Source organism: Bacteroidia bacterium, assembly GCA_027493955.1.
Taxonomy (GTDB): domain Bacteria; phylum Bacteroidota; class Ignavibacteria; order SZUA-365; family SZUA-365; genus JAOSJT01.
In genome coordinates, this window is the sequence record JAOSJT010000001.1 from 5,190,437 (window position 1) to 5,237,942 (window position 47,506).

General features: G+C 57.3%; 31 protein-coding genes (1 of these 31 only partly in view). 10 read left to right on the forward strand and 21 right to left on the reverse strand.

What is annotated here, in order from left to right; genetic code table 11:
• A protein-coding gene (locus M5R41_19580; protein ID MCZ7558594.1) for a carboxypeptidase regulatory-like domain-containing protein crosses the window boundary here: on the reverse strand, nucleotides 1–2,889 show its 5' portion. Its footprint begins 414 nt before the window's first position; the window shows 2,889 of its 3,303 coding nt (coding positions 1–2,889); it begins with the start codon at nucleotides 2,887–2,889; the stop codon falls past the left edge of the window.
• 144 nt (nucleotides 2,890–3,033) lie between these two features.
• Here M5R41_19580 and M5R41_19585 point away from each other — a divergent pair, with 144 nt between their 5' ends.
• Nucleotides 3,034–4,725, forward strand: coding sequence for an ATP-binding protein (locus tag M5R41_19585; GenBank protein ID MCZ7558595.1), 1,692 nt, complete (start codon nucleotides 3,034–3,036; stop codon nucleotides 4,723–4,725).
• Nucleotides 4,726–5,033: 308 nt separating this feature from the next.
• On the forward strand, nucleotides 5,034–6,413 hold the full coding sequence (locus M5R41_19590) for a dipeptidase (GenBank protein ID MCZ7558596.1): 1,380 nt from the start codon (nucleotides 5,034–5,036) through the stop codon (nucleotides 6,411–6,413).
• Between the two features lie 80 nt (nucleotides 6,414–6,493).
• On the opposite strand, the gene M5R41_19595 is transcribed toward M5R41_19590, so the two are convergent.
• Entirely contained in the window at nucleotides 6,494–7,696 is a 1,203-nt protein-coding gene (locus tag M5R41_19595) for an RsmD family RNA methyltransferase (GenBank protein MCZ7558597.1), read from the reverse strand.
• A 98-nt stretch (nucleotides 7,697–7,794) separates the two neighbouring features.
• Here M5R41_19595 and M5R41_19600 point away from each other — a divergent pair, with 98 nt between their 5' ends.
• From M5R41_19600 to M5R41_19610, 3 genes are all read left to right on the forward strand, one after another.
• Nucleotides 7,795–10,035: a TonB-dependent receptor gene (locus M5R41_19600; GenBank protein MCZ7558598.1), complete on the forward strand. Its 2,241-nt coding sequence runs from the start codon at nucleotides 7,795–7,797 to the stop codon at nucleotides 10,033–10,035.
• Nucleotides 10,036–10,255: 220 nt separating this feature from the next.
• The gene (locus M5R41_19605; protein MCZ7558599.1) at nucleotides 10,256–11,668 is read left to right on the forward strand and encodes an undecaprenyl-phosphate glucose phosphotransferase; all 1,413 of its coding nucleotides are present in this window, start codon (nucleotides 10,256–10,258) and stop codon (nucleotides 11,666–11,668) included.
• 3 nt (nucleotides 11,669–11,671) lie between these two features.
• Nucleotides 11,672–11,971 carry a hypothetical protein gene (locus M5R41_19610; GenBank protein ID MCZ7558600.1) on the forward strand — a complete coding sequence of 100 codons (300 nt, stop codon included), beginning with the start codon at nucleotides 11,672–11,674 and terminating at the stop codon, nucleotides 11,969–11,971.
• Between the two features lie 303 nt (nucleotides 11,972–12,274).
• Here M5R41_19610 and M5R41_19615 read toward each other — a convergent pair whose 3' ends face one another.
• The 13 genes from M5R41_19615 to M5R41_19675 all read right to left on the reverse strand — a co-directional run bounded on the left by M5R41_19615 (nucleotide 12,275) and on the right by M5R41_19675 (nucleotide 25,515).
• Nucleotides 12,275–12,916 carry an L-threonylcarbamoyladenylate synthase gene (locus M5R41_19615; GenBank protein MCZ7558601.1) on the reverse strand — a complete coding sequence of 214 codons (642 nt, stop codon included), beginning with the start codon at nucleotides 12,914–12,916 and terminating at the stop codon, nucleotides 12,275–12,277.
• A gap of 35 nt (nucleotides 12,917–12,951) precedes the next feature.
• A complete protein-coding gene (locus M5R41_19620; protein MCZ7558602.1) occupies nucleotides 12,952–13,716 on the reverse strand; it encodes a sugar phosphate nucleotidyltransferase in 765 nt (254 codons plus the stop codon).
• Between the two features lie 67 nt (nucleotides 13,717–13,783).
• The gene (locus tag M5R41_19625; protein MCZ7558603.1) at nucleotides 13,784–14,140 is read right to left on the reverse strand and encodes an aspartate 1-decarboxylase; all 357 of its coding nucleotides are present in this window, start codon (nucleotides 14,138–14,140) and stop codon (nucleotides 13,784–13,786) included.
• A 5-nt stretch (nucleotides 14,141–14,145) separates the two neighbouring features.
• A complete protein-coding gene (gene panC, locus M5R41_19630; protein MCZ7558604.1) occupies nucleotides 14,146–15,000 on the reverse strand; it encodes a pantoate--beta-alanine ligase in 855 nt (284 codons plus the stop codon).
• Nucleotides 15,001–15,004: 4 nt separating this feature from the next.
• Nucleotides 15,005–15,847 carry an acetyl-CoA carboxylase, carboxyltransferase subunit beta gene (gene accD / locus M5R41_19635; protein ID MCZ7558605.1) on the reverse strand — a complete coding sequence of 281 codons (843 nt, stop codon included), beginning with the start codon at nucleotides 15,845–15,847 and terminating at the stop codon, nucleotides 15,005–15,007.
• A 37-nt stretch (nucleotides 15,848–15,884) separates the two neighbouring features.
• Entirely contained in the window at nucleotides 15,885–16,574 is a 690-nt protein-coding gene (tsaB, locus tag M5R41_19640) for a tRNA (adenosine(37)-N6)-threonylcarbamoyltransferase complex dimerization subunit type 1 TsaB (protein ID MCZ7558606.1), read from the reverse strand.
• Complete coding sequence (tsaE, locus tag M5R41_19645) at nucleotides 16,571–17,059, reverse strand: tRNA (adenosine(37)-N6)-threonylcarbamoyltransferase complex ATPase subunit type 1 TsaE (protein MCZ7558607.1); 489 nt, start codon at nucleotides 17,057–17,059, stop codon at nucleotides 16,571–16,573. The genes tsaB and tsaE overlap by 4 nt, the downstream gene beginning before the upstream one ends.
• The gene (locus M5R41_19650; GenBank protein MCZ7558608.1) at nucleotides 17,056–18,618 is read right to left on the reverse strand and encodes a PglZ domain-containing protein; all 1,563 of its coding nucleotides are present in this window, start codon (nucleotides 18,616–18,618) and stop codon (nucleotides 17,056–17,058) included. Before M5R41_19650 ends, tsaE begins: the two co-directional genes overlap by 4 nt.
• Before the next feature lie 332 nt (nucleotides 18,619–18,950).
• Nucleotides 18,951–20,087: a hypothetical protein gene (locus M5R41_19655; protein MCZ7558609.1), complete on the reverse strand. Its 1,137-nt coding sequence runs from the start codon at nucleotides 20,085–20,087 to the stop codon at nucleotides 18,951–18,953.
• 13 nt (nucleotides 20,088–20,100) lie between these two features.
• Complete coding sequence (locus M5R41_19660; protein ID MCZ7558610.1) at nucleotides 20,101–21,015, reverse strand: hypothetical protein; 915 nt, start codon at nucleotides 21,013–21,015, stop codon at nucleotides 20,101–20,103.
• Nucleotide 21,016: 1 nt separating this feature from the next.
• Entirely contained in the window at nucleotides 21,017–21,580 is a 564-nt protein-coding gene (locus M5R41_19665) for an adenylate kinase (protein MCZ7558611.1), read from the reverse strand.
• A 262-nt stretch (nucleotides 21,581–21,842) separates the two neighbouring features.
• A complete protein-coding gene (rlmN, locus tag M5R41_19670) occupies nucleotides 21,843–22,928 on the reverse strand; it encodes a 23S rRNA (adenine(2503)-C(2))-methyltransferase RlmN (protein MCZ7558612.1) in 1,086 nt (361 codons plus the stop codon).
• Nucleotides 22,929–23,241: 313 nt separating this feature from the next.
• The gene (locus tag M5R41_19675) at nucleotides 23,242–25,515 is read right to left on the reverse strand and encodes an NADP-dependent malic enzyme (GenBank protein MCZ7558613.1); all 2,274 of its coding nucleotides are present in this window, start codon (nucleotides 25,513–25,515) and stop codon (nucleotides 23,242–23,244) included.
• 521 nt (nucleotides 25,516–26,036) lie between these two features.
• Between M5R41_19675 and M5R41_19680 the strand changes: the two genes are divergently transcribed.
• Nucleotides 26,037–26,885 carry a hypothetical protein gene (locus M5R41_19680; GenBank protein ID MCZ7558614.1) on the forward strand — a complete coding sequence of 283 codons (849 nt, stop codon included), beginning with the start codon at nucleotides 26,037–26,039 and terminating at the stop codon, nucleotides 26,883–26,885.
• A gap of 351 nt (nucleotides 26,886–27,236) precedes the next feature.
• Here M5R41_19680 and waaF read toward each other — a convergent pair whose 3' ends face one another.
• Nucleotides 27,237–28,265: a lipopolysaccharide heptosyltransferase II gene (gene waaF / locus M5R41_19685; GenBank protein ID MCZ7558615.1), complete on the reverse strand. Its 1,029-nt coding sequence runs from the start codon at nucleotides 28,263–28,265 to the stop codon at nucleotides 27,237–27,239.
• Nucleotides 28,266–30,049: 1,784 nt separating this feature from the next.
• Here waaF and M5R41_19690 point away from each other — a divergent pair.
• The 4 genes from M5R41_19690 to thyX all read left to right on the forward strand — a co-directional run bounded on the left by M5R41_19690 (nucleotide 30,050) and on the right by thyX (nucleotide 37,402).
• Nucleotides 30,050–30,973, forward strand: coding sequence for a hypothetical protein (locus M5R41_19690; GenBank protein MCZ7558616.1), 924 nt, complete (start codon nucleotides 30,050–30,052; stop codon nucleotides 30,971–30,973).
• Nucleotides 30,974–31,063: 90 nt separating this feature from the next.
• Nucleotides 31,064–32,119 (forward strand): hypothetical protein, encoded by a 1,056-nt coding sequence (locus tag M5R41_19695; protein ID MCZ7558617.1) that lies wholly within the window; start codon nucleotides 31,064–31,066, stop codon nucleotides 32,117–32,119.
• 273 nt (nucleotides 32,120–32,392) lie between these two features.
• A complete protein-coding gene (locus M5R41_19700) occupies nucleotides 32,393–35,773 on the forward strand; it encodes a T9SS type A sorting domain-containing protein (GenBank protein MCZ7558618.1) in 3,381 nt (1,126 codons plus the stop codon).
• A 696-nt stretch (nucleotides 35,774–36,469) separates the two neighbouring features.
• The gene (thyX, locus tag M5R41_19705; GenBank protein ID MCZ7558619.1) at nucleotides 36,470–37,402 is read left to right on the forward strand and encodes an FAD-dependent thymidylate synthase; all 933 of its coding nucleotides are present in this window, start codon (nucleotides 36,470–36,472) and stop codon (nucleotides 37,400–37,402) included.
• A 242-nt stretch (nucleotides 37,403–37,644) separates the two neighbouring features.
• On the opposite strand, the gene M5R41_19710 is transcribed toward thyX, so the two are convergent.
• The 5 genes from M5R41_19710 to M5R41_19730 all read right to left on the reverse strand — a co-directional run.
• Nucleotides 37,645–40,803, reverse strand: coding sequence for a cellulase family glycosylhydrolase (locus tag M5R41_19710; GenBank protein ID MCZ7558620.1), 3,159 nt, complete (start codon nucleotides 40,801–40,803; stop codon nucleotides 37,645–37,647).
• Nucleotides 40,804–40,845: 42 nt separating this feature from the next.
• A complete protein-coding gene (locus tag M5R41_19715) occupies nucleotides 40,846–43,467 on the reverse strand; it encodes a transglutaminase domain-containing protein (protein ID MCZ7558621.1) in 2,622 nt (873 codons plus the stop codon).
• Nucleotides 43,464–44,426 (reverse strand): ROK family protein, encoded by a 963-nt coding sequence (locus tag M5R41_19720; protein MCZ7558622.1) that lies wholly within the window; start codon nucleotides 44,424–44,426, stop codon nucleotides 43,464–43,466. Before M5R41_19720 ends, M5R41_19715 begins: the two co-directional genes overlap by 4 nt.
• A 256-nt stretch (nucleotides 44,427–44,682) precedes the next feature.
• Nucleotides 44,683–46,059 carry a sugar MFS transporter gene (locus tag M5R41_19725; GenBank protein MCZ7558623.1) on the reverse strand — a complete coding sequence of 459 codons (1,377 nt, stop codon included), beginning with the start codon at nucleotides 46,057–46,059 and terminating at the stop codon, nucleotides 44,683–44,685.
• Nucleotides 46,060–46,086: 27 nt separating this feature from the next.
• Nucleotides 46,087–47,506: family 20 glycosylhydrolase (locus M5R41_19730; GenBank protein ID MCZ7558624.1), on the reverse strand; the 1,420-nt coding region annotated here is incomplete at its 5' end.

Genomic DNA, 47,506 nt, shown 5'->3' on the forward strand with positions numbered 1-47,506 from the left:
GTTCGGAATACTGTACGAGCCATCGGGGCCGGTGACAGCGAAATAGGGTGCTCCTGACGCGTCGAAGGCGTACACCCACGCACCGGCCAGAGGGCTGTTGGTAGAGGCGTCACGCACCGTTCCGGTCAGTTCCGCCAGACCGCTTTCGGTGATTGCGGAAAGCTGGAAGTTGATCTCGCCCGTGAAGCCGTTCGTCGTGCTTTCCTTCCAGTTGTAGGTGTTGCCCGCGTAGGCTCCGACGTGGCCGATGGCGCGCGCCCGGATAATGGCGTTGTCCCAGGCATCGAGGCTGAACCCGCCGCGGAGGTCGGTGGTGGTCATGATGCTGAGACCATTATCGGGATTGATGGCTTCAACCAACACGAAGCACGACATCGCGGGATTGTCGGTGGTGACACTGCCGTTATACTTGCGCGGACCGTTGTTGCCCGGGGTCAGCGCGGCGTTGATACCGGTGACGATGGCCGGCGCGGTGACTGTGACAAGCGTGGCCTGAGCGGGATCCCGGGTGTCGTCGTAGTATTCACCGATATAGCGGGAAGCGGCGAAAAACACCGTGTAGTTCCCGCTCGGAAGCCCCTCGATGCGATACTGCCCCTGCGCATCGGTGCGGGTGCCGAATTCGACACCGCGCAGGGCCCCGCGTACATGCACGTAGGCATGCGCTATGGGCGCAGCGGTGGAGGCGTCGGTGATGGTGCCGCTGATGCCGCCGCCGGCCGTCAGTTCGAAGTCTATGCCCGTGGCGGCCTGATTCGCAGTCAGCTGCACCAGAGTGGCGGTCTGCGGCGAGGTCGCGTTGTCGTAGAATTCCGGAATGAAGCCCGCTGCCTGAGCGCGCACAAGATAATTGCCGGCGGGAAGCGCGTCTATACTGTACGCGCCGTGCGCATCGGTCGTAGCCTTTCCATAACCGGTAACCGTGCTGTTACTCGGTGCGCTGGTATTGATCCAAACGGTTACCTGCGCACCAGGCACGGGATTGCTGTTCTCATCGAGTACTATTCCGGCAATGGATCCGCCATGGCGTGTCAGGGTGAAGTCAATGCCGGTCACATCGCCGTTCTGCGGCACGAGCACATCATCCGCGGACTGGTAGTCGGCTTTCTCATTGTACCATTCTTCCGCATAGCCCGGCGCGTAGGCGCGTACCTTGTACGTACCTGGAGCGGCGGTGAGATGGTAGTTCCCGTTTACATCGGTAATGGCCACCGCGCGGGTGTTCACGCCATCCAGAATGACATGTGCGCCGACGATGGGTTGGGAGGTCGCTTCATTCGTGACCATGCCGGAAATGCCCGGCATGCGCGAAAGGGCGAAGTCTATTCCCGTGGTGGTCTGGCCGTCAACAACCGCAACCTTTGTCGCAAGTGTGAGTGTTGCCGCCATATCGAAATATTGCGGCGTAAATCCCTGCGCCTGCGCCATGACGTAATGATCGCCGGCCGCTAGTCCGGAAATGCGGTAAAATCCGTTTTGATCCGTCACTGCGTGGCTGCTTATCCCTCCGGCCGGAGTTGAGCTGTTCGGACCCGATAGCACGGCGACCGTCGCGCCGGCAAGCGGCGTGTTGGTCGCGCCATTGACGACGTAACCCTCTATTGCTCCTCCAGTGCCGAGCGAGAAATCCACTCCGCTCCGAACGGGTGACGAGAAGGTGAGTACGACGGGTGTGGCCGCGCCTGGACCGGCGGCGTTGTCGAACCATTCGGGAACAAAGCCCTGTGCCGTCGCCCAGACGATCCAGCTGCCCTCGTGAACAGTCAGTGTGTACTCGCCGTTCTGATCGGTCACGGCGGTGATGATCGGCCGATTGGACGACGGATTTCCCGAAGCCATGACTGTGGCATGTGCGATCGGCTGGCTGCTTGCGTCCAACACCTGTCCACTGATCGAGTACACAGGATCCGGCGGACGCTGATCAAGCGCGAAATCAATGCCGGTGACCTGGGAGGCGCCGGCGATAAGCACCGGGTTGGCGTTGTTTCTGTCTTTCTGGTCGTTGAACCATTCGGTGATGAAATCTTTCCCTTGAGCAAACACGGTGTACTGCCCATCGGCGAGGCCGCTGATGGTGTATTTCCCATCGTTCCCCGTTTGCACGGTCCATGCAGAAGAGGTCGGAGGCCGGGTATTCGATGCGATTTCAATGGCGACGTGTATGCCGGGGAGGGGATGCCCACTCGACGCGTCCGTGACGGTTCCTGAAATACTGCCGCCTGTTCCGAGCACGAAATCTATATTGTCGTAGGTCGGCTTCGCGGGATCCGTCGTGAATACTGTCGCAAGGTTGATCGTGGCGACATTGTCGAAATACTCCGCTATGTACCCGGAGGCTTCGGCGTACACACTGTAACTGCCGGCCGGGACCTGAATGGCATATCGCCCGTTCGAGTTGGTGAGTCCGGTCAGAAGAAACGGCGTCGCGCTGCGGCTCATCACGGACACTCTGGCGTTGTGGATCGGGAGGTTCGCCGCCGTCGTGACTACACCGGTAAAGGTGTAATGTCCGGTATTGCTGTTGCTGTGCGCTACCCGTGAGGACGCTTGCAGGGTCATCCCCGCTGTCGCGACTGTGGCGATCACATGGGCGGATGCCGTGGTGGAATTTACCGGCCCGGGGAGGAGTTGTCCCGTCGATGAGATAGTGCCGAACGAGGCGGGATCCACGGACCAGTGTACGGCGATATTCGGCACTTCGATTTTGCCTGCGGGTGTGAATTCAAACAAGCGCGCGGTAAAATTCAGCGTCGTGCCGGTCTGTACGATTACCGGGTTTGAGGCCGTGCCCAGAGGACTGATCTCCAGGGCATAACGGTTGTTCTGCGCCGCCGAGGTGCAGCAGAGCGCTATGATAAGAAGGATGCTGAGCGGTACAACACGAATCATGGCTTTGCCTCCTTTACTTCAGGACGTGATAATAAAAAATGACACCGCCCGATAAGAAAAAGTTACACGTACTGAATATTTCTCCGTACATTTGTGATGTGCATTTCCACAACCCATTGAATCTGAACCGCACAGTCCGCACCTATGAAGGTCCACGCACGCGAATTTCTGTGGTTTCTTGTCCTGTTTCTGCCGCTGCTCGGTCTCTGGTATGCGGTGGATGCAATGTATGTGCATGGTGTCAGGCGCCAGCTTGCATCGGACGTCAAGGACCGTCTCTCCGACAGAGCCACTGTGCTCTCCGCGGCGGTGAACAGCAAAATCTCCTTCCTGTACGGCATCAAGAGTTTTGTCGAAGCCGATCCATCCGTTTCCCGGCTTGACCGCGAATTCGAACGCATCGCCCGCTCTATCGTCGGACGGGCTACCTGCATTCGGGCCGTTCAAATAGTACAGGACGGACGGATTACCTACAGTTGGCCCGTGACGAGGAATCAGAATGTCCTCGGACACAATTTACTTACCGACGCACGGGAACCCGTTCGACGCACTGTCGCCGAAGCGATGCGGACGGATCGCGTTGTTCTCAACGGTCCCATCGAATTGCTGCAGGGCGGACTGGGGATGGTGGGCCGCCTGCGCCTGCTGGGGCCCGATGGAAACGTGTGGGGACTTGCCGCCATTGTGATCGATATTCCCGATCTTCTCGTCGAGGCGGGAATTTCTCCGGAAGACGCTGTGAACCGCTATGCGCTTCGCTCGGGAGACGCGTCGGTATTCTTCGGATCGCCGACACTCCCTGCGGAGGAGGCCGAGCGGGAACGCGTCATGCTCATCGGTGGCGAGTGGACGTACTATGCCGCCCCGCTGGCAGGTTGGGATGCCGTCGTACAACAGAAAATGAGAGATGTTCGCGTATATAGCGGCGTTATCGCACTCTTACTCGCAGTGCTGCTTCTGCTCTTCGTCCGGAACAGAGAGATTTTGAAAAATCTGGTGGAACATCGCACCAGCGAATTGCGAAAAGCCAATGAAGATTTGCAGAACGAAGTAGAGCACCGCACCCGGATCAGCGAAGAACTGACCGTCGCCCTCGCACGCGCAGAGGAATCCGACCGGATGAAAGATGCGTTTATCGCATCCATATCACACGAAATTCGTACCCCGCTGCATATCATCCTCGGCTATGTGGCGCTTGTGCATGCAGACGCACAAACGACACCCGACGAACGCGCGGAGTATCTGCACAACATCCATCAGGCCAGCGGGCGATTGATGCGCACGGTGGAGCATCTGCTGCAACTGTCCAGCCTGAGAACGGGTGCTTTCCGTCCGAATATCGAGGCAATGGATCTCGTGCCATTGATTGGATCACTCGTTTCCGAGTACCGGACCCTCGCGGAGAAAAAAACGTTGCAACTCGAATTCACGGCACCGGATGAAGCGGTCGTCGCCCGCGTGGACAGATTCTGTGTCGAGCAATCCCTCGCGAACGTGCTCGATAATGCCATCAAATATACAAAAGCGGGATTCATACGGGTACGGACCGAACACCGAGGCGGTGTCGCCCGGATAGTCGTACAGGACTCCGGTATCGGTATCTCGCAGGAGTACCGATCGCATGTGTTCGAGCCGTTTTCCCAGGAAGTCGGGGGCTATGCCCGGCCCTATGAAGGGCTCGGTCTCGGTCTGGCGCTCACGAGCCGGTATATCGAAATGTGCGGCGGAAGCATCGAAATACAGAGCAGCAAGGGTGAAGGGACGGAGGTGACGATTCTTCTCGCCGCCGTCGATGAGGAGGCGATGCCGGCCGTAGCGCTTCCGAAGGTACTCTAATTCCTCAGGTACCGTTGAAACCGAAACGCCGGTTTCTTCCGCCGGAGAACTCCGCGCATATTCGTCGCTCCAGGATTCCGTTTTTTTTCCTCCGACAGCACGGGTGTGATGCGTCGCTGCGGGGCACATCGTTCCGTGTCATGGAGATAACCAGGGCAGAGCTACGCAAGGCCGACACGTGGCCTTGCCCGCACATGGCCTTGAGCGTGGTCTTGCGCGTAATGTGTTTTTCTATGCGGCATGGAAAATATTCGTACATTACTGTGTTTTGAACTGTCACGATTTCATTTCACCATCAGGAGTGCCCCATGAAACAGGTAGCCGAGTATTTCAAAGCCAACCATGACCGCTTCATGCAGGAGATGATCGATTTTCTGGCCATACCCAGCATCTCGACCAATGAGGAAAACAAACCCGACATGCTGGCGACGGCGAATTTCGTTGAGCAACAGCTCAAGAGTGCCGGACTCAGCAATGTGAAACAGTATCCGACCAAGGGTTTTCCGGTGGTGTATGGCGAATGGCTCGGCGCCAAGGGAAAACCGACAGTCCTGATTTACGGTCACTACGATGTGCAGCCGGTGGAACCCCTCGAGTTGTGGAAAACCGACCCCTTCAAGGCGGAAATCAAGGGCGGGAAAATTTTCGCGCGCGGATCGGCGGACGACAAGGGGCAGGTTTTCATCCATTTCAAAGTGCTCGAGGCCTGGCTGAAAACCGTCGGCGAGTTGCCGGTGAATGTGAAAGTGATCGTCGAAGGTGAAGAGGAAATCGGCAGCACACATCTTGCGGACTTTGTGAAGAAGAACAAGAAGCTGCTCGCCTGCGACAGCATTCTCATTTCCGACACGCACATGTTGGCACCGACAATGCCGAGCATCACCTACGGTCTGCGCGGATTGACCTATCTCGAACTCACGGTCACGTCCATGAACGGTGACCAGCATAGCGGCACATTCGGCGGCTCCGTCGCCAATCCGATCCAGGTGCTGGCCGAAATTCTCGTGCAGTGCAAGGATCCGAAAACCGGCAAGGTGAAGATTCCCGGCTTCTACGACGATGTCGTGAAGCTCACGAAGCAGGACAGGGCGGAACTCGCGAAAGTCCCGCATGATGACGCCAAGTATGCCAAGTCGCTCGGCGCGGTGAAGACGTTCGGCGAAGCGGGCTTCAGCACGGCCGAACGCACGGGCGCACGTCCCACGTTCGAGATCAACGGGATATTCGGCGGACACACCGGCCCCGGTGTCAAAACGGTACTGCCCGCCAAGGCGAGCGCAAAGGTTTCTATGCGTCTCGTGGCCAATCAGGATCCCGACAAAATCGCAAAGCTGTTCAAAGAATACGTACTTTCCGTCGCGCCGGATACCGTCAAGGTGGATGTGCACCTGTACAAGAACAACGGCTACGCGGCATTGACCCCGCTGGACTCTGCCGGCATGAAGGCCGCGTCCGCAGCGATCAAATCCGTGTACAAGAAGGATCCGTATTTCACGCGCGAAGGCGGTTCGATTCCTGTCGTCGCGGATTTTCAGCATTTGCTTGGCGTGGAAGCGATACTTTTGGGCTTCGGACTTCCCGACGACAATCTCCACGCGCCAAACGAGAAATTCGATATTTCGCAGTTCAAGAACGGCTTGCTTACAAGTTCGGCTTTCCTCGAGGAATACGCGAAAGTCAAGAGCTGACCCGCAGGAACGTTCGCAACCGCCGGAGTGGCGGATGCCGATGAAAAAAAAGAAACGCCGGTCCTTTGACCGGCGTTTCGTTACGCACTCTCGTCCATCGGGGCACGATCTCTTTCTCCAAAAATCATGACATGTCCATCCCCTTTTCTGGCAATGAGGATGACGCCGTTGTTCCTGCCGGAAAGTTTCAATCCCGCGCGGATCTGGTCCGGCGTGCGGGGGAAGCCGCGCTTCTTTATTTCCGTGCCGGGACCGAGATCGAGGTCCCGCACAGCCTGTCGCAGGCGACCTTCATGATACGGCTCCATGCGAAGAATCCGGAAGCTCTGATGGAGCGGTGCGTTGGTCGGACGCGCGGCGCTGAGTCCATAGGCGATGTGCGGATCGATGGGCCAGGCTTCTTGTTCGTGGAGGTATTCGGCGACCATGCCGGAAAGAATGACCGCGCTGCCTGGTTCGATCAACCACTGTGCTTCCCGGGGTGGAGGCGGGGCAACCCCGGCCGGCGACCAGGTGACGCCGCTCGTCGCATCGATCACGCCGCGCAGGGGCAAGTCGAGCCCCCTGTGCAGCAACTGCTCTTTGCATTCACGCTGATGCGCCACCCATAGACGTCCCCAGGACGTGTCGGACAGGGCGGCGGCCGGAGCGGTTTTCACCAGCAGAGGCAGGAGCGGGAAGGAGCGCTGCACGAAGGACAGCGGGGGACTGGCGTGCTCCGCATCATAGACGCGGCGTGTGTCGTCCCTGCGCGCGGGATCGACAAACACGGCGTCGAAGGCGCCGCGTTGCAGCGCCGGAGCCCAGTACTCGGCTGTTCCCGCGAGCACCGCGGCCCGGGCATGGACGAGGCGGAGATTGTGCCTGCACATGCGCGCGGTGACGGGATCGGCTTCGATGCAGAGTACTTCGTTGTGACGTGCAAGATGGACAGCGTCGCTGCCGATGCCGGAACAGCAGTCCAGAATGCGTCCTCCCGCGGGAAGCATGTTGGCGTGAAGCCGCGCGGTTGCCTGTGATGAAGCCATTTCAAGGGTATCTCTGCTGCACCAGGATGCGGGATGCATGCCGCATTTATGCTGCAGACGCGGACGGAGTTGCCACAATTCCAGACAGGCGCGCAGGTAGTGCGGCTCCATACCGGGAAAGCGTTTACGCAACGCTGTTTGTATTCTGAGTGAATCGGAGTATTTTTCAGTTTGCTCTCGAAGCGCTTCATCCACGAGAGCCGCCGCTTCGGACGAGAGGAAGCTCAGGTGCTCCGGTGTAAATCGAAAAGCCATGGGATTGTCTGTTCTTTCCTGTTGTTCACCTCAAAGTACGGTTTTTCCTCCGGATGACCGGGGGTACCACCCGACACTTGTCCACAAAGAGTGACTCCATGAAGGTTCGCGCCATAGTCTGCTGTCTCGTCCTTTCCCTGACCGTGTTGTTTGCCGCCCCGCTCCATGCACAGAAGCAAACGGGCGGTGTGCGGGGTATCGTCACCGATTCGCTTACCGGTGAGCGGCTGTCGCTTGTCAACATTTACATTCCTTCCGTCAGCGCCGGTGCCGCGACAGATGCCAACGGCTTGTACTTCATCGGCAATATTTCGGCAGGCAAGCACAAACTGCGCGCAACACTGATCGGGTATGGGACGCAGGAGCTGGAGGTGACGATTGTTGCCGGCAGCATTGTCACGCTCAATATGCGTCTCGCGCCGACCGTGCTGGAAATGGATGTAATCGAGACCACGGCGGAGCGGAGGGTGCGCTACGATACGGAGATCAGCACCATGCCCATTTCGGCGGCGGAAATTTCCATCGTGCCGAAAGCGGTGGAGGCGGATCTTTTTCGCACGATCGCGGTGCTGCCCGGTGTGGTGGCCACCAGCGACGTCAGCAGCCAGTTTTACGTGCGTGGCGGCGGAGGAGATCAGAACCTGATCATTCTCGACGGCATGACGATTTACAACCCGTTCCATGCACTGGGAATTTTTTCGATTTTCGACGCGGACGCTATCAAGGAGGCGGAAATTCTCAAGGGCGGTTTCCCGGCGCACTGGGGCAACCGGCTTTCGTCGGTGATCAACATCCGTACCCGTGAAGGGAACAAGAACCGCTTCGCGGGGAAAATCAATATCAGTCAGGTGGCCGGGAAGGCTTTGCTGGAGGGGCCGACACCCTGGGAAGGATCCTGGATGCTGTCGGTACGCAAGAGTTTTCTCGATGATGTATTGCAAAAATTCGTACGTCAGGAGACGCCGTTCAACTTCTTCGACGTCATCGCCCGCGCCAATGTCGCGACGGGCGAGAGCGGCCGGTTGTCTTTGCACACCCTTTTCAGCGGCGACATCATTCAGCCCTCATCCGGTTTTGACCCGGAGTATCGCTGGAACAACGGGGCATACGGTCTGAGCTGGTTTCAGGTGCTCGAGAACAAGTATCTGATCGAGACGACATTCAGCTTCAGCAATTTCAAAGGTGAGTTACGTCCACGCAACAATGCGCAGATCACGCCACGCACCTCGGAGGTGAATGACGTCTACTTCAACGGCGGTGTGACGTATTTTCAGGAGACCGGGGATATGTACGGCGCCGGATTTATGTTCCGACTGCCTGAATACCGGTACAGCTTTGTCAATGCGGCGAATTACAGCCGGGATGAATTCCGCAAGAGCAGCGAGACCGGTGTATGGTTCAAGTACAAGCTCAAGCAATTCCGGCCATTCTCGGTCGAGTTGGGCGTGCGGTCCGATATTTTCAGTCTTCTCTCCGCGCACAGCAGCGACGCGTTCGAGCCGCGGCTCGGTTTGAGCTACGATCTCAGCTCGGCGATGGCGCTCAAGGCCTCGTACGCCCGCGTTCACCAGCGCGTGGTGACCATCACCAACGAAGATGATGTTGTGTCGCTGTTCGAAACCTGGATACCCATCAGCAGTGACGAACCCTCGCAGCAAGCGGATCATTACATCCTCGGAATAGAAGGGAGCGCGGGATTCATCCCCGGATTCACCTTCAATCTTCAGGGATACTACAAAGATCTTTCGAATCTTCTGGAATACAACCGCGATAAGGTGGATTCCTCCGATCCGGATTTTATACGCGCGGACGGTGCATCGTACGGGTTGGAAGTATTTCTGGAAGAACGCCTCCCGCGCTACTACGGCATGGTGTCGTACACGCTGAGTTTCACCGAACGCACGGTCGGCAATTTCACCTACAGCCCGCGGTATGACCGTCGGCACAATCTGAATCTCATCGCCGGTTGGAAGCCCTTCGATGGCTGGGATTTCAACGTGCGCTGGGAGTTCGGTACCGGCTTGCCGTTCTCCCAGATCATCGGCTTCTATGACCGACTGCAGTTTGGCGGATTGTTCGATGGAAGAGGATACGCCACCGATCCCGGCGAGCCCTACACCATGCTCGGTCCGAAGAACAGCGGCCGTTTACCGTCGTATCACCGGCTTGACGTCAGCGCTTCAAAAGCATTTCAGTTCGAGACCGTGAAGCTGATTCTCGAAGCGAGCGTCCTGAACGTCTATGATCGAAAGAACATGTTCTACTTCGACCGGACCACCGGAGAGCGCATTGACATGCTCCCGATATTGCCGACGGTGAATGTGCGCGTGGAATTCTAGGCCGCCATCGGTCGGGAGCCCGCGTTTATAGCCCACGGATTTCTCTGCGGCTGCGGCTGCAGCCGCAGCATCGCCGAGAGCTGCCTGAAGCGGGATGGCGGCGAACAGGTATGCGCGAATCCGTACGATCAGTCGCTCTCGTCTCCAGGAATTGACGCCCGCCGTTTGTACAATCGTCAACGGCAGGTACTACTACACGTGACAAACACGCGAAGCAACCATGGCGAGACAGCGCCGCAATGATGTCCTGATTCCTTTCCTTGCCGTACTCGCGGATGCGGTGGCAATTGTCCTGTCCTTCGTGTTGTCGTACATCCTGCGCTTCGACAGTCCGCTCACGCAGCTCATTCCCGTAACAAAAGGGTATCCACCTCTCGAATTTTACCTTCTGGGGGCTCTCTTCGTCACACCCGTCTGGCTGGCCATGTTCAGCCGCCGCGGTGTGTATCGTGCGCGCCGGGATGTGGACTTGAGCATGGAGTTCTTCCAGATCGGGAAGCAGGTGAGCTTCGGTATGCTGATCGTGTTCAGTCTGACATTTTTTTTCCGCGCATTTTCCTATTCCCGTATTGTCTTCGGATTCGTCTGGGTACTTGCCATAGTGCTGATTTTTGCCGGCAGGGTGCTGGTGCTGCGTTATGAGACGTATTTGTATCGCCGGGGGCGGGAGTTGCGCAACGTCCTGATTGCCGGCAGCAATGCCGTGGCACAGAAACTGGCCGTTCAGATGACCATGCAGCCGGGTTTGGGGTATCGTCTGTGCGGATACGTAGCGCAGGACGGCGAACGCATAGACAGCGTTGATGCGGAGAATGTGGGATGGCTGGATGCGCTGCCCGCCGCTGTGGAAGAAAAGCGCATTGAATGCGTAATCGCGTGTTTTTCTTCCGGTGAACATGATCTGCTCAACGAGCTTTTTCACAGGCTCGAAGGGCGCAGCGTGGAAATTCTCATCCAACCCGACGTCATCGGGATTACGCCCTCGCGTTTGCGGGTGCGCGAAATGTTTCGCACGCACTTACTGGCGGTAAAAGAAATGCCGATGAGCACCTGGAGCCGTATTGCGAAGCGGAGTTTCGATATTGTTTTCAGCATTCTGGTGCTGGCGTTGTTCGCGCCCTTCGCAGCCCTCATCGCCATCGTGATACGTTTGGAATCAGGGCGTCCGGTGTTTTACCGGCAGATCAGGGTAGGGCTCGAGGGTGAAGAATTCGAACTTCTGAAATTCCGCACCATGCGTGTCAATGCGGAGAGCGCGACCGGTCCCACATGGACCAAGCGCGGGGATCCGCGTGTGACACGGATAGGACGTGTCCTGCGTCGCCTCAGCATCGACGAGATGCCGCAATTTCTCAACGTTCTTCGCGGAGAGATGAGTGTAGTCGGTCCGCGGCCCGAGCGGCCGGAATTTGTCTCGCAGTTTCGTAACTACGTCCCGAAGTACCTGGAGCGGCACAGGCTGAAAACGGGGCTCACCGGCTGGGCGCAGGTCAATGGATTGCGCGGCGAAGTGCCCATAGCGGAGCGAACGAAATACGATTTATATTACATCGAGAATTGGTCCTTCGGGCTCGATCTCCGCATCATCGCAAAAACGCTGTACGCCATTTTTTTCGGTAAGGACGCATACTGACCCATGATCGCCATCATCATTTTTTATCTGCACATCATCGGTGCGGTGTACGCCTTCAGCAAGGGCTACTTCGACCATAAGCTCGCCGATGCCTTCATGTCGCTCGCTTTCGTGGGAGTGATTTTTTCCGTGGGGTGGACCATGGCCGGCTTCATCGTCAATTTCATTTATCCGGAGGAGGGATTCGGCACGGTGCTCGATCCGGATACCGTATCGCTTCTGCTCGTCACATTTTTCGAAGCGATTCTGTACGGCACGTATTTCTGGAAGCGTCGCGACACAGGGGAAGAGAGCGCGGCGTAGGGATGAATTGGTGAAAAGTGAAAGGGGGAGTTAAACGTTAAACGTGAAACGTTAAACGTGTAACGACGGGAAGGTCCGAAGGGCGAGACTTCATCTTATCTCGCCGCAGGGAGTTTGCGACGGCGAATCTTCGATCTCCTGCCTGCGGTCTCCGACCCCAACAACCGTTGGGTGCGAACATGCGTGTTTGTTTACAATTCCGAAAAACTGTCACTGCGGGCGATACACTGCTGCCGACACTGCGGCAAGATGGGTGAAAAGTGAAGAGTTGAACCCATCCTTTCACGTTTCACTCTTGCCCGGCTACACCACCACCTGGCTTGCCAATTCGATTCCAAGGCCTTCACGAATTATCTCGGGCAAATCGCCGGTGAAATCGATCATCGTCGAGAGATGGTCGCCGTCGGGTGAACGATATTCCGCGTCGAATTCGATGATGATGTCCACGAGGGGATCGAAGAGGTCGAACAGTTCATCGTTGCTGCTCGGTTCTTCCCAGCCAGGGAGTTTTGCGGACATGGAAATGACCGGATTGCCCAGCTCCGCGATAATGGTCTGGCAGAGGAAATGATCCGGCACACGAATGCCGGTGGTTTTCCGTTTCGGATTCAGCACCAGGCTCGGCACGAGCTTTGTCGCCGGAAGCAGGAAGGTATACGGCCCCGGGACGAGCTGGCGGATTACCTGATAGGCGTTGTCCGAGATTTTTGCATAATCGGATATCTGCGAAATGGAGGCGGCGACGAAGGTCAGCGGTTTGTCGTCCGGCAGATTTCTGAGTTTGCGTATGCGTGTCTGTCCGGCCTTGCTGTTGATATCACAGCCAATGGCGTATACCGTGTCCGTGGGGTACAGCATGACGCCGCCGCGCTGCAGCTTCTCGACAACCATGTCGATGAGGCGGGACTGGGGATTTTCGGGGTGAATAGTAACGCGTGTTGCCATCGCACTGAACGTCTGTGAACGGGAAACAGTCGGATTCACTCCGCGCGCTTTTGGCGCGCTGCATAGATTTCTTCGAGTTCCTGGAGTTGGGCCACCGTGTTGACACCGCGCAGTTCGTCGAATGACGCAACTTCGAACGGCACCATCACGCGGGTATCACGATAAAACAGTTCGAACACATCCGGGAGATAGTACTCGCCCTGTGCGTTCTGATTGGTGATACGGCCGAGCGCATCCACCAGCGGATTCATTTCGAACACGTAAATGCCGCTATTGATTTCATGCACCGCACGCTCTTCGTCGGTCGCGTCCTTATGCTCGACGATGCGCATGATGCGCTGGTCGTCTCCCCGGATCACCCTGCCGTAGCCCGTTGGATCAGGGAGGACCGCGGTGAGCACGGTGACGCTCGCCCGACTTTCGCGGTGAACTGCCAGTGCGTCGCGCAGGGTCTCCGGTCTTGTCAGAGGCGCATCTCCGGAGAGGATGAGAACATCGCCATCGAAGTCGTTGAGAGCAGGGATAGCCTGCTGCACTGCGTGTCCGGTACCCAGCTGTTCCGCCTGGACGGCGATGGTGACGTCCGGCTCCTGCTCGCTCAGAAAGGCGATTACATGCTCGCGTCGATGTCCCACAACGACGATAATCGGGTCGGCGCCAGCGGTTCGCGCGAGACGTATCACGTGTTGCACGAGAGGGATGCCTCCGAGCGTATTCATCACCTTGGCCAGATCCGGATTGTTCATCCGTTTTCCCTGGCCTGCGGCCATAATGACAGCGGCGAGAGGGCGGTCGCTCATGGTGTGCCGTTGATGTCTGTTGGGAACATCGGCGTCGGGGCGGGGGAAACGGTGTGTCGCGGAGTCGTCACAATACAGTCTTGACGGCGTTATGTTCGTTGACGAGAATAATCGTGGGTTTATGGCCTTCGAGTTCGGTATCGGCGTACTCGGCGTAAGTGATGATAATCACTTCGTCGCCCACATGCCCGAGACGCGCTGCCGCGCCGTTGAGGCAAATGACGCCGCTCCCCGGTTCACCCTTGAGCGCATAGGTCTCGAAGCGATTGCCGTTGTTGACATTCACCACCTGCACCTTTTCGTACTCGAAGATGTCAGCCAGCTTCATCAAGTCCTGATCAATGGTGATGCTGCCTTCATAGTACAATTCCGCCTGCGTCACTCGTGCACGGTGGATTTTGGACTTGAACATTATGCGCTTCATGATTTCTATTCGGTCACTTTCAATATCGTGTTATCAATCAAACGGGTCGTACCGACGCGGGCGGCAATTGCGAGCAGCGCCGCACGCTGCTCTATCCATTCGAGTTCCTCGAGGTTCTCCGCATCAACCAGTGCCACGTAGTCCACTGTGTCAACGCCGCCGGAACGCAGTTCGTTCTGTACAGACTCGCGGAGAATTCGCGCATCGCGTTCTCCGCCGCGGAAAGCGGCTTCAGCGAGAGTGAGGGCGCGCGAAAGTGCCAAAGCTCTCTCACGCTCCGAATCGGAAAGATACGTGTTTCTGGAACTCATTGCCAGTCCATCGCTTTCTCTCCTGGTCGGGGCGATATGCAATTCGATGTCCATGTGCAGATCGCGCACCATGCGTCGAATGATGAGGGCCTGTTGGGCGTCTTTCTGGCCGAAGACTGCGAGATGAGGTTTCACGATGTTGAACAAGGCGGTGACAACTGTGGTCACCCCGCGGAAATGTGTAGGCCGAAAAGCCCCTTCCAGGAGGCCGCCGAGGCCTTCCACCTGCACCCAGGTGCAGAAACCTTCGGGATAGATCGCATCCGCGTCGGGAACGAAGAGAATATCGCAACCTGCATCGGCCGCCAGGCCCTGATCACGCTCGAGATTGCGGGGATATCTGCTCAAATCCTCGCCTTTCCCGAACTGCGAGGGATTGACAAAAACGGAGACGACGACCGTATCGCAGGTTTGCGCGGCGGTACGGATCAAATCCAGATGTCCCTGGTGCAGGGCGCCCATGGTCGGGACGAAGCCGATGCGTTTCCCGTTGATGCGCAGCTCATCTGCTGTACGTTGCATCTGCGGGATGCTGTCGATGAGGAGCACGTGTTCAGCTCCGTTTCAGATGGGTGAGGAGCTTTGCCACCGTCGCGCGCATTTCCTTGCGGGGTACGACCAGATCAAGGAAGCCTTTGTCGAGCAGGAATTCCGCCCGCTGAAATCCCTCGGGCAGGTCGCGTCCTATGGTCTGTTTGATAACGCGGGGACCGGCGAAGCCGATCAAGGCCCCCGGTTCCGCGATGTTCACATCCCCCAGCATCGCGAAGCTCGCGGTGACGCCTCCGGTGGTGGGATCGAGCATGATGGAGATGAAGGGAAGGCCTTCGTCATGCAGTTGCGTCAATCGCGCGCTGGTTTTCGCCATTTGCATCAGCGAGTAGGCGCCTTCCATCATACGGGCTCCTCCGCTTGCCGACACGATGATCAGCGGGCAGCGGTTCTTCAGCGCGCGATCGATGGATCGCGCGATTTTTTCACCCACGACGGAACCCATGCTGCCGCCGATGAAGGTGAAATCCATTACCGCCACGGACACCTCATGCCCGCCGATGCTTCCCATACCGCATCGCATTGCGTCGCTGATGCCCGATTTTTTAATTGTGTCATCGATTCTGCTCTTGTAGGCCTTCGTATCCACGAACTCGAGCGGATCCGTGGCGCGAAGTTTGCGGTCATGCTCCTTGAAACTTCCCTCGTCAAGGAGGATAGCGATGTACTGGTCACTGGACACGCGGAAGGATGCACCGCAGTGGACACAGGTATGCAGTGCTGCAGCGAGTTGCGTGATATGCATCATTTGTGAGCAGCTTTCGCATTTCACCCACGATCCGTCGGGGATATCGCGCTTTGATTGGGAATCGATATTGCTCGTGCTACGTTTGAACCAGGCCATGGCAGAGGGTTACTTGGATGTGAATGGTGGAAGCGTGCTATGTCGCCAGCGGATTACGCGGGAGTTTCGCGATGAATTCCCGTAAATATAAGGGTTCGCAGGTCGCGATGTCAGAGAATTTTTCCAAAGCGGCCATTTTCTCACCCAAAAGCGCGATACTCTCGCCGCGAAAGACAAGCGCGGGGTCTGTGATGACACCGAGGGATTCGCGGCAATGTCTGGCGACGAGGTCAGCTCCGTCCCCTATGACGCGGGTATCTGCTTCGAGCAGCTCGGCGGCCCGGGCGGCAGGCAGAATGGTCACAGGATGCTGATTGCATGCCTCGCCATCGCGGGTCACATACGTCGAGAAGTACACTTCGTCATTTTTTGCGTCGAGACAAACCGCTATTCGAATACTGTCAGATGCGAGATAGCGGGCAAGCGATTCCGCCGCGGCATCGCAGGTCGGGACGCTGATCAAGGGAATATTGAGTGCCAGACACAGACCTTTCGCCGCGCCCATCCCGATGCGCAGCCCGGTATACGACCCCGGGCCGGCACTGACCGCCACGGCGCGCAGGTTTTGCATCGTCAGGCCCGCATGTTCCACGATCTCGGCGCACAGCGGGACAAGCAAATCGTCGTGTACATGCTTTCGCGCCATCATGACCGAAGCGAGGATACGTCCTTCCGAAGTAAGCGCTATGCCCAAAACGGAGGTTGCTGTTTCCAGGCCGAGTATCATGTCTGCCTCGTGAATAATTCGACCGGAGGGGATAAAATGCTGTCGAGCCCCTCACGGTATTCACGCATATTGAACACACGGAGGTGTTCTGAAGCACCATGACGCGCGGCAATCTCGATACGCTGCGCCGGGAGGATGGGCAACGCGCGCTCAGCCCATTCCACGATCACGAGTCCATCGGCACGAAACACCTCGTCGAGGCCGATGTCGAGCATCTCCTGCATCGAGGATAATCGGTACAGATCGATGTGATAGACCCTGCGGATCCCTTCGTACTCATTGATGATGGTGAAAGTGGGACTGCTCACCTGCTCAGCGCACTGCTCATGTTCACACATGCCGCGCACCAGTGCTGTTTTTCCGCTGCCAAGGTCGCCGGAAATCGTCACGAGAGCGCTCCCGCTCACCGCAGCGGCGAGCTGCGCTCCCACAATACGCGTAGCGGCTTCGCTTTCCGTGACGATATCCCACGGGAATATGCTCATGCGCGGGAAGTCATGGTGATGACGGGGAGAATGAGTTCCTCCAGCGACATACCCCCATGCTGGAAGCTGTCCCTGTAGTAGGTCAGGTATTTGTTGTAATCCGTGGGGTAGACGAAGTAATAGTCTTCCTTGGCGATCACGTAATTGATGAGCATGCCGCGTTTCGGCAATCGATACAGGTCCGCGTTGGTGATGTGCAAGGCGTGTTTGGGATCGGCCTTGACGTTGCGTCCGTATTTGTAGCGCAAATTCGTCGAGGTTTCACGGTCGCCAAGCACCTTGCTGCCGCGCAGACAGCGGACACTCCCGTGATCGGTTGTCACGACGATGGTCGCGTTGGGTGTACGGGCGATCTGCCGGAACATGGCATAGAGCGACGAATGGGTGAACCAGGTATTGGTGAGCGAGCGGTAGGCGCTCTCATCAGGCGCGATTTCCTTCAGAATCGGGTAGTCGGAACGGCTGTGCGCGAGCATATCCACAAAGTTCACGACGATGGCCGTCAGATGATTCTTGACGAAAGAGGAGATGTTGCTCACCATCTGCTTCCCGTATTCGGGGTCGATGATTTTAATGTACTTGAGGTCGTTACGGAGCTTGATGCGCCTGCGTTCGAGCAGCTTCTCCAGAAATTCCTTTTCGTACTTGTTCATGGAGTAATCGTCGTCGTCGCCGGTAGACCAGAGGTCGGGAAAGACGCGCTCGATCTCGCTCGGGTAGTAGCCGCTGAAAATGGCGTTCCGCGCGTAGGGCGTCGCGGTGGGGAGAATGCTCAGGTAAAAATCCTTTTCGATGCTGAACAGATCCTGCAAGTGCTTTTCCATGACCAGCCATTGGTCGTAGCGCATGCAATCGATCACAAAGAAAAACACCGGTCCCTTGCTGTTGAGCCGGGGTAGCAGAAATTTGTCCACAACCCCCGGCGAGAGCGTCACGTCACCACTTTCGATCCAGCGCGTATAGTTCTTCTCGACAAACTTGCAGAACTCCTGATTGCATTCTTTTCGTTGATTGGCCATGGTTTCATGCAAGCCCAGTTCCGGATGCTGATCGAGTTCCAATTCCCATTCGACGAGTTTGCGATAGACGTCGATCCAGTCCTCCATGTCGAGGGGGCCTAAGAGCTTGAGGGATACGGCGTTGAACTCCTGGATATAATCCTGCGAGGTTTTATTCCGCACGATGCTGCTGCCTTGCAGCATTTTTTTCGCTACGAGAAGAATCTGGCTTGGATTGACCGGCTTGGTGAGGTAGTCGCTGATTTTTTCACCGATGGCCTCCTCCATAAGGGCTTCCTCCTCGTTTTTTGTGACCATCACGACAGGCAGGGAGGGACGCAACTCCTTGATACGTGAGAGCGTCTCCAGGCCGCCCATGCCGGGCATGGATTCGTCGAGAAGGACAAGGTGCACGGTATTGCCTCGCACGAAATCAATGGCGTCCTCCCCATTGGTGACGCTGTGGAGGGTATATCCCTTGCTTTCGAGGTGCATGATATGCGGACGGAGGAGTTCAACCTCGTCGTCCACCCAGAGGATGACGCCTTTGTTTTCAGACATTGAATACTGCGATTCTTATGAGTTGAAATTGCATAGAATAAAAAAGTACAACGCAGTACGGCGAAGATCAAGGCAGTATTTTCGGGACCGGAATGATCGGATTGACGACTTTCGATTTACGATTTATCCACCTGCGGCGGAGAGAAGCGGGAATCGGATGGAGTGTAGCGAAATAGCTGGATAGTAGCAGACAGATGGCATCGGTCGTCCGGGGTCGGGAATGCCGGGAACCGGCAGCACGAATCTTCGCTGTCCCTCCAAAGAGGCGGATCGTCAATCGTAAATCGTTCCTCCGGAGGCGGATACGTCGTAAATCGTAAAATCGTACGTCGTCAATCGTAAATGGTTATTCCGCTGTCCCATCTCCAGGCGATGCCGCCGCTGAAGATGAGATGCTTGGCGATTCCCATACCGGCGAAGGCCTGCATCGGTCCGAGATGTGCGGTGATGCCGAGCGTCCCTTTGATTGCCTGGTCGCTGAGGGACACCGGCACTGTCTGCGGATCGATATCGTAACCGATTTCTTCCTTGATATTTGCCGGGAGCGTGAAGGTGTAGCTGCCTTCGGAGCTGAGCGTTTCGAACGAAAAGCCGACGTAGGGCTCGATCCATGCGAAGCGCTTGCTGGCGTGGACATTGAGCGCAAACAAATCCGTCGCGGCTTCGAGCTTAGCCCTGGTGATTCCCACTTCATTCGTGATCGTGCTATGCTGGAAGCCGATTTGTACGGCAGCGTCGCACCAGGGATTCTCGTACCAGTTGGTGAACGCATGCTTCAGCGCAATCCCGAAGAACGAAAATTTCCCGATGTTCGCGTCGAAGACCACAGGCGGGATGTAACGGACGAGCATCTCGCTGTTGAACAATGCTCCGATCGTGATTTGCGGGACGGCTGCGACGACCATATCCTGGTTCGTGCCCGGCGTCAACGCAAGCTGGCTTGGCAGACGGGCGAGCGTGGCGCTGTCGATGCCGGCAACGTTTTCACGGATATAATCCTTGGGAATGGTAAATCCACTTCCGGCGCCGCCGAATACCGTCGCTGTCGTAACGCGCGTTTCGAGCTCGCCCGCCGCGACGGCCCCGCGGAGCTGTTCCTTGAAATAGTTGAGCTGAAACACCCGCATCCATTCCGGAGAAAGAATGGGGTGCGGATTCGGCTTCTCGTCCAGCGGCAATACGGCGGTAAAGGTACGCTCCGACTCGAGTACGAACGCCAGCATACTCCTGACGGAGACATCAATGTACAGTTTGTTTTCCCTCGGCACGTATGCGCGGTTGTAGAAGGCGTCGTTGGCACCGACATTGGACACGATGACAAGCGGACTCATGAATCCTGTGGCGTTGGCTCCGAAGAGTTCCCGTGAGTAATCCTCGAGGAGAGCCTTCGTATCGATCTGTACCTGTCCCGATGCGAGAGCGGGCAGGAGTATACTGAACATGGCGGCGAAAATCACACTGCGTCGCATGCTATACCTTTTTCTAGAATTGGAGTGCGGCGGTAAGACTGAGATTATCCTGTTCACCGAAGCTGTAGTCGGCGGCAACCAGGACGAAATCGAACAGCGTCATGGCCGCACCGAGGCTGAAGCGAAGGTTTCTCCGTCGGAAATCAAGATCGATGCGTCCGGAGGGTACGAGAGGATCGGTGGACACATATTCGTAGCCGACGTTGATTTGATACGCTTCGTAACCGAGCCCACCGTAGATGGTCACGGCTTCGGCATCGACGCTGATCTGTGCCATACCCGCCATGGAGGTGCCGTCAACCATGTCACCCAGTTGGAACTGATGGTAGGCCGCGATAAAGGCCAGGTCGAAAGGCAGTTCCGCGAAGTAGGTCGGTGCATGTTTTATCCCGATTCCGTAAAAGCTCACCTTTCCTAGCTCGGTCGTGTAGGTAACAGGTGGTAGCCCGCGAAAGAGCAACTCGGTTCCGAGTACGGAGCCGATGCTGAGTTGGGGCATGACAAAGAAGACATTGGAGAAATCCGCACCGTCCGGAAGCACGATTTCCTGCGGGACGTTTGGATCGGAGGAGCGGAGCACCGCGCCTTTGCCGCCCGCGATAGTCGCAGTGGTAATGGTACCCGGGAAGCCGAGCTGCGTAAGTTCGGCTGGCAATTTGGCCATGAACTCGCGCTGTTCCTCCGGTATGTATGTGTTGATGAAGCTTCCGCCGAGCCGCAGGGTCAGTCCGCTGTCGATTTTCGCCGTGTGCGAGAGCGCGCTATTGATAGTGTAGCCGACCGCATCAACAGCCGGGCGCAAGTAGTCGCGGGCGAGTTCCTTGATGCCCAATTGTTCGACGAGGCTCGGCAGAGATTGTGCCTGGACAGAGGTTGAGGTCAACGTTACGAATACGCACAGGCAAAAACCGATGGAAATGTGTCGCATTTCAGCCTTTCTTTCTGGCTTCAATCTCAGCGGCGATACGATTCGTGATTTCCTCGATGGAGCCGACACCCACGATGTCCACCAGCAGCCCTTTTGCGCGGTAGTATCCCGCAATAGGTTCGGTCGTTTCGTGGTAAATTCGAAGGCGCTTTCGCACCGTGTCTTCGGAATCGTCGCTGCGGCCGCGGTACATGAGGCGGCCGATGATTTCATCGTCGGGCACCTTCAGACGCAGGACGGCGATGATGGGTCCTCCATGTTCGATGAGCATCTCCTCAAGAGCCTCGGCCTGATCGGGTGTACGTGGAAAGCCATCGAGCAGGAAGCCGCCGGCTGTGTCCGGTTGAAACAGACGTTCCCGCACCATGGCATTGGTGACGGCATCCGATACGAGTTCGCCCGATTCCGATGCCTGTTTGGCGGCAATACCGAGAGGCGTACCTCCACGAATGTGTTCGCGGAACAGGTCTCCGGTGGAAATGTGCGGAATATGATATCGCTCTGAAATGAACTGCGCCTGGGTCCCTTTCCCGGCTCCCGGGGGACCAAAGATCAGCAAACGCATAAAGTCCTCAGTTGGGTGGATAGTAGCACGGCGGCTGTTGATTGAGCAAAACGGAGTATGCGTATCGGGAATGTAAAGATTTTTTCAGGACGAACCAATCTTTGTCCGCGCAAACAGGGCTGATGCAGGAAAAAGAAGCCGAATCCCGCACTGCGGACCGGAGAAAGCGGACACTGATCTCACTGGACGCGATGCCGTTGCTTTGCTGATTGAGTCTCGTCTGTCGGCTGAATGCGAACTTCGGGCATGAGCAGATACGCTTTCACGAGGGATGTTGCAGAGACGCAGGCTCACGCAGGGCAAGTTGTCCGCAGGCGGCATCGATGTCCAATCCCGAGCTGGATCGAAGCATCACGGTGATATTCGAGGCGCGTAATGCATCCGCGAATTCCTCGATGCGCCAGCGTGGCGTCGCTTCGAGAGTTGTAGCGGCGTCGGTATCCGATGAGACGTCGGCGGGGTGGAATGGTATGATGTTCACCTTTGGAGGAACCCTCCGGGCAATTTTCACCAGACGACGGGCATCTTCCACACCGTCATTCAGTCCGTTGAAGAGGATATACTCATAGGTGACACGCATGCGGGTTTTGCGATAGTAATACTCTATCGCGTCCATCACCACCGCGAGCGGGTATTTCTTGTTTATCGGCATCAGTTGCAGACGCAGATCATCCGTGGTGGCGTGGAGGGAAAGAGCGAGTTTAATTTTCCAGCCTTCATCGGCCATGCGTCGTATGCCTTCCACCATCCCTGCCGTGGAGAGGGTGATACGACTTGCGGCGATTCCGCCGGTTTTTTCATGGGTGATGATGCCGACCGCACGCATGACGTTATCCATGTTCAGCATCGGTTCGCCCATACCCATAAAAACCAGATTGGTGATGCGTGCATCCGTGCGTTTCTGTACCGCCATGTATTGACCGACGATTTCGCCGGTCGTCAGATTGCGTTTGAGCTTCATGGATGCCGTAGCGCAGAAACGGCAATCGAGCGGACAACCCACCTGTGTCGAAACGCAGATGGTGAGGCGGCGCGGCTGATCCCGATCATCGCTTTCGGCAGGGATGAGAACGGTCTCGACAGCGCGACCGTCTTCAAGGCCGAACAGGAATTTTTGCGTACCGTCCGCACTTGTCTGTTCCTTTCGGACAAGCGGCTTGCGGATGATGTACTTCTCGGAAAGGCTTTCTCGTATCAGTCTGGGAACATTGTGGAATTCGGAGAAATCATCGACCCTGCGGTTGTAGAGCCAATAAAAGAGTTGCTCCGCGCGATAGCGCGGCAGTCCGGCTTGGGTACTGGCCTCTTCGAGTTCCGCCAGAGTGTAGCCGAAAATGTTGTTGTTCATATTCCGTGTAAGACCGAATGATTACGTATACGATTCGAATAAAATACGCAAATCGTCGTGATTCATGAAGTGGGGGGATGAAGGGTGAAGGGTGAAGGGTGAAGAGTGAAGGGTGAAGGGTGAGGAGTGAGGCGTGAAGAGGGAAGAGGGAATAACGTTATAATTCTCCTTTTTGTTTTTTCTTGGAACGAACGGCCCATCGGCCAGAAAGAGTGAGCATGTTTTGTCGAAGGTGTTTCGTCAATCATTCTGACTTGATAAAAAAACCCCGGCGAGAGCCGGGGCGTAGGTTTTCAAGCGCAGATGGTTGTGATCAGCATTCTGCGGTCCTGTTGCTCGCGGCGTCCACCACGGCGATAGCGATCATGTCCACTATTTCCTTGACGTCGGAACCGCGCTGGAGGACGTGCACCGATTTGCACATGCCATTGAGGATCGGTCCGATCGGATGTCCACCGCCGATACGTGCGAGCAGCTTGTATGCGATGTTACCGGAGTTGAGATCCGGGAATATCAGCACATTGGCTCCGCCTTTCAGTTTGCTGAAGGGGAAAATATCATTGATGATATCGGGCACGACGGCGGTGTCGGCCTGCATCTCGCCATCCACCATCAGATCAGGTGCACGTTCCTGCACGATTTCCAGCGCCCGCCGAACCTTACGGGGTGAGTCTTCCTCGGCGTTGCTGCCGAAGTTGCTGTAGGAGAGCATCGCCACGCGCGGAGCGACGTCGAACTTCTTTGCGAGTTCCGCCGCCTGGAGAGTGATGTCGGCAAGTTCTTCGGCATTGGGATTGATATTGACCGTGGTATCGGCGAGGAAATAGGTCTGGTTTTTCATGGCCATGATATACAGGCCAGAAACCTTATTGTAGCGCTTGTCGCGCCCGATGATTTCGAGTGCGGGACGGATGGTGTCCGGATAATGGGAAGTATAGCCGGAAATCATGCCATCGGCATCACCCTGATACACCATCATCGCGGCGAAATAATTGTTCAGGTACTTGATGCGCTGACGGGCATAGTACGCGGTGATGCCCTTGCGGTGACGGAGACGATGATATTCCTGGATATAGAAATCGGTTTTTTCGCAGGATTGCGGATTGATCATCTCGACTCCTTCGAGATCGATGCTGTGTTCTTCTGCCACGGCGCGGATCCGTTCTTCCCGGCCAAGCAATACCGGCAGAGCGATGCCTTCTTCGACCGCGATTTGTGCGGCTTTGATGACTCGTGCTTCTTCGCCTTCAGCGAGGACGATGCGCTTCGGCGTCGCGGCCGCCTTCCTGTACATGGGCGCCATGATCGCCTGGGTCCGTCCCATGCGTATGTCGAGGTTGAGTTTGTACTCCTCGAAATTCGCGATCGGCTTTGTCGCCACCCCGGTTTCCATCGCGGCTTTCGCTACGGCGGGCGCCACCCAGGTCAGTACGCGGGGGTCGAAGGGTTTGGGGATGATGTAGGTGGGGCCGAAGGACATTTCCTTCACACCATAGGCCCGTTTCACGGCGTCAGGCACTTCCTCTTTGGCGAGAGCCGCCAGAGCGTAGGAGGCCGCCTGTTTCATGGCTTCGTTGATCGCCGTTGCCTGCACGTCCAAAGCGCCGCGGAAAATGAAGGGGAAGCCCAGGACATTATTGACCTGATTCGGATAGTCCGAACGTCCGGTGGCCATGATTACGTCGCCCCGCGCTGCGGTGGCATCCTCATACGTGATTTCCGGATCGGGATTTGCCATTGCGAAGATGACGGGATTCGGGGCCATGCTGCGTACCATATCCTGATTCACGACGCCGCCCTTGGAGAGGCCGAGGAAGACGTCGGCACCGACAAAGGCATCCTCGAGCGTTCGCGCGGAGGTATCGGCGGCCATGTCCTCCTTGAATTCATTCATATGCTCCGTACGGCCTTTGTAGATCACACCGGCGGTATCGCACATAATGACGTTTTCCTTTTTCACGCCGAGACTGATATGGAATTTCGCGCAGGCGATGCCGGAGGCGCCGGCGCCGTTATAGACCACCTTGATGTCTTCCAGTTTTTTACCGACGAGCTCGCACGCGTTGATGAGCGCGGCGCCGCTGATAATGGCGGTTCCGTGCTGATCATCGTGGAAGACGGGTATTTTCATTGTGCGCTTCAACTCCTCTTCGATGTAGAAGCAGTCCGGGCCCTTGATGTCTTCGAGGTTGATGCCGCCGAAGGTCGGTTCGAGAACCTGACAGACACGAATGACCTCGTTGATGTCCTTGCTGTTCAGTTCGATGTCGAAAACATCGATATCGGCGAAGGTTTTAAAGAGCACACCTTTCCCCTCCATTACCGGCTTGCCGGCGGCGGCGCCGATGTCGCCGAGACCGAGGACGGCCGTGCCGTTGGAAATCACGGCGACGAGATTCCCTTTCGCGGTGTACTCGAATACTTTGGATTCATCTTTCTCGATTTCACGGCAGGGTTCGGCCACGCCGGGCGTGTAGGCCAGCGAAAGATCGCGTTGCGTCACGCATGGTTTTGTGGTGACGACCTCGATCTTTCCCTTGCGCCCCATGCTGTGATATTCGAGCGCATCTTCCTTGCTGATTTTCATGAACTCTCTCCAGTAACAGTGAATTGAGGTGCTCTATCGTCTATGCTCGGACGATGTCGGATTCTGCAACGAACACTATGGAAAGGCAAGGTAGTAAAAAACCGGCAGGGGTGAAAATCGGACGCCGTATGCAAGTACACGATTTTACTCCTTATGCTCTCCAGCGCTGGTGACCCATGTTCGTTCGGACGCACCCGACGCCTGAGAAGCGGGTTGACCGTATGCGCACTCGTCCCTGCCCGGCACGTTGCTGAACATCTTCAGACGAACGCAGCAGGAAAACCGTTTTGATCGTGGGTGGGTAGTGCGACCTCACGGTACAGCGAGCTGTTGCAGCGATGTCACTGCGCAATCGCGTTCGGGCATCCCTTCCGAGCGCTTGCTGTCGGGTAGAGCGGGACGGAGGGCGGTAGGTCTCAGCTGAAAGTGAAAGGAACTGAAAATCTGCCTTTCCCCCGGTTTGCGCGAAGGGTACATTGTTGTTTCCATATTCCTGATCATGTTCATAATGGGAGCAAAGCATGAACGACACAGGACAATTCAATGAAAAACGACTTCCCGGTCACGATTACTCTCGGCCCGGGACCTATCACCTGGTTTTCGAAGTCGGTGCTCACGCGTCGACCTTTGGCAGCATGAAGAAGGGGGTAATGACACTCAATGCGTACGGAGAGATTTTCCTGAGTGTTCTCGGCCTCGCATTGCAGATTTTTTCCTGCCTGCGTCTCGACGCCATGGACATTCGACCGACAAGTATTGAGTTGGTGGTAAGCATTTTGAAATGGCGGAAGCCGTTAATGAAGTGCTTCGCTTCGAAAGACGAGCGCTGGCATTATCGTCGCACGATGACGATATCGTCGTTCGCCGGGTATCTGAAGATGAACAGTGGACGCGGCATCAACAGAAGGCGCAAGAGGAGCGGGACGCATTTCTGGGCCCTGGGTTTCAAGGATCGTGTTTTGAAGGACAAAGCCGAGATCAACGATACCATCGCGCGTTTACGAGCGGGTTTCACTCTGGTGCGGTGTTCACGGAATCCCGCTGCCGACGGCAAGCGCGCCAGAACACTTTGTAGCGCTGTGATCTCGGCACTTGGAAACTCCGTGGATGCGGCTTTCGGGGCACTGTACAGTGGCGGACCGACAGTAGCTGCGACGCTTGAAGCACCCGGATTGCCGTTCGATACCATGTTGTTGGGAAGGGCGCTGTTTTTGAACAGTTCGCTTCTGCGGCCGGAGTCCGCTCATGCTGCGTTGTCGGGCGACGGACGGAATGAAGTGACGGGTGCGCATGGAGGTCGCACTCCGGAGCCGTTGATCATCGGGATCGGGCCGGGGCGCATCGTTTTTCCCGTGCCGACTGACTGCTGAGTGCATTTTATGCGCGCCGACGGGCGCGGAAGGGAGATATCACCGGGGCGGGCAGGCCTGTGCGGGGATGCGGAGCGTTATTATCTGAGTGCTGAAGGGTCGTTTTTTGTGTAGCTGAGGGTGAGATTGACTGGCGGGGAGGGTCCGGGGAGGGCGAATACAGCTCGGAGGACATATCGGAGTGGGTGGTCTGGTTTATTGAGTATAAAATTTCGATTCATGAATCGAAAGAAGTTGCCCCGGAACTCCCGCCCCGGCCATTCCCGCCCAAAATCTCCTTCCCAGACGCCACACCTCCGCCCTCCCTCCCGGATACCGATCACATCCCCCCGCAATCCGGCTCTCGTCCATTCACTCAGCCATCTCCATCACCGCTTCCAGCACCCTCTCCACGGAAATATTCTCCATGCAGCGGAAGTGTCCCTTCGGACAGGAACGCCGTCCGATGAACGTACACGGCCGGCACGACAATCCGGCAACCTCGATTACCGAAGCGCGGCTGTTATAGGGATAAAAACCAAACTCCCGAACAGTGCTTCCAAATATCGCCGTTACCGGCCGCCGCACTGCCGTCGCCATGTGCATCAGTCCGCTGTCGTTTGCTGCGACAACGGCGCAACGTTCAAGCAGCGCCGCCGTCTCTATCAGCGTTGTGGTACCGCAAAACGAGAAGACGCGGGAAGGATCAACCGCTTGCAGCGCCTGACCGGCTTCCGCGTCCTCGGCAGATCCGAGAACCGCAACCGCGAAACCACGTTCGAGCAGCAGTGTGGTGAGGCGCAGGTACTTCGCCAGAGGCCAGCGCTTGGTGAAATGGCGGGAGCCGGGGCACAGTCCGATGATCCGGGTCTGAGCGTCCCACCCCCGGGCGCACAGCCGGACGAGCGTGTCCTCCCGAAGCTCGTCCGGATAGAACAGCTCGCAGCCCCGCTCATCCGGCGCGACGCCGTAGCGCGAGGCCGTTTCGATATAGCGTTCAGGCACGGGCATGACCGCACCGTACCAATTCAGGTGCGTGCTCACCAGCAGCAGGCGCCGCAGAGCCCGCTTGTCCACGTGGTGAATATTCCTGCTCACACCGTTCCGGATGATGCGCGTCCGCAGATGGTGATGCAAGTCGAACACTGCGTCATAGCCCTCGGCGCCGAGAGCCAGGTTGAGTGTTTCCAGCGCTTTTCTGCCGTGCGCCACATCCACCGTGATCAGCTTGTCGATGTTCGGATTCCACCGCACGAGATCCGCATATTCTTTCCGCACGACGAAATGCAGCTCCGTCTCCGGATACCGCGCCTTGAACACGCGCAGAAACGGCGAAGTCAGAACAATGTCGCCGATGGAGCTGAGACGTATGACGAGGACTTTCGAGAGGGGAGGGGGCATGGTTGCGAGGGAGAGTAAAGAGTGAAGAGTAAAGAGTAAAGAGTCGTAAAAAAAAAAGGTGAAAAGGGGAAAAGGTGAAAGGGTGAAAGGGTGAAAAGGTGAAAAGGTGAAAAGGTGAAAAGGGGAAAAGGTGAAAAGCGTGCGTTTTATCTGTTCTGGTGCAATCGTAATTCGTAATTCGTAACTCGTACATCGCGAAATGTTTCCGTGAAAGGCAAGGTAGCGACCCCGCTGCTGTGGTTCAAGCGCCGGGGCTCCCAACCCGCGATTTCCGGGCGTAAGGACGGCGGGGCGCAGAGCGCAGAGCGCAGAGCGCTTAGCGACCTCTTCCCGAAACCGCGATGATATTGGCGACGAGTGTGTTCTTTGCGTCCTGGCGCCTTGGCGTCTTTGCGTTGATTTCCCCTGAGGCGCAGGAAGAATGAATAGCAAAGGCGCAGAGGGGGATTGTAACAGTTTCTCGAAGCCGCGATGATGTCGGCGACGGGTGTCTTTACGTCTTGGCGATGGCATTCCCTGTGCCCCGGAGGGGAAACAGAGAGGCGTGCGAGGTGTACGCAAACACTACAGAAAGAAAATACCGATTTATATTGCATATTATTGTGCAGCCTTGGTACTTTGCCGCGGTGAGGATGTACCACCTTCTCTCGGATAGTGGAATGAGTGGTTTCGAGCGCTTCTTTGGAAATCGATGTCGGGCGGGGAGAATACGCAAAGGGATTGCATTGTCCGATAAACGTCCGGGTTGCGTCTCGCCTCCAATCCGCATTGTGCCTCCTTACGCCAGGGTATCAGATCATTCGCCCGTGTGTGCTCTCCTTTCCTTCGTGCCAGAGATCCCGCGCCATCATCGACGCGACGCCTCTGCGGCTTTTCCCTTCTCACCCGTTACCTCTTCCTGGTATTCCGTCGCTTCATGGCGGAGACGGGATTCACATTTCTCCTTTCAAACCAATTTCAGTACCACTCACCTGAGGAGAACCTTATGACGTTCAACGAACCCGAGGTAACGCAGGTCGCAAGGCCGCAAGGCCGCAAGGGCTGGCATGATTTTTGCATCGGAGCCCTGCCTGAATCCACCGTGCAGCACGCCTGACGCTGCTCCCGCCGCGACGTCTCGTGGCGGACTATCCCGCTTCGATTTTCACTCCGCATTTCTGATCTTCACGCTCATCTTTATGCTGCTCGCATCCACAGCTTCGACGGTGTTCGCGCAGGTACCGCCGCCGCCATCGGGGAATGGAGAGAGGATTTCGCGTTCGGATCAAATCGATACCCACAGAGGACTGTATTACCCTGGAAGCAATACGAGAGGCGAGCACTCTCCGCGATCAGGCATCAAGCAACTTCGGATGCGATATGTACGCGATGTATTATTGCGACATTCTGAAGCGCAGTGCCTTTCCGTCGATACACCACTTTAACGGCAAGACCTGGCGGAGCTGGTGGAAATTTCCGGGAACCGGAACACCACGCCTGGTCGCAATTGCCAGGACAGAGAACGAAGCCTGGATATGAGGAAGCGGCGCCAATGGCGGAAAGGCGATCATGATACATGGAAAACGATGAGTTCGTCGTAAAAGACGCACATGCAGTGGCAATCCTGATCCAGGCAAGAACTTCAAGATAGTAGAAAATCGAAATACGACGGAGTGAGACATGAGACTTGCATACGTACTTGTCATTAGCGGAGCACTCTTCTTTTGCGCCGGGTCCTGCGAGGACGATATCGTTGATGTGCCCCGGTCCGGCCCGACACCACATCGCATGATTTCACCTGGGACTTGATCATCTTCGAAGCAGCCGAGACCGGTAGATTGAAAGATATCTGCTATATCAATGATACGTGTATCTGGGCGGTGGGATGGTTTATCTGCCGCGGCCCGCAGGGTGAGCGGCTGCTGTACAACGCCATCCGATGGGATGGAGTGGAATGGCGCATGGAGCAGGTTCTCGATTCAATCCCGGGCTCATCTGCAGAGCAAAGTCTCAGTGAGCTGTCAACGGTGTACGGTGATCGTCCGGACAATGTATGGTTCAACACGGGTTCCATTTTTATCCACTGGGATGGCCGCAGATTTACCACGGATGCTGGTCTTATGTATGAGTTGGATTGTTTTCTCACCGAGTGTTGGGCTGATGGTCCGGACAATATCTGGATGGGCGGCACAGACGGTGAACTCGTGCGTTATGACGGAAAGCGTTGGAAGCGCATCAAAAACGATATCCCCGACGAGTGGGATATTTGCGGCATGCACGGGAACGGGGATACCCTGCTGCTTGCTGCGACACAGTATGGCAGTACAGGTTGGACAGCGTTTTATCACGTCATCGGCGAGACCGTGCGTTTCTGGCGTCAGGATTCTGTTCCCCAGGGCGTCCAGGCCGTCTGGTTCGATCATTTGAACAATGTCTACACCGACGGAGGGCGTGTGTATCACTGGAATGGAGAGAAATGGATCAATCTTCACGCTCCGTGGGGGGGCTATGGATTCGACATAGCTGCGAGAAGTCGCTTTGACATTCTTAGTTGTGGGGGATCAGGTACAATACGCCACTTTAACGGCAAGACCTGGAGAAGCTGGTGGAAATTTCCGGGTATCGGTACACCCTACCTGTACGCTATTACCAGGACAGAGAACGAAGCCTGGATATGCGGAAGCGGCGCCAATGGTGGAAAGGCGATCATGATACATGGCAAGCGATGAGTTCGTCGTAAAAGACGCACGCTCAGTGGCAATCCTGATCCCGGCATGAACATCAAGATAGTAGAATATCGAAATACGACGGAGTGAGACATGAGACTTGCATACGTACTTGTCATTAGCGGAGCCCTCTTCTTTTGCGCCGGGTCCTGCGAGGACGATATCGTTGATGTGCCCCCGGTCCGGCCCGACACCACATCGCATGATTTTGTCTGGGATTATACATTGATCCCATCGGACAATAACAACGGAATCTTGCACGATATTTGCTATATCAATGACACATGTATCTGGGCGGTCGGATGGTTCATACGCCGCGGGCCGCAGGGTGAGCGGCTGCTGTACAACGCCATCCGATGGGATGGAGTGGAATGGCGTATGGAGCAGGTTCTCGATTCAATCCCGGGAAGCACGGGACAGCCAAGTCCACATGAGCTGACAACCGTGTACGGTGACCGCCCGGATAATGTATGGTTCAACACGGGTTCCATTTTTATCCACTGGGATGGCCGCAGATTTACCACGGATGCAAGTCTAATGTATCAGATGAATTGTTTTCTCATGGAGTGCTGGTCGGATGGTCCGGACAATATCTGGATGGGCGGCACAGACGGTGAACTCGTGCGTTATGACGGGAAGCGCTGGAAACGCATCAAAAACGATATCCCCGACGAGTGGGATATCTGCGGCATGCACGGGAACGGGGATACCCTGCTGCTTGCCGCGACACAGTATGGCAGTACAGGTTGGACAGCGTTTTATCACGTCATCGGCGAGACCGTGCGTTTCTGGCGTCAGGATTCTGTTCCCCAGGGCGTGCAGGCTGTCTGGTTCGATCATCTGAACAATGTCTACACCGACGGAGGGCGTGTGTATCACTGGAATGGAGAGAAATGGAACAATCTTCGGGCTCCCGGATCCGGAGGCTACGGATTCGATATGGCAGGGGTCAGCCGGTTTGACATAATGAGCTGCGGTTACTTCACGACGATACGACATTACAATGGCAAGACCTGGAGGAGTTGGTCGAGAATTCCAGGTACGGGTAATGCCGTATTAGTCGGTGTTACGAGGACGGTAAACGAAGTATGGATTTGCGGACACAGCGCCGAGGGAGGGACCGCCATCATTCTGCATGGAAAGCGATGAGTCCTCTGCGCATCGTTAGCGCTTGACAGGAGACAAGTTATAAGAAAGAAATATTTGTACCAGAACCTGAGGGTAATAGCATGAAACCAGGCTGAAAAACGTATCCGCGAGGGGCAACTCGCGGATACTCAACAACAAAAGCACAACGTGAAATTACCGGGCATATTGCCTGGCCGGTGTTCCTTTGTCTACCGCTAAAGGTAGAACATGGGACGATGACGAACAAATCACCTTGAAACACCCTTTAATTTTGCACCTGAAAGGAGAATGATCATGAAACGCAAACTCTTGTTGCTATTGGCGCTCCTTGCGCTGACCGCACCTTCTTCTTCACACGCTCAAAAGGTCACTTACGGACCACACATTATCAACCACGGCTGGCAAATTCTTATTGACGGAGGCTGCGAATTCTGGGTTAAGCGGAAAGGGTCCGGACCACCGTACGCGCCTTTCTCTCTCCTGATAGACGACGCCGGGGGCGGGACCCACATAGAGGCACGCTTCATCGTGGACTGGCTTATTCCGCATGATTCAACGATGTATCCCAACGATGTGGTTGGGGCGACGCTCAGGATGGAGTACTTCGGCAACAACCTGCCCGATCTTTCAATGGACATCTGGGGTTTTTCCACCCTGTCGCATCTCCTGGATCGCAATGCCGTGTTAAGCGGGATGACAGGACCTCCGCTGCTGAGTGTCGACGGCAGTGCCGGACTTGTCGAATATACCGACTTCACCGGCAATTTTCGGGATTACGTGAGTGACGCCGTCGTGGACGGGCATCTGACCCTGGCCTTCGCTCTCCCCCACGAGGAAGTCCTCCATGACCACTTCTTCAATTTCGACAGCGTCGCGATACAGCTCACGATACATTACCAGGACTCGTTCACCGTAAAGATCACAAACGTCGTGAACAACATTGAGGACTACGATCTGGAGGCAGGCAGTCTGGTACGCGGAGATATCAACATCTTCAGTGGCTCTGTCGCTCTCTACTCGGCACTTCCCTCCTTTGAGCCCCCGTACGTCACCCGCAACTGGAGGGTCAATTACGAGCATATCGCCGAAACCTGGCACTCCAAATTTGAAGATCCCTCCCTCCCGCGCAGATTCAAGTTTCAGACTTGGGACAACGTGCCGGATAGATCCAAGGTGATATATCAAACACCTCCGTATGACGCCGTCCAACGGGATTTTAAGGCGATGGCCAAAGAGACGTATCCCGCCCGCCACAAAGCAAGACGCGAGATCCACCATGACTACGACGGGCTGTCCATCGCGTTCAGGGATGCATGGAGAGTCGCGCAGACCTTGAACGCGGGCGTCCCCGCCGCTCAAACGATTCTTGACACGTATCTGGATCAGGTCACACCGTATGCACCCTGGACCGACGATCAGTCCTGGGGGGTGTTTCTCAACATCGGACATGCCGATTCAAGATGTTACGGCAGTCAGTACTGGCGATACTACGAGTACGACCCGGGAAGTGACAGTTACAGTCGGAAAAACGACGCGGCACTCGAGGAGGGCGATCTGATCAGCATGGATGAAATCCTCACCGGGAAGGGATCGCACGTAACACCGGCGGGCGGAATCGAAGTACACAATCCCGCGCCCGGTGATGATCCGTTCCGAGAATATCGGCTGGAGTACAAAGATGAAGACAACACCATGGACTTCTACGGCGTCTACAAAGCACACATGCTTTCCGATAAGGAGTCGCAACCAACACGATCCGCCAATCAACGCAAGATCGACATTGACCCCCGCGGAGGGTATCATCTTGTGTACGAGAGCGCCGGAGAAATTTGGTACGTGCAGTCGGAAGACGGTGTCACCTGGTCGACGCGGGAAGAATTGATCAGCGCCTACACCCACAACGCATCGAACCCGTCGATCGCGGTTTCCGACAGCAGTATCTACATCACCTACATGGAGGGCGATAACGTCAAGCTGAAGCGTAAATACAACGGAGTGTGGACGGAGTACTTCTTCCATGCTGAATACATGAACAACGGCGCGACGACAACACCGGTCATCGCGAGTGGCGGCACATGCTACAGCGGAGAAGGCGATATCGTGGTAACCCTTTGGGATGATCATGATCGCATCCGATACTGCGTCATGCACTTCCGATATCAGGCGCTATGGAAGGATGATCAGGTCGAAAGCGAACTGCCCCAGACGGGGAGCGCTCCTCCTGTCTCGCCATCGGTAACCTGTGACGACATGCAAACGGAATTTACCGCGTGCTGGCGCGAAGGTACTGTGCTCAAATGCGCGGAGATCCATGTTGGCGGTGGCACCTGCGATAGAAACAAATTCTACTCGTACACCAATACCACGTTGTTACCGGATGCAAGCTTCGCAACCGATTCCGTGGTGTTTGCGCCGTCGATCACACACAATCATGAAATGAAGGCGGTTGTCGCTTATGAAGTGAAAGTTCCTGGAATCATCTATTCCGACAGGTGGGTCAACATTCGGACCTATGATAATACGTCCGGGACTTGGAACACCACCTTGCATCAAATACCGTATTTCGCGATGACGGGATATGGGGAACCCATTTCTCCATCGCTCGGCGCGCACGAAACGAACACCCACTGTGGCCAGGCACCCGAACCCGGTCTGCGACTCGCCTTTCACCGGAATTGGGGTGGCGGAATACGCATCGGCGTCATTGATTGCCAGTATAGCGAGCACGATCAATTCACCAGTGGAGAGTGCTTCCCGAGTGTTGTGCCGTATGCGCCGAACGGCATGCTTCGAGAGACGTTCAGCGCACCGTTCCAAACCGGACCATTTATGCACGCGCTGCGCACATCGAACACGCATCTGAGCAAACAAGCGACCCCGAATCTCCGATTGATTCGAGATCTTCGCGTGCGCTTTGGCGATGAAATGGCGCTGTTGGGTGTGACCGATCTGAACTTGCGGCAGGGCAACAACGTCACTCAGACCATCGGTTGGCATGCTCTGCCGGATTCACTGGTGATCGGTGTTGATGGCGATGCGCACGAAATCCTGTACACCGAGCCGTTTACCGTCTCGAACGGCAGCAGAATTGACTATCACAGTATCGTCTACTGCAGCAATGCGCAGGCCATGCCCTCAGGCGTTTCTATCGCTGTGCAGCTTCGCAGGGCTTCCGATCGGTCACTGCTGCACAGCTTCTCAATACCGTTGCGTAACCTTCCTGCGGATACAGCGATGTGGACCAACTGGTCGCGCCCGCTTCCTCAGATTCCCGCAATCCCGGTGTATATTTCGCTCGGCATTGATGGTGCATTGCCGGCGGGGGCGGAAGTGTCCAATGCGAAAGTGTGGATGGAAGATCAATATATTCCGAAGTTGGCTTCGGGCGAGTCTGCTCCATCTCAGTTACCCGGCGATTTCACACTGCATCGTAATCATCCTAACCCTTTCAATCCCGGAACCGTGATCCCGTTCTCCCTGGGTCACGACGGACACGTTCGTATGAGCGTGCATGACGTGCTGGGGCGTGAAGTCGCACTTCTGGTCAACGAAGTGCGATCTTCAGGGCGGTACGGTGAGTATTTCGATGCGGCAAATCTTCCCTCCGGGACGTACATCTGTCGCCTCGTTTTCGAAGGCACGACGCAATCGCGAAGCATGCTGCTCGTTCGGTAGCGATAGTGCGCTTGAGTGTCGAATAGTCGAGCGCCCCGGTGTGAACGCCGGGGCGCTGTATGTGCGATAGTTGCCGCATTGCATTGCACGTCACTTGTATTCAGTGCGTCATGTTTTTCGTCAATCTCCAGTGTTTTATGAGACGCAAACCAGCGACCCCGCTGCTGTGGTTCAAGCGCCGGGGCTCCCAACCCGCGATTTCCGGGCGTAAGGGCGGCGGGGCGCAGAGCGCAGAGCGCTTAGCGACCTCTTCCCGAAACCGCGATGATATTGGCGACGAGTGTGTTCTTTGCGTCTTGGCGCCTTGGCGTCTTTGCGTTTCATTCCCCTTTGGCGCAGGAAGAATGAAACGCAAAGGCGCAAAGATGCAGAGACGCAGAGGAGTGGTGGGGGAGGAGTGACGCAGAGGCGCAGAGGAGAATATTAAAGGGCTGATGGCGCGGAGTAATTTGCGTTTCGAACGGCGAAGTGCTGCGAGGCCGTCGGGTCTGCGGAGGGTTGTGAAGAAAGACATCTATGCGTCCTGGCGCCTTGGCGTCGCTGCGTTGATTTCCCCCTGTGGCGCAGGAAGAATGAAACGCAAAGGTGCCCCTTCGACTTCGCTCAGGGACCGCCGAAACTCGCGGGCGGTTTTCACTATCCGCAGGCCTTCCGTATCTTAAGAGTTTCCGTGTATCACGACATCACTTCATACACATGACTGAACAGTTCGAACTTCTCGACCGGCCCGGCGTGCCCGAACTCGACGCCATTCTCGGCCAACCCTTCAAAGTACTCGACGACGGCTTTGTGCGGGTCGTGGACTATATGGGCACGGATTCCTCCATCGTGCAGGCGGCGCGGGTGTCCTATGGCAAGGGCACGCGGCAGGTGCGGCAGGATCGCGGGCTTATCCGCTATCTTCTGCGGCATCACCACACCACGCCCTTCGAGATGTGCGAAATCAAACTGCATGTGCGCGTGCCGATGGACACCTGGCGGCAGTGGATCCGTCACCGCACGGCCAATGTGAACGAGTACTCCACGCGCTACTCCATCGCCATCGACGCGGCGCAGCGCACGCGTGCTGACGAGTGGCGCTTGCAGGCGGTAAGTAACCGGCAGGGGAGCGAGGGCTTTGCCGACGAAGCGCTTGGCGGTGAATTCACCCGGCAGGAAAGCGAACTGCACGACCTTGCGCGGAACATCTACAATCAGCGCATCGAGGCCGGCATCGCCCGCGAACAGGCGCGCAAGGATCTTCCGCTCGCCACCTACACTGAAGCGTACTGGAAAGTGGATTTGCACAACCTGCTGCATTTCCTGCATCTCCGTATGGATGCGCATGCGCAATTCGAGATCCGCGAATACTCGCGCATCATCGGGCATGAAATTGTGAGTAAATGGTGTCCGCTGGCTTGGGAGGCCTTTCTCGACTATCGCGTCAACGCGCTGGAACTCACACGCATCGACAACGACATCATCGCGGCCATCTCAGCAGGGGACAGCGAACGCGCCATCGATCTCGCCATAGCCGAGGAACTCCTCCCCCCGCGCGGCGAGGAAATCAAGCGCAACATGGAACGGGAGGAACTGGAGGAAAAACTGCGTCGTCTGGGGCTGTCGGTGCCGTGGGAGGTTGGAGTCTAGGATCGTGAAAAGGTGAAAAATTGAAGGATGGTAAAAAAGTGAAAAGGAAAAAAGGTAAAAAGGTGGGGGAGGCGAAAAGGTGAAAAAGGAAAAAAGGGGAATATCATCCCGATACGATTTATTTTTCTCCCGATACAAGATATGGTAAAGTCGTACAGTCTCTTACCTTTTCACCTTTTTCCCTTTTCACCTTTTCACCATCACACTATCCTATCACCGTTTCACCCTTCGCACATCACTTCTCATTCCATCTCGACTCGCCTTCCCCTCCCATCCAGCAGCAGTAACTGCGACTGTCCGGCGGCGATTTCCACGTCGATGGCGGAGCCGCCGCGGAAGCGCAGTTCGAATTCCTTCATGTCGGAGCCCTCGTTGATCACGCCCAGGAGTGTGGCGTTGGCGTATTCGGATACGGTGACCAGGACGTCCGGCGTATCGGGATCGAGCTGCACCGGAGGGCGAAGACGGGCGAGACGCAGCGCTTCACGGTAGAGCGCTGTCACGGCCACGGGAGTGTCGCCGATCTCCACCGGGAGGGGACACCACAAGAGCTCACCCTTCCCCAGTTTGCTTCGATGCAGCACAGCGTACCGTTCGCCTTCGACTTCCGCGGTAAGGATGCGCTGAATTTTTTCTCCGCGGAAAGCGACGGGGACAGGATCTCCGTCAATTTCCAGAATTTCACTCTGATGCACCGGGCGCTGCCTCGCCGAGAGCTTCCACTGCGCACTGCGTAGCTGCTCGCGCTGATGCTCGTCGCGGTCTATCACGCCGGTGACCAGCAGGGTGGCGCCCGCGCGAACCGCCGTCAGCACCTTCTGCCAGGCGACTTCGTTGAGCTTCCCGGCGGAAGGAAGCACGAGCAGCTCCGCCCCGGCCAGAGCGGTTTCATTCAAAGTGTACTCGCTTACCGCCCGCAGCGGCATGCGGCATCCGTACGCCATGGCGCGGACGCACGCGCGTGTGGCTTCCACGGCGAAAGACCGCGCCGAGAACTGCTGCGAATGAGGGAGGATGAGCACAACGTCTTCCTCCTTTCGCCTTGTGAACAGGGATTGGTGTCGCTTCACAAAATGACCGATTTCGCGAAGCTCGAAATACTCCGGCTTCGCGCTCCCGTCGCTGCGCAGCGCGCCGATAGCCGCCTCGTTATCTGAGGCCATCCAGGGATTGCTGTGCCAGAGCCATTGCACATAGCCCACGCTGCCCGCCGTGAGCGCGATCACGAGCTTGCGCCTCAGCAGCGCCGCGGCGTCGGTTTCGCTGCGCCACGCGGAGCCGTCTTCCTGCTCGTACATCATCACGCCGGTTTCCTGCACGAGGTGGGGCTTGCCCGGCGCTCGTGTCACGACGGAATCCCAGAGCAGATCGTCATTGAACCACCACGAGTGGACGCTGCTGAGGTCCACCTCGCCGACGTGAAACTGCGGATTGGGCCGGTCCATCGTTCCACCCTCGTCCTGACCGACCGTCACGAGTTGTGCGGCGCCTCCCGCTTCGCGAATAGCGTCGCGCATACGCCGCACCCAGCCGTTGAACGCGTCCTGCGCGAAAAGCCGATAATCGAGCACCTTCAATTGTCCGCGTTCGTGGAACAGATGCGCGTCGTCGAAAGCGCTGAGCGGAGGCAGGGCACCGTATTCGGACGTGTCGCTGCGCCAGAGATCGCCGAGCTTGCGCTGATACTCCGCACCGCTGCCGTCGCCGTAGCGTGCATGCAGCCATTCCTGCCACGCCTGTTTCTCGAAGTCGTCGTAATTCGGTCTGCATTTCCATAGCTGCGCGGGGGAGCAGAACGACGGCTCGTTGATCAAATCCCAAATCACGCCGGGCATCGAATTGCAACGCCCGACGAAGGCGGCAATGAAAGCCCGCTGCGCGTCCACCGCGCGCGGATCGAGATAGGGATTCAGTCCGCCCCATGCCTCGGGGAGGAAAGCAAAAAAGGTAAAGATCACCGGAATATCATGTCGCGCGGCGGTGAGCAGAAAGGCCTCCGCCGCGCGAAGTACGGACTCGTCCACCATGCCCGGCTGCAGCATCATGCGCTTCCAGCCGGTCCAAATGCCGGTGCGGATGATGTTGACGCCCGCATCTTTCATCGCGCGCAGGTCCTCGTCCCATTGCAGGGGATTCGGTTCGAGCAGGAAGCTTCGCTGTACGTCGCCCGCCATGTACGAGGTGCCTGCCGCAGTAAAGGGTTTGCCGTCCAGCGTCAACTCGTTGCCATTTGCAGCGATGCGCTTCCCGACGACGAAATCCTTCGGATCGGCAACGACGACGCCCGTGTGAGCGCTCGTGGTGGCGAGCGCTCCGCCGGCGCAGGGAAACGACCAGGTCGCGCGCATCTCGAACAAGCCCTGTTTTGCGCCGGCATGCCGGAACACAACGCGCTGCTGCGCATCGGGCAGAGCGGGCGACACGCGGAGATCCACGTCCACCCGTTCAAGAGGGGTGCCGTCTTGCAGCAGTTCCACCGTGCACGGAGCGCTGCCCGCACGGAGGGGACGGCGGAGACGCAGCAGCGCTTCGATGCGCTCTCCCGTATCGATGCGCGCGTGAACAGGGTGTACCGAAAGACGCGCGGCGCCGCAGGCGGCGACGGACACGAGCTCGCGTACGGCTTCACCCGGCAGGGCGGTATTGCCGGTGAAGAAAATCTGTCTGCTGCCTGCCATGGCGCCATGAAGTCGGTCAATCAGCACGACGGGTGCCGATACCGGGATCATGTTGCCGTCGAAACCGGTGACCAGCGGATGTACTTCGGCATCGCGGGTTCCGTCGCTGCCGTCTTCGTTGGAAAAATGCTTTGTTGCTGTCAGACGAAGGGAGAACGAACGCGACAATGCGGGACGCATCGCGCCGGCCACCGCGTCCATGCCATCGAAAGCGGGATTACCCTGGAGACGGTCCACCGTGTTTGCGGGTACCTCCATGCTTTGCGTAATGCCCAGGCGTCTGTGCCATACAGTGCGCCGCTGCGCCGGCTGCCATTTCTTCCCGTCCCAACGAACGGGCACGGCGAGCGGTGTACCACCGAGATTGACCCAGCAGCCGCCCTGATACAGATAACCGAGAAGCAGTTCCGCCGCTTCTTCGGGAAAGGCGCTGCCGTAGGGAGTGACCAGCACATCGATGTCACCGGGATCGGGCAGCGCTGAGGGATCCACGCTGGTGATGACGCGCAGGTCGAACGGAGACAGAGCCGAGCGGAGGGCTTCACCGTCGGGCGCTTCGACGTCGATGGAAGGAAAGGTAGTGTCGAGGAAGAGCGCAACCCGGATGCGTCGCGGCTCGTCCGGACGCGACCAGGACTGGAGCGACGTTGGACCTGTCGCGAGCAATGCCGCCGCTGTAGCGCCGCTTTTCAGAAAATCCCTTCGTGATACCGATGGCGACATGTTGCGCTCCGTGGAAAGTGATTTCAAGACCGGGGTGCCGACTTACTCCTTCTTCCGCAGGGCGGACAGCGCGCTCAGCAGGCGTGCTCCGATGCCGATGGAGTATCCGTTTTCAAAAAAATGCACATTGCCGTTTCCCGCAACAAATGCGACTACGGGGAAATCGATGCGCCCGTGCTGACCGACCGCGTCCAGCAGTGGACGAAGGACGTGCATGTTTTCATCGCTGAAAAAGCGATTGCCGGCCGGGAGCCGCGATGCGTAAATCTCTCGCACCGACGTGTTGAGCTGGCCGTTCGTACCCGTGAACAGAAAAGGAACGGACGCCGCCGCCAGTGCGTCGCGTATTTCCGCGATGCTGTTGACGACGTGTGTATTCGGCTCACTCCCCGGTTGCAGCCAGAGAAGCACACATCCATCGTTCGCAGGGTGCGGGAGGAGGTCAGGTTGAATGCGTCCAAGCGATGAGAACTGATGGGTCGCATCCCGGAAGCGGATGACGACAGCCGTCGTTTCATCGTCCGGGACGCGAAAGAATGCGACCATACCCGGTACGGATCCGTCGCTTCTGCGAATGCCGGTGACGAGCATGTACTCGCCGGGCTGTACGTCAAGCAATGCCGGGAGCGTCCGCACTTTTTCGTTGTTTTCGTAGTCCAGCGCTTTATAGCGACCGTCCTCGAAACGTGCGAGGGTGTACTGCAAGGAGTACCTCGGGGCCTCAGCGGTGGCGGTATCGGATGGAAGTAGCCGCAGACGCGCAGATGCGGGAACAGGTGTTGCGACGGCATCGAAGTTCACATCCCGCCAGGTATCCTTTTCCAGATACTGCGGTACACTTCGTATCGCATCGATTCGTGCGGGTATGCCTGCTGTGCGGCAGAGGGCCACGAAAAGCATATTGCGGGAAGGTGCATCGGTTATCCTGCCGCGCATCGAGCCCCCGGGAGTGATAGCCACCCCGGCCCAGTTTTCCGCGTTGGCAAGGCGTATGCTGTCGCGTATCCAGCGCTCTATGGTGGCGGCACTTATGCGTCCGAAGCTCGCGCCCACCGACGCCAGGGCATCGGCGGCTTCGCCGCGCCAGGCGCGGAGTTCCTCGTGACGGATGCGCGGATTGAGCACATACCGTACATAGATTTCGTCGCAGTCCCGGGCTCCCTCCCGCGCCGGTGCCGCGTGCCGCAGATGGTGGAGCAGTGTCGTCGCGTTTGCGTCGCGGAGATCTTTTTCCGAGATCGCGGTAAGGAGGGGAAAAGCGAGCGCGAAGTCTTCGGTCTTCGCTGTGCGCAGAAATGCGAGAATCTCCCGCCAGTTGCCGGCACTGCGTTTCAGTACATCCCAGGTGCTGTCCGGAGCGAGCCCGGAAGTGCGGGCAACATCTGCAACCCGGACGGAGTCAATGAATGTCCGAATGTAGGCACCGCGAATGCTGTCGTTCGCGCGTAGCCGCAGAGCACAAATCTCGTCGTCGCCGCCTGTCCGCTCCGGAGACTGCGTGGGCGGCGGTGGGAGGTATTCGAACTCCATGTGGCCGACCTGATGAACACTTTTCGGAGTAAGCCGCACCGTGTCGTTGCTTTGAGCGGTACAGTAGGCCCAGGCGAAATTCTCCCCGTGTCTGGCCCAGACGAGCACATCGCCGTAACCTGTCAGAAAGGAGCATCGACCGCTGCTGTCTGTGCTCACAGCGGCGAGCGGATAGAACTCGGCATAATTGAAGACGCGGAAATCCACGGTGCAATCCTGCAGAGGCTTCCCCTGCGCATCAGTGATCTTCACCGGGATGCGTCGCGTGGGCGCATACCAGGGGAGGGTGTTAATGCGGGTGCTGTACGGGCCGGCGAAAATCACTTCCTCGCGATCCGTATAACGACCATGCACGGTCGTCGCCGTGAGCATGGCACGCCGCGCGGGTCCGGTGAACCAGGCCTGATCCAGATCGGGAGCGGGTTCGCAAGCACCGAGGAAATGCCACTCGCCGTCCACCCAGGCCTCGACCCACGCGTGATTGTCGTCGCTGTGTGCCCAGCGCGGCGTGTAGCACTGTCGCGCGGGAATCCCCAACGCGCGCAGGGCTGCCGTGGTCAGCACCGATTCCTCGCCGCAGCGTCCGTGGCCGGTGCGCATGCTGGCCAGCGGCGAGGAGGTTCGCGCATCGCTTGGTTGATAGGTGACGTATTCGTGGCACCAGTGATTGATCTCGAGAACGGCTTCACGCATGCCCATAGATTGAATGCGCGGGAACAATTCTCTTTGCATCACGCTGCGTGCGCTGTCCAGCACTTCATTGCCGGTGCGGGGCGGCAGGACGAAATGGAGAAACAGATCCGGCGGCACCTGTTTGCCCCAGGGCATGCTTTCCCTCGCGAGCAGCGCTTCACGCACAGAGCGGATATGATACGCCGGCTCCTGATCGAGTACATCGGCGAGCGTCATGTTCGCGAGCAGGAAAAGCAGGGCGTCTTTTTCTTCCTGAATCCGCAGATGATCGAGCTGGGTGACCAGTTCTGCGTAGCCGGCACCAAGGATGGCCTGACGTTTCGCTACCTGCTGTACGAGCATGCTGCGAGAAGCCTCGTCAGGAAAGAACGATTGCGCGAAAATGATGTCGGAAATGACAATGAGCTGCAGAGCAGCGATCGCGAGTAGTGTCCGTTTCATACTATCCCTTTATCCAGATCGGTCCAGGCCAATGCGGCGGCGCCAAGCACGGCCGCGTTGCTGTCCATGAGTTTCGACAGCAGCAGACGCACGCTGCCCTTAAGCACGGGGAGGAGGTTCATTTCCATTTCGCGCTGCGCGGGATCGAGGATCAGGCGGCCCGATTGCGCGAGGCCGCCGAAAAGGATAAATGCCTCGGGGCTGCTTATGACCGCGACATTGGCGAGTGTCCGGCCCAGCAGCACGCCGGTCCGCTCGAACGCCTCGCGCGCGAGCGCATCGCCCTGTGCCGCCGCCTCGGCGACATCCCTCGAGCTCATGTCGCGAAGAGGAATGGAAGCGAGATCACTGCGCCAGCCTTGCTCCGCCAGCAGCTCGCCTACTGTGCGAACGATGCCCGGAGCGGAAACGTAGGTTTCCAGACAGCCGCGGCGTCCGCACCCGCATCGGCGCCCGTCCTGTATCACGATCATGTGACCGAGTTCTCCCGCGAAACCGGTGGAGCCGTACAGCAGCTCCCCGCCGGTGACAAATCCGCTACCGAGCCCGGTTCCCAGCGTCACCAACACGAAATCCCGCATGTGCCTGGCCGCGCCGTACATCATCTCGCCGATCGCCGCGGCATTGGCGTCGTTGGTCAGCGACACCGGAAGCCGCGAGGCAGCGCCAAGCAGATCCGCGAAGGGAATGATGCCTTTCCAGACGAGATTGGGCGCCTCTTCGATGGTGCCGCTGTAGTAGTTCCCATTCGGCGCTCCGACGCCGATGCCGCGCAGTTGGCAGTCGTCCAGCTGATCCGACAGGGCCGCGACATTCGCAGCAATGGCATCGCAAAAGATATCGACATCCGGATAGGCGGTCGTGTCGATACGCCGCTCCGCAAGGATCTCCCCCTCGCGCGTAACGAGCCCGACTTCGGTGTTCGTCCCGCCTATGTCCACACCTGCTACAACATCCATTACATGCCTCCGTTGATTTTCGTTATGTGCGCATTGAGGTGAGTGAAGAGTGAAGAAAACGTGATGCTGTAAACGCAGAACGGTTTGAAATATAAAATTGAGGAGTTCATCCTATGTTGTGCCGGTGTTTCGTAACTCGGAAATCGTAAGGGTAACTCGTGACTCGTAACTCGGAAATCGTAAGTCGTCCCGCCTTCGCTCTCTGTCACCGATGGTTGTGCCATTCACCTACGATGCTTCGGCGGGCAGGCAATCGTCAATCGTACGTCGTAACTCGATATCCTCTCCATCCATACCACGCGATGTAGCCATAGGCGGCCATGGGAACAACAAAGGATGCGTGTACGCCGAAGGTGTCCGCAGCGACGCCTTGCAAAACCGGAAGAATCGCTCCGCCGACAATGGCCATGACCAGCAGGGAGGAGGCCTGACTGGTATCCTTCCCGAGTTTCGCGATGGCGAGTGTGAAGATGTTCGACCACATGATGGAGTTGAACAGACCGACCCCGATTACCGTCCACATTGCAACGCTGCCGGTGCTCAGCAGGGTGATTGCGAGCAGCACGACCGCGATGAGGGCGAAGAGCATGAGCGTGTGCGCGGGACGGCCTTGCCCGACGAAAAAGCCGATAAGCCCGGTGACGAGGAAAATGCTGTACACCGACGCGATACCCCACCCCTTCAGAGCGGCGATGATGAAAAACGCCGCAAACGGAATCGCCACCATGACCGCGTACTTCCACTCGCTGCGTACCCCGCTCAGGGAGATGGCACCGAGAAAACGCCCGATCATTAAGCCGCCCCAGTAAAAGGCGACATAGGTGCTGGCCTGCGCGGGAGCGAGCCCGGCGATTTCCTGCAGCCCGAGGTAGCTGATCATGATGCTGCCAATACTGACTTCCGCGCCGACGTACATGAAAATCGCTATCATGCCGAATACCGTGTGCCGGTGCCGTAAAGCCCCCGCGCCGCGCTCAACACTGTGCCCGCCCGTGAACTCCGGCAGATGCGCAATGCGCATGACGACGGCCATCAAAACGAACATCCCCGCGAAGATGAGATACGGAATTTTGACCGAACCCGCACCGCTGTGCCCGGCGAAGTAGGTGAAAATGAGAAAGCCGCCGATGACGGGAGCAATAGTCGTGCCGAAGGAATTGAATCCCTGTGCGAGGTTCAAACGGCTCGATGCCGTTCTCTCGGCGCCCAGTATCGCGACATAGGGGTTGGCCGCAATCTGCAGGAGAGTGAATCCCAGGCCGAGTATGAACAGGGCGGAGAGGAAAAACCCGTACGACACCAGTTCCGCGGCGGGGTAGAAAAGCGCCGTGCCCAGCGCCGACAGCAGCAGTCCGATGATAATGCCATTTTTATAGCCCATGCGCCCGATCGGATCACCGCGCTTCATCGAAACGAGGAAGTACGCCAGGGAGCCGACGAAGTACGCGCCGAAAAATGAGAACTGCACAAACATCGCCTGCGTGTGATTCAGGGAAAAAACATCCTTCAGATACGGAATGAGGATGTCGTTCATGCAGGTGATGAAGCCCCAGAGGAAAAACAGGCCGGTCACGACCATGAAGGGTAAACGGTAGGTCTGTTCCTCTGTCTGCGGTGCCGCCTGTTCTGTCATATTGCTCTCGTGGTGTTACGCCATGCGCTACCGCACGACAATTTCGTCAAGGAAAATCCATGTCTTGCCGCCCGCGCCTGCGTGCCACGGGGGACACGCGGGCATCGCGCGCGCCTGCATGCGGACGTATCGCGCGCGCGGGATGTCCACCGGCACGACAGCGTCGTATGTGAACGACTGCTCTGCGCGGTCCCGCTCCGGCGGCGTAACGGTGCCCGCCTCGGTGAAGGTAATGCCATCACGCGAGGTGGACAGGGTCACGGCGCGCGGCAGGAATATCCACGCTTGCTGGTAGTGTAAAAAGCCGACCCGCAACTCGCGCAGACTTCGCTCCGCACCGAGATCGATCACCGCTTCGACATCCCGACCTTCATGCCCCTGCCAGTTCCCGTCCCGAAAGGACGCGGAGCCGCGTATGCCGTCGGTGAGCGCAGCGGGTCCGCCCGCACTGTAGCTCCTGGACGGTGGCTGCGCTAACGTGACTGCGGCGGAAAACCCCATGTGAATGTCGTAACGCAGTTGTCTGGCGGGACTGACACGCGTGCCCGGGCCTACCGCATACGCCGAGAGCATGCCCTCGCCGTGAAGGAGAAAAGGACGCCTGAATTTCTCGGAAGCTGTGGTGTCCGGACCGTGCGCATAGCGCAGCGAGAGTCCCGGCTGACCAGCTTTCAAAGTCATGCGCAAGCCTCCCGCAGCGGTGTCGCTGACGCTATGGAATCGCACGGGCGGCGCTTCGTACCCGTAGCCGATGGACAGGGTGTCCATTCGGGGATAGAAGCGCTGGACGCGATCGTGAAAGTGTAGCCAGTCGCGCGCCTGCGCGGGCGACCACAGCACTTCAGCCATGGCGAGAATGCGGGGAAAGACCTTCGATTCCACGAGATGCTGCGGAGCGTGTTCCGTCCACATATTGCATTCACCACCCAGGATATACGCCGCTTCGGACGGCTTCAGATCTGGCGGAATAGGATCGAAAGAGTACACCTTCGCGAGATCCGTGGTGGCGACGTCATAATCGAAATAGGCATGACTGGTGGGGGAGACGATGGCATAATGCTTTGCCCGCGCCGCCGCGGCTGCGCCTTCGAAACCGCGCCAGGATTGCACGGTTGCGCCTTCCGGCAGACCACCTTCGAGAATCTCGTCCCAGCCGATGAGCTTGCGCCCGCGTTCGCGAAGAAACGTACCGATGCGTCCGATAAACCAGGATTGCAGTTCATGCTCGTCTGCGAGGCCTTCTTCCCGTATGCGCCGCCGACAATCGGCGCAGTGTTCCCAACGGTATTTCGGCGCCTCATCGCCGCCGATATGTATGTATTCCGAGGGGAAGAGCGCGATGACCTCCGTCAGCACATCCTCCAGAAAGCGGAAGGTCTCGTCCTTACCGGCGCAGTAAATATCCTTGAACACGCCCCAGTCATTCGCTACCTCGAACGGACCGCCC

Excerpts from the sequence above, each read along its gene's own strand:
- M5R41_19585 (MCZ7558595.1), top strand. The coding sequence starts at position 3,034 with ATGAAGGTCCACGCACGCGAATTTCTGTGGTTTCTTGTCCTGTTTCTG.
- M5R41_19590 (MCZ7558596.1), top strand. The coding sequence starts at position 5,034 with ATGAAACAGGTAGCCGAGTATTTCAAAGCCAACCATGACCGCTTCATG.
- M5R41_19595 (MCZ7558597.1), bottom strand. The coding sequence starts at position 7,696 with ATGGCTTTTCGATTTACACCGGAGCACCTGAGCTTCCTCTCGTCCGAA.
- M5R41_19600 (MCZ7558598.1), top strand. The coding sequence starts at position 7,795 with ATGAAGGTTCGCGCCATAGTCTGCTGTCTCGTCCTTTCCCTGACCGTG.
- M5R41_19605 (MCZ7558599.1), top strand. The coding sequence starts at position 10,256 with ATGGCGAGACAGCGCCGCAATGATGTCCTGATTCCTTTCCTTGCCGTA.
- M5R41_19610 (MCZ7558600.1), top strand. The coding sequence starts at position 11,672 with ATGATCGCCATCATCATTTTTTATCTGCACATCATCGGTGCGGTGTAC.
- M5R41_19615 (MCZ7558601.1), bottom strand. The coding sequence starts at position 12,916 with ATGGCAACACGCGTTACTATTCACCCCGAAAATCCCCAGTCCCGCCTC.
- M5R41_19620 (MCZ7558602.1), bottom strand. The coding sequence starts at position 13,716 with ATGAGCGACCGCCCTCTCGCCGCTGTCATTATGGCCGCAGGCCAGGGA.
- M5R41_19625 (MCZ7558603.1), bottom strand. The coding sequence starts at position 14,140 with ATGAAGCGCATAATGTTCAAGTCCAAAATCCACCGTGCACGAGTGACG.
- accD (MCZ7558605.1), bottom strand. The coding sequence starts at position 15,847 with ATGGCCTGGTTCAAACGTAGCACGAGCAATATCGATTCCCAATCAAAG.
- tsaB (MCZ7558606.1), bottom strand. The coding sequence starts at position 16,574 with ATGATACTCGGCCTGGAAACAGCAACCTCCGTTTTGGGCATAGCGCTT.
- tsaE (MCZ7558607.1), bottom strand. The coding sequence starts at position 17,059 with ATGAGCATATTCCCGTGGGATATCGTCACGGAAAGCGAAGCCGCTACG.
- M5R41_19650 (MCZ7558608.1), bottom strand. The coding sequence starts at position 18,618 with ATGTCTGAAAACAAAGGCGTCATCCTCTGGGTGGACGACGAGGTTGAA.
- M5R41_19655 (MCZ7558609.1), bottom strand. The coding sequence starts at position 20,087 with ATGCGACGCAGTGTGATTTTCGCCGCCATGTTCAGTATACTCCTGCCC.
- M5R41_19660 (MCZ7558610.1), bottom strand. The coding sequence starts at position 21,015 with ATGCGACACATTTCCATCGGTTTTTGCCTGTGCGTATTCGTAACGTTG.
- M5R41_19665 (MCZ7558611.1), bottom strand. The coding sequence starts at position 21,580 with ATGCGTTTGCTGATCTTTGGTCCCCCGGGAGCCGGGAAAGGGACCCAG.
- rlmN (MCZ7558612.1), bottom strand. The coding sequence starts at position 22,928 with ATGAACAACAACATTTTCGGCTACACTCTGGCGGAACTCGAAGAGGCC.
- M5R41_19675 (MCZ7558613.1), bottom strand. The coding sequence starts at position 25,515 with ATGAAAATCAGCAAGGAAGATGCGCTCGAATATCACAGCATGGGGCGC.
- M5R41_19680 (MCZ7558614.1), top strand. The coding sequence starts at position 26,037 with ATGAACGACACAGGACAATTCAATGAAAAACGACTTCCCGGTCACGAT.
- waaF (MCZ7558615.1), bottom strand. The coding sequence starts at position 28,265 with ATGCCCCCTCCCCTCTCGAAAGTCCTCGTCATACGTCTCAGCTCCATC.
- M5R41_19695 (MCZ7558617.1), top strand. The coding sequence starts at position 31,064 with ATGAGACTTGCATACGTACTTGTCATTAGCGGAGCCCTCTTCTTTTGC.
- M5R41_19700 (MCZ7558618.1), top strand. The coding sequence starts at position 32,393 with ATGAAACGCAAACTCTTGTTGCTATTGGCGCTCCTTGCGCTGACCGCA.
- thyX (MCZ7558619.1), top strand. The coding sequence starts at position 36,470 with ATGACTGAACAGTTCGAACTTCTCGACCGGCCCGGCGTGCCCGAACTC.
- M5R41_19710 (MCZ7558620.1), bottom strand. The coding sequence starts at position 40,803 with ATGTCGCCATCGGTATCACGAAGGGATTTTCTGAAAAGCGGCGCTACA.
- M5R41_19715 (MCZ7558621.1), bottom strand. The coding sequence starts at position 43,467 with ATGAAACGGACACTACTCGCGATCGCTGCTCTGCAGCTCATTGTCATT.
- M5R41_19720 (MCZ7558622.1), bottom strand. The coding sequence starts at position 44,426 with ATGGATGTTGTAGCAGGTGTGGACATAGGCGGGACGAACACCGAAGTC.
- M5R41_19725 (MCZ7558623.1), bottom strand. The coding sequence starts at position 46,059 with ATGACAGAACAGGCGGCACCGCAGACAGAGGAACAGACCTACCGTTTA.